The 55,371-nt window shown below is 61.6% G+C and carries 54 protein-coding genes and 4 pseudogenes (2 of these 58 cut by a window edge); 31 read left to right on the forward strand and 27 right to left on the reverse strand.

Annotated features, from left to right (window positions below; genetic code table 11):
- Positions 1-38 carry the start of a choline ABC transporter substrate-binding protein gene (locus HJB91_RS17985; RefSeq protein ID WP_210630419.1) on the reverse strand. It extends 919 nt beyond the left edge of the window, so 38 of the gene's 957 nt are visible here — the first part of the coding sequence; it begins with the start codon at positions 36-38; its stop codon lies off the left edge, out of view.
- Between the two features lie 237 nt (positions 39-275).
- Here HJB91_RS17985 and HJB91_RS17990 point away from each other — a divergent pair, with 237 nt between their 5' ends.
- The 3 genes from HJB91_RS17990 to HJB91_RS18000 all read left to right on the forward strand — a co-directional run bounded on the left by HJB91_RS17990 (position 276) and on the right by HJB91_RS18000 (position 3,389).
- Positions 276-875 carry a thymidine kinase gene (locus tag HJB91_RS17990; RefSeq protein WP_221155628.1) on the forward strand — a complete coding sequence of 200 codons (600 nt, stop codon included), beginning with the start codon at positions 276-278 and terminating at the stop codon, positions 873-875.
- A gap of 73 nt (positions 876-948) precedes the next feature.
- Positions 949-2,022: a hypothetical protein gene (locus HJB91_RS17995; RefSeq protein WP_221155629.1), complete on the forward strand. Its 1,074-nt coding sequence runs from the start codon at positions 949-951 to the stop codon at positions 2,020-2,022.
- A 236-nt stretch (positions 2,023-2,258) separates the two neighbouring features.
- Entirely contained in the window at positions 2,259-3,389 is a 1,131-nt protein-coding gene (locus HJB91_RS18000; RefSeq protein WP_221155630.1) for a DUF2333 family protein, read from the forward strand.
- Between the two features lie 125 nt (positions 3,390-3,514).
- On the opposite strand, the gene HJB91_RS18005 is transcribed toward HJB91_RS18000, so the two are convergent.
- Positions 3,515-4,240 (reverse strand): LuxR family transcriptional regulator, encoded by a 726-nt coding sequence (locus HJB91_RS18005; protein WP_210631582.1) that lies wholly within the window; start codon positions 4,238-4,240, stop codon positions 3,515-3,517.
- 332 nt (positions 4,241-4,572) lie between these two features.
- Here HJB91_RS18005 and HJB91_RS18010 point away from each other — a divergent pair.
- A pseudogene (locus tag HJB91_RS18010) lies at positions 4,573-6,230 on the forward strand (hypothetical protein).
- A gap of 67 nt (positions 6,231-6,297) precedes the next feature.
- Here the strand turns inward: HJB91_RS18010 and HJB91_RS18015 are convergent.
- Positions 6,298-6,828, reverse strand: a complete 531-nt coding sequence (locus tag HJB91_RS18015) for a TIGR00645 family protein (protein ID WP_210630423.1) — start codon at positions 6,826-6,828, stop codon at positions 6,298-6,300.
- Between the two features lie 158 nt (positions 6,829-6,986).
- Here HJB91_RS18015 and HJB91_RS18020 point away from each other — a divergent pair, with 158 nt between their 5' ends.
- Positions 6,987-8,666 carry a formate--tetrahydrofolate ligase gene (locus HJB91_RS18020; RefSeq protein WP_210630424.1) on the forward strand — a complete coding sequence of 560 codons (1,680 nt, stop codon included), beginning with the start codon at positions 6,987-6,989 and terminating at the stop codon, positions 8,664-8,666.
- A gap of 129 nt (positions 8,667-8,795) precedes the next feature.
- Here the strand turns inward: HJB91_RS18020 and HJB91_RS18025 are convergent, their stop codons facing one another.
- Positions 8,796-9,746: an extensin family protein gene (locus HJB91_RS18025; RefSeq protein WP_221146953.1), complete on the reverse strand. Its 951-nt coding sequence runs from the start codon at positions 9,744-9,746 to the stop codon at positions 8,796-8,798.
- A gap of 148 nt (positions 9,747-9,894) precedes the next feature.
- Between HJB91_RS18025 and HJB91_RS18030 the strand changes: the two are divergent.
- The 6 genes and pseudogenes from HJB91_RS18030 to queF all read left to right on the forward strand — a co-directional run.
- A pseudogene (locus HJB91_RS18030) lies at positions 9,895-10,485 on the forward strand (TonB-dependent receptor domain-containing protein); the annotation flags it as partial.
- Between the two features lie 266 nt (positions 10,486-10,751).
- Positions 10,752-12,941 carry an anthranilate synthase gene (locus HJB91_RS18035; protein WP_210630426.1) on the forward strand — a complete coding sequence of 730 codons (2,190 nt, stop codon included), beginning with the start codon at positions 10,752-10,754 and terminating at the stop codon, positions 12,939-12,941.
- A 101-nt stretch (positions 12,942-13,042) separates the two neighbouring features.
- Positions 13,043-13,282, forward strand: a complete 240-nt coding sequence (locus HJB91_RS18040; RefSeq protein WP_210630427.1) for a hypothetical protein — start codon at positions 13,043-13,045, stop codon at positions 13,280-13,282.
- Positions 13,283-13,295: 13 nt separating this feature from the next.
- Positions 13,296-13,976: a DUF2161 domain-containing phosphodiesterase gene (locus HJB91_RS18045; protein ID WP_221155632.1), complete on the forward strand. Its 681-nt coding sequence runs from the start codon at positions 13,296-13,298 to the stop codon at positions 13,974-13,976.
- A 200-nt stretch (positions 13,977-14,176) separates the two neighbouring features.
- Entirely contained in the window at positions 14,177-15,091 is a 915-nt protein-coding gene (emfA, locus tag HJB91_RS18050) for a cation diffusion facilitator family transporter (protein WP_210630430.1), read from the forward strand.
- Complete coding sequence (gene queF, locus HJB91_RS18055; RefSeq protein WP_210630432.1) at positions 15,091-15,555, forward strand: preQ(1) synthase; 465 nt, start codon at positions 15,091-15,093, stop codon at positions 15,553-15,555. Before emfA ends, queF begins: the two co-directional genes overlap by 1 nt.
- Before the next feature lie 136 nt (positions 15,556-15,691).
- On the opposite strand, the gene HJB91_RS18060 is transcribed toward queF, so the two are convergent.
- Positions 15,692-16,450 carry a DUF2076 domain-containing protein gene (locus HJB91_RS18060; RefSeq protein WP_221155633.1) on the reverse strand — a complete coding sequence of 253 codons (759 nt, stop codon included), beginning with the start codon at positions 16,448-16,450 and terminating at the stop codon, positions 15,692-15,694.
- 232 nt (positions 16,451-16,682) lie between these two features.
- Here HJB91_RS18060 and HJB91_RS18065 point away from each other — a divergent pair, with 232 nt between their 5' ends.
- From HJB91_RS18065 to leuA, 4 genes are all read left to right on the forward strand, one after another.
- Entirely contained in the window at positions 16,683-17,267 is a 585-nt protein-coding gene (locus HJB91_RS18065; RefSeq protein WP_221146954.1) for an ATP-dependent Clp protease proteolytic subunit, read from the forward strand.
- 148 nt (positions 17,268-17,415) lie between these two features.
- Entirely contained in the window at positions 17,416-18,645 is a 1,230-nt protein-coding gene (locus tag HJB91_RS18070; RefSeq protein ID WP_210630435.1) for a benzoate/H(+) symporter BenE family transporter, read from the forward strand.
- Positions 18,646-18,704: 59 nt separating this feature from the next.
- Entirely contained in the window at positions 18,705-18,830 is a 126-nt protein-coding gene (locus tag HJB91_RS30825; RefSeq protein WP_259665256.1) for a hypothetical protein, read from the forward strand.
- 156 nt (positions 18,831-18,986) lie between these two features.
- Positions 18,987-20,705, forward strand: a complete 1,719-nt coding sequence (gene leuA / locus HJB91_RS18075; RefSeq protein ID WP_210630436.1) for a 2-isopropylmalate synthase — start codon at positions 18,987-18,989, stop codon at positions 20,703-20,705.
- 284 nt (positions 20,706-20,989) lie between these two features.
- On the opposite strand, the gene HJB91_RS18080 is transcribed toward leuA, so the two are convergent.
- The 4 genes from HJB91_RS18080 to HJB91_RS18095 all read right to left on the reverse strand — a co-directional run bounded on the left by HJB91_RS18080 (position 20,990) and on the right by HJB91_RS18095 (position 24,152).
- Entirely contained in the window at positions 20,990-21,829 is an 840-nt protein-coding gene (locus HJB91_RS18080) for an anti-sigma factor (protein ID WP_210630437.1), read from the reverse strand.
- A 1-nt stretch (position 21,830) separates the two neighbouring features.
- Positions 21,831-22,340 (reverse strand): RNA polymerase sigma factor, encoded by a 510-nt coding sequence (locus tag HJB91_RS18085; protein WP_210630438.1) that lies wholly within the window; start codon positions 22,338-22,340, stop codon positions 21,831-21,833.
- A 184-nt stretch (positions 22,341-22,524) separates the two neighbouring features.
- Positions 22,525-23,085, reverse strand: a complete 561-nt coding sequence (locus HJB91_RS18090; protein ID WP_210630439.1) for a hypothetical protein — start codon at positions 23,083-23,085, stop codon at positions 22,525-22,527.
- Positions 23,086-23,243: 158 nt separating this feature from the next.
- On the reverse strand, positions 23,244-24,152 hold the full coding sequence (locus HJB91_RS18095; RefSeq protein WP_210631583.1) for a metallophosphoesterase: 909 nt from the start codon (positions 24,150-24,152) through the stop codon (positions 23,244-23,246).
- A 73-nt stretch (positions 24,153-24,225) separates the two neighbouring features.
- Here HJB91_RS18095 and HJB91_RS18100 point away from each other — a divergent pair, with 73 nt between their 5' ends.
- Positions 24,226-24,702, forward strand: a complete 477-nt coding sequence (locus HJB91_RS18100) for an NUDIX domain-containing protein (protein WP_210630440.1) — start codon at positions 24,226-24,228, stop codon at positions 24,700-24,702.
- A 34-nt stretch (positions 24,703-24,736) separates the two neighbouring features.
- Here HJB91_RS18100 and HJB91_RS18105 read toward each other — a convergent pair.
- A pseudogene (locus tag HJB91_RS18105) lies at positions 24,737-25,746 on the reverse strand (glutathione S-transferase family protein).
- 218 nt (positions 25,747-25,964) lie between these two features.
- Here HJB91_RS18105 and HJB91_RS18110 point away from each other — a divergent pair.
- Complete coding sequence (locus HJB91_RS18110) at positions 25,965-26,528, forward strand: GNAT family N-acetyltransferase (RefSeq protein WP_221155635.1); 564 nt, start codon at positions 25,965-25,967, stop codon at positions 26,526-26,528.
- Here HJB91_RS18110 and HJB91_RS18115 read toward each other — a convergent pair whose 3' ends face one another.
- Genes HJB91_RS18115 through HJB91_RS18135 form a run of 5 tightly spaced genes read right to left on the reverse strand, consistent with a single transcriptional unit; the run spans position 26,529 to position 33,778 of the window.
- Positions 26,529-26,945 (reverse strand): GNAT family N-acetyltransferase, encoded by a 417-nt coding sequence (locus tag HJB91_RS18115; protein ID WP_210630443.1) that lies wholly within the window; start codon positions 26,943-26,945, stop codon positions 26,529-26,531. It abuts the gene before it with no gap.
- 4 nt (positions 26,946-26,949) lie between these two features.
- Positions 26,950-29,022 carry a hypothetical protein gene (locus HJB91_RS18120; RefSeq protein WP_221155636.1) on the reverse strand — a complete coding sequence of 691 codons (2,073 nt, stop codon included), beginning with the start codon at positions 29,020-29,022 and terminating at the stop codon, positions 26,950-26,952.
- 1 nt (position 29,023) lies between these two features.
- Positions 29,024-31,837 (reverse strand): DUF4159 domain-containing protein, encoded by a 2,814-nt coding sequence (locus HJB91_RS18125; protein ID WP_221155637.1) that lies wholly within the window; start codon positions 31,835-31,837, stop codon positions 29,024-29,026.
- Positions 31,834-32,754 carry a DUF58 domain-containing protein gene (locus tag HJB91_RS18130; RefSeq protein WP_210630446.1) on the reverse strand — a complete coding sequence of 307 codons (921 nt, stop codon included), beginning with the start codon at positions 32,752-32,754 and terminating at the stop codon, positions 31,834-31,836. The genes HJB91_RS18125 and HJB91_RS18130 overlap by 4 nt, the downstream gene beginning before the upstream one ends.
- A 13-nt stretch (positions 32,755-32,767) precedes the next feature.
- Positions 32,768-33,778 carry a MoxR family ATPase gene (locus tag HJB91_RS18135; protein ID WP_210630447.1) on the reverse strand — a complete coding sequence of 337 codons (1,011 nt, stop codon included), beginning with the start codon at positions 33,776-33,778 and terminating at the stop codon, positions 32,768-32,770.
- A gap of 158 nt (positions 33,779-33,936) precedes the next feature.
- Here HJB91_RS18135 and HJB91_RS18140 point away from each other — a divergent pair, with 158 nt between their 5' ends.
- The 3 genes from HJB91_RS18140 to HJB91_RS18150 are packed head-to-tail and all read left to right on the forward strand — an operon-like array spanning position 33,937 to position 36,457.
- A complete protein-coding gene (locus tag HJB91_RS18140) occupies positions 33,937-34,560 on the forward strand; it encodes a DUF1285 domain-containing protein (RefSeq protein ID WP_221146958.1) in 624 nt (207 codons plus the stop codon).
- Positions 34,557-35,207: a CoA pyrophosphatase gene (locus tag HJB91_RS18145; protein WP_210630449.1), complete on the forward strand. Its 651-nt coding sequence runs from the start codon at positions 34,557-34,559 to the stop codon at positions 35,205-35,207. Before HJB91_RS18140 ends, HJB91_RS18145 begins: the two co-directional genes overlap by 4 nt.
- Entirely contained in the window at positions 35,204-36,457 is a 1,254-nt protein-coding gene (locus tag HJB91_RS18150) for a CCA tRNA nucleotidyltransferase (RefSeq protein WP_221155638.1), read from the forward strand. The genes HJB91_RS18145 and HJB91_RS18150 overlap by 4 nt, the downstream gene beginning before the upstream one ends.
- Positions 36,458-36,527: 70 nt before the next feature.
- Here HJB91_RS18150 and HJB91_RS18155 read toward each other — a convergent pair whose 3' ends face one another.
- From HJB91_RS18155 to hemF, 3 genes are all read right to left on the reverse strand, one after another.
- Entirely contained in the window at positions 36,528-36,713 is a 186-nt protein-coding gene (locus HJB91_RS18155; RefSeq protein ID WP_221146999.1) for a DUF1059 domain-containing protein, read from the reverse strand.
- Between the two features lie 112 nt (positions 36,714-36,825).
- Positions 36,826-37,089, reverse strand: coding sequence for a hypothetical protein (locus tag HJB91_RS18160; RefSeq protein WP_221146960.1), 264 nt, complete (start codon positions 37,087-37,089; stop codon positions 36,826-36,828).
- A gap of 102 nt (positions 37,090-37,191) precedes the next feature.
- On the reverse strand, positions 37,192-38,103 hold the full coding sequence (hemF, locus tag HJB91_RS18165) for an oxygen-dependent coproporphyrinogen oxidase (protein WP_210630452.1): 912 nt from the start codon (positions 38,101-38,103) through the stop codon (positions 37,192-37,194).
- Between the two features lie 168 nt (positions 38,104-38,271).
- Between hemF and HJB91_RS18170 the strand changes: the two genes are divergently transcribed.
- On the forward strand, positions 38,272-38,532 hold the full coding sequence (locus HJB91_RS18170) for a hypothetical protein (RefSeq protein WP_064804101.1): 261 nt from the start codon (positions 38,272-38,274) through the stop codon (positions 38,530-38,532).
- A gap of 3 nt (positions 38,533-38,535) precedes the next feature.
- Here the strand turns inward: HJB91_RS18170 and HJB91_RS18175 are convergent, their stop codons facing one another.
- Positions 38,536-40,182 carry a Na/Pi cotransporter family protein gene (locus HJB91_RS18175; RefSeq protein ID WP_210630453.1) on the reverse strand — a complete coding sequence of 549 codons (1,647 nt, stop codon included), beginning with the start codon at positions 40,180-40,182 and terminating at the stop codon, positions 38,536-38,538.
- Between the two features lie 195 nt (positions 40,183-40,377).
- Positions 40,378-40,839 (reverse strand): tRNA (cytidine(34)-2'-O)-methyltransferase, encoded by a 462-nt coding sequence (locus tag HJB91_RS18180; RefSeq protein WP_221155639.1) that lies wholly within the window; start codon positions 40,837-40,839, stop codon positions 40,378-40,380.
- A 384-nt stretch (positions 40,840-41,223) separates the two neighbouring features.
- Between HJB91_RS18180 and HJB91_RS18185 the strand changes: the two genes are divergently transcribed.
- Complete coding sequence (locus tag HJB91_RS18185; protein WP_221146961.1) at positions 41,224-43,080, forward strand: ABC transporter ATP-binding protein; 1,857 nt, start codon at positions 41,224-41,226, stop codon at positions 43,078-43,080.
- A 106-nt stretch (positions 43,081-43,186) separates the two neighbouring features.
- Here the strand turns inward: HJB91_RS18185 and HJB91_RS18190 are convergent, their stop codons facing one another.
- The gene (locus HJB91_RS18190) at positions 43,187-43,417 is read right to left on the reverse strand and encodes a CopG family transcriptional regulator (RefSeq protein ID WP_210630456.1); all 231 of its coding nucleotides are present in this window, start codon (positions 43,415-43,417) and stop codon (positions 43,187-43,189) included.
- A gap of 160 nt (positions 43,418-43,577) precedes the next feature.
- On the opposite strand from HJB91_RS18190, the gene HJB91_RS18195 reads away from it, so the two are divergent.
- A complete protein-coding gene (locus tag HJB91_RS18195; protein ID WP_210630457.1) occupies positions 43,578-45,491 on the forward strand; it encodes an ABC transporter ATP-binding protein in 1,914 nt (637 codons plus the stop codon).
- On the opposite strand, the gene HJB91_RS18200 is transcribed toward HJB91_RS18195, so the two are convergent.
- Positions 45,447-46,379, reverse strand: coding sequence for an endonuclease/exonuclease/phosphatase family protein (locus HJB91_RS18200; protein ID WP_221155646.1), 933 nt, complete (start codon positions 46,377-46,379; stop codon positions 45,447-45,449). The two genes, HJB91_RS18195 and HJB91_RS18200, sit on opposite strands and share 45 nt — an antisense overlap.
- A 286-nt stretch (positions 46,380-46,665) precedes the next feature.
- Here HJB91_RS18200 and petA point away from each other — a divergent pair, with 286 nt between their 5' ends.
- The 4 genes from petA to HJB91_RS18220 all read left to right on the forward strand — a co-directional run bounded on the left by petA (position 46,666) and on the right by HJB91_RS18220 (position 50,106).
- The gene (gene petA / locus HJB91_RS18205) at positions 46,666-47,244 is read left to right on the forward strand and encodes a ubiquinol-cytochrome c reductase iron-sulfur subunit (RefSeq protein WP_011426278.1); all 579 of its coding nucleotides are present in this window, start codon (positions 46,666-46,668) and stop codon (positions 47,242-47,244) included.
- A gap of 14 nt (positions 47,245-47,258) precedes the next feature.
- Complete coding sequence (locus HJB91_RS18210; RefSeq protein WP_085778917.1) at positions 47,259-48,539, forward strand: cytochrome b N-terminal domain-containing protein; 1,281 nt, start codon at positions 47,259-47,261, stop codon at positions 48,537-48,539.
- 25 nt (positions 48,540-48,564) lie between these two features.
- Positions 48,565-49,449, forward strand: coding sequence for a cytochrome c1 (locus tag HJB91_RS18215; protein WP_210630459.1), 885 nt, complete (start codon positions 48,565-48,567; stop codon positions 49,447-49,449).
- A gap of 114 nt (positions 49,450-49,563) precedes the next feature.
- The gene (locus tag HJB91_RS18220; RefSeq protein WP_210630460.1) at positions 49,564-50,106 is read left to right on the forward strand and encodes an adenine phosphoribosyltransferase; all 543 of its coding nucleotides are present in this window, start codon (positions 49,564-49,566) and stop codon (positions 50,104-50,106) included.
- A gap of 17 nt (positions 50,107-50,123) precedes the next feature.
- On the opposite strand, the gene HJB91_RS18225 is transcribed toward HJB91_RS18220, so the two are convergent.
- Both HJB91_RS18225 and HJB91_RS18230 read right to left on the reverse strand, forming a co-directional pair.
- A complete protein-coding gene (locus HJB91_RS18225) occupies positions 50,124-50,591 on the reverse strand; it encodes a MaoC family dehydratase (protein ID WP_221146962.1) in 468 nt (155 codons plus the stop codon).
- Positions 50,588-51,076, reverse strand: coding sequence for a MaoC family dehydratase (locus HJB91_RS18230; protein WP_221155648.1), 489 nt, complete (start codon positions 51,074-51,076; stop codon positions 50,588-50,590). The genes HJB91_RS18225 and HJB91_RS18230 overlap by 4 nt, the downstream gene beginning before the upstream one ends.
- A gap of 78 nt (positions 51,077-51,154) precedes the next feature.
- Between HJB91_RS18230 and HJB91_RS18235 the strand changes: the two genes are divergently transcribed.
- Positions 51,155-52,231, forward strand: a complete 1,077-nt coding sequence (locus HJB91_RS18235; protein WP_221155650.1) for a hypothetical protein — start codon at positions 51,155-51,157, stop codon at positions 52,229-52,231.
- Between the two features lie 16 nt (positions 52,232-52,247).
- Here HJB91_RS18235 and ychF read toward each other — a convergent pair whose 3' ends face one another.
- On the reverse strand, positions 52,248-53,351 hold the full coding sequence (gene ychF / locus HJB91_RS18240) for a redox-regulated ATPase YchF (protein WP_221155657.1): 1,104 nt from the start codon (positions 53,349-53,351) through the stop codon (positions 52,248-52,250).
- A 154-nt stretch (positions 53,352-53,505) separates the two neighbouring features.
- Between ychF and HJB91_RS18245 the strand changes: the two genes are divergently transcribed.
- The 3 genes from HJB91_RS18245 to clpS all read left to right on the forward strand — a co-directional run bounded on the left by HJB91_RS18245 (position 53,506) and on the right by clpS (position 54,575).
- The gene (locus HJB91_RS18245; RefSeq protein ID WP_221146964.1) at positions 53,506-53,784 is read left to right on the forward strand and encodes an AbrB/MazE/SpoVT family DNA-binding domain-containing protein; all 279 of its coding nucleotides are present in this window, start codon (positions 53,506-53,508) and stop codon (positions 53,782-53,784) included.
- Positions 53,774-54,172, forward strand: coding sequence for a type II toxin-antitoxin system VapC family toxin (locus tag HJB91_RS18250; RefSeq protein WP_221146965.1), 399 nt, complete (start codon positions 53,774-53,776; stop codon positions 54,170-54,172). The genes HJB91_RS18245 and HJB91_RS18250 overlap by 11 nt, the downstream gene beginning before the upstream one ends.
- A 91-nt stretch (positions 54,173-54,263) precedes the next feature.
- Positions 54,264-54,575: an ATP-dependent Clp protease adapter ClpS gene (gene clpS / locus HJB91_RS18255; RefSeq protein ID WP_221146966.1), complete on the forward strand. Its 312-nt coding sequence runs from the start codon at positions 54,264-54,266 to the stop codon at positions 54,573-54,575.
- Positions 54,576-54,581: 6 nt separating this feature from the next.
- Here the strand turns inward: clpS and HJB91_RS18260 are convergent.
- Together HJB91_RS18260 and pth are read right to left on the reverse strand one after the other, a co-directional pair.
- Positions 54,582-54,846 (reverse strand): annotated as a pseudogene (locus HJB91_RS18260) (hypothetical protein).
- 5 nt (positions 54,847-54,851) lie between these two features.
- Positions 54,852-55,371, reverse strand: partial view of an aminoacyl-tRNA hydrolase gene (gene pth / locus HJB91_RS18265; protein ID WP_210630467.1) — the 3' portion only. 212 nt of this gene lie beyond the right edge of the window; 520 of the gene's 732 nt are visible here — the last part of the coding sequence; its start codon lies off the right edge, out of view — the gene reads right to left on this strand; the stop codon is at positions 54,852-54,854.

Raw genomic sequence — 55,371 nt, forward strand, 5'->3', positions numbered from 1 at the left:
GTTGCAGTGACGAGTTTGAATGCGCTTGTTGTTTTCATTTTAGACTCCCAGTCTTTAGGTCCCCAAGCCAATCACCAATAGCCCAGTTTGACAAGCGACCTCAGTGTGTTTGCGTCGTATCGACGGGTGCGATTGCGACGTTCGCAGATTTTTCGCAGTCGCGGGTTTTTTGCGCCTTTCGGCGGGTTTCGGGCGTCAATTCCTGTGATTATTGCCGTTGCGGGGCTTTTCTTTGCCGATCCGAGCTTTCAATAAACCGATCAGGGAGAAATCCGATGGCAAAGCTCTATTTCAACTACTCGACGATGAACGCCGGCAAGTCGACGATGCTGCTGCAAGCCTCCTATAATTATCAGGAGCGCGGCATGCGCACGTTGCAGCTGATCGCCGCCTTCGACGAGCGCGCCGGCCGCGGCGTCATCGGTTCGCGGATCGGGCTGGAGGCGAGCGCCATACCCTTCGAGCCGGACGAGGATCTGTTCCGGCTGGTCATGACGCAGAGTGAAGGGGCGCCGATCTCCTGCGTCTTCGTCGACGAGGCGCATTTCATGACGCCTCTCCATGTCTGGCAGCTTGCCCGCATCGTCGACCGACTCGGCATCCCCGTCATGGTCTACGGGCTGAGGACGGATTTTCAGGGCAAGCTGTTTCCGGCCTCCCAGGAGCTTTTGGCGATCGCCGACGAAATGCGCGAGGTGCGCACGATCTGCCACTGCGGGCGTAAGGCGACGATGGTGGTGCGGCTGGACGCGCAGGGGAAGGTGTTGCACGAAGGCGCGCAGATCGATGTCGGCGGCAATGAGAAATATGTCTCACTCTGCCGCAGGCACTGGGACGACGAAATGAATGGGGCCTGGATCGCCGAGCCGGTGTGAGGCGGTGACAGAGCCGGTTTTCTTCGGCGTCTGGAGCGGCTAGCTTGGGCAGAAGATTCTCCGGAGGGATGAGGTGCGCAAAGCTCCGCCGTTCGACAGTCAGTACGAAGCCGCAGGCGGCCTTGCCGAAAAGATTGCGGCCGAGGGAGCCTATTGCGAAGCCTGCATCCGCGGCTTTGACAGCGACGAAACACGATCGGCCGACGAGGTTTTTCTCGAACAGAATGCGCGCTTCCAGGCCCATATCGCCGATGGCGCGGCGCTCGATGCGTTGCTTGCCGAGCTGGTCTTTACATTGGACCGGATGACGGGGGAGGTTTCGGCCGATCTCGACAGTTCCCGCGGATTGACGCTGCGCGAGAAAATGGCCGGCTGGACATCGCGCCAGCGGATGTGGCGCATGTATACCGAACGCGTGCGCGAGGCGCCTGCCATCGAGCGGCTGCTCGATCTCCTCGCGAAATCCGACGCGCTCGCCAGGCTGATTGTAAGCCAGCGCACCTCGATCATCGAACGCCACAAGATAGCCGAACACGGTCTCGTAGGCATTGTCGAGCAACGGCGCCGGCTGGTCGATTCGATCGACATCGCCCGACTGAAGATGAAGGAGCTCAACGCCAAAGCACTGACGACGCAGGGCCGTATCGGCGTCTATGGCAACAGGGCGCACTGGGAACAGATGGAGGCAGAGCGGCGGGCGTTGAAGGCGGAGGCCGAACGAATTTCCGCGGAGGAGCACGAGATGCGGGAGGACAGCCAGCGGCGCGAGCGCTTCATCGGCCTGTTCCAGGCTTTGGTGGATTCGCTGAATGGCCGGATCGGTACCTGCAACGTCTTGCTGCGCAAGCTGATGATCGATGTCGAGGAGCGGCTGATCATCTATCAGGCGCAGGTCGATACCGACCGGCCGGGCATGAAGGCCAGGATCAAGCCGGAGCTTTTCCCCGATATTGCAGCGCCGATCAGGCTGTTCGAGAAGGGGATGCTGGTCGCCCAGGATCTGGAGCGGCGCAAGAGCCGCGTCGACCTGGAAGCCGCAGGAAAGTTTCCTGCTTGGGCCGAGCCGTCGCAGGCAGTGTCGGGAGCGCCGCTCATCGATGCCGCCCGCAGGTCCTTCCGCTTCAGGTTGCCATTTCTGCGCTCCTGATCCGTGACGCCGCGCTGTTCGCGCTGCTTTCATTCGTAAAAATCGGGCGGCTCGTGTTGTGCTCGGGCGGGCGAGCGCATATGTGGATGCAGCGGGGCGGCGATGTCCTCCTGCTTAATTCCTTAACTCGGAACCGATTTAAGGAATTATGCAGCAACTCAAAGTGCTACAGCGTCCTTAGCGCGTGTAAAAGCGCGCGGCGCTGTAGTGTTCGCCTCGCCTGACAGGAGACGACGATGCTTGACCGGATTGCCGGTTTTTTCAGGCTGATCGGCCAGACGATCGGCCGCTGGCCCCGCCTGTTTTCCGCCTGGGCCTTCTGGCCCTTCCTCGCCGCGCATGGCTGGTATCAGCGCCGGAGCTGGATGATCCAGTTGCCGATCGTCGCGTTCGTCGCCCTCTTCGTCATGCTCTACGGCTATTTCTTCTGGCAGACGCAGGTGTGGACGAATTTCAACACCGCTTTCGTCGATCAATATCGGCTTTCCGAACGCAAGGTACCCGCCGGGCAGGAACTGCCGGTCGCCGAAGGGGCGGGTGCTGGGACCGCCAAGACCTGCCAGCGCTCGGCTATCGTCGATGTCGCCGCTGACCTGACCGATTTGAACGTCGACCAGAATGCATGGATTTCCTCCATGCTGCTCTACAAGATGGGCTTCTTCGGCATCGACTGGGACCACACGCCCTTCCTCGACAACAAGGCCTCGTTCCAGCGCGGTATCAACCAAGCCGTTCGTCGGACTTCGGCGGAGCTTGTCGACACGCTCGGGCGCGTGCGTGGCACGTCTGGCATCAACAATGACCTGCAGAGCGCACGCGGCAATCTGCAGTTCGACGAATACAGCTGGTATTTCGGGCTCAATCCCTTCGGCCCGAAGACGCCGACGCCTTCCTTCTACCGTACGGCGATAAGAGACCTGCGCAAGTTCAACACAGATCTCGCCGCCTGCAACGCTGTTTTCGACGGCCGCGCCGACAACCTCATGCAGTTCATCGACCGCATCGCCAACGATCTTGGTAGCACCTCCGACATGCTTGCCGAGCGCTCGGAACACCACAATCGCGGCTGGTTCGACACGCGCGCCGACGACCGATTCTGGTTCGCCTACGGCCAACTCTATGCCTATTACGCCATCCTGACCGCCGCGCAGGCGGATTTCTCGCAGGTCGTGCGGGAGCGCAATCTGGGCGCGATCTGGGGCGGCACCACGCGGCAGTTCCAGGCGGCACTGCGCATCCAGCCCGCGATCATCTCGAATGGTCGCGAAGACGGCTGGATCATGCCGAGCCACCTCGCCACCATGGGCTTCTATATCCTGAGGGTGCGCTCGAACCTCGTCGAGATCCGGTCGGTGCTCGATCGTTAGGGCGTCGGTCGTCAGCGGCATGCGGTATGATCTTCAAAGCCAACGACGCGCAGCTAGGCTGCTCGAAGCGAAGAGACACGATTCCCCCTATTCACAGGATGACGTGCCGATCCTCTTCTGATTTTTCAGCTGATCAGCTTTAATCGAATTGCTTTGGCTACCAACTGGGTCCGGTTGACGCAATCGAGTTTTTTGATCGCATTGGTCATATAGGCGTTCACGGTATGGTCCGAGAGCGTCAGGATCTGGCCTATTTCGATCGAGGTCTTGCCCTGTGCCGTCCAGCGCACCACTTCAAGTTCACGCGCCGACAGCGCATTGTGCGCGCTTTCCTCGTTGCGTCTGACCGCATTGAACGCGTCAAGGGCATGCAGAGTGATGATCGCCAGCTCGTTGACCTCGCTCTGGCTGAGCGCCGCACGCTCGCCGCAGAACCAGAAGACCAGGCGCCGGCCATCGACTGCAATGGTCGGCATGGCAACGCCCGCAGGTATCGCATGGCGCAGCATCAAGGCGCGCAGTTCGGCCGGAAAGGCCTGTCCATTGACGGCATCGCTGAGGTGCCAGGCCTGCGGCACGGCCGACTCCCTCAACCGTACGCCGAAAGGGCAACCACGCATCATGTTGGCGCGATCGAAATCTCTGATATAGGCCGCGGGAAGCGAGCTTTCGATCAGCAGCGGCTTTAGGAGAAGGTCTTCCGGTGAGGGAGCGTGCATCAGCGTCGCATAGGACAGTCCGAAGGCCGCGGAGACTCTGCCGAGCCCTTGCGCAAACAGGCTGCGTGTTCCTGCAACAGCAAGTTCCGCCGAAAGCAACGACTGTCTTTCAGAGGTGGTCATGTAAGACATTTGTACGCCTCCGGCAGCCTCAATGTTAACGCTATCAAATACACAAACACCGCCGGAAGCTAGTCCCAATTGCCTTTTGTCAAGCCGATCAGCCCGAAACGCACAGAAATAGTCACAACTGCGCGCGCATCGGTTGAGTTGCGGCTTGCGCAAGTAGCGTTGTGGTATCTTTGACTTCTGCTGCGGCGGGATAGCTGGGGATTCTTCCTGCTCCACGCAGGAAGAGAATCGCGCCGGAAGAGCCTGGGCGGCGGGAGGCGTCGAAATCCGGCTTGCTGCGGCACGATGCAATTGATAAGCGTATCATCATGTATAACTGAGGCGATTTAATCGTGCGCTTTGCACCTGGTTGGCATTTTAAGCATCTGTTTTCTCTGGCAGTACTTGTTGTTCTTTTGTTGAACTTGTCGCTCGGTGCCGCGCCTTCGCAGGCGGCTGGGCAGAAGAAGCAGGCAGGGCAACCCCGATGCGTTTCATCATCGTGCGCAGCCTCCTCTGCATGGAAGACTGTCCTGAATGGATATCGGCGGAGGGCCGCATAACCTCCGATACTCCCACCCAGCTTAGGAAAGTTCTGAAGAAAATCGGGGACAGGAAACTGCCTGTCGTCTTCCAGTCGGAAGGCGGTGAGGTGGATGCTGCCTATGCGATGGGCCGGATGATCCGCAAGGCAGGCCTGGAAACAGCTATCGGGGGGACGCGACTGAAGGATTGCCCGGAGGATGATGCGCGCTGCGCTGCGGCTATCGCCAAGGATGGCAGCTCGGTCGGCGTCACCTATTCGGATGGTGCATACTGCTTTTCTGCATGTCCCCTGGCCTTCGCCGGCGGCATCTCGCGCGTCTCGTCGCAATGGGCCTTCATCGGCGTCCACCAGATCACGACCGTCTACAACAGGGTGCGTATCTCCTATCGCATCGAATATAAGATCGTGAACGGCAAGAAGACGGAAATTTCGCGCAAGGAGGTTGGACGCAAGGCGGCGGGACAGAGCAGCTCCACCAAGCTCGGCAAGAAGGCCACTGCTGCCCTGAAGATCTATTTGAAGGAGATGGGCGTCAGCGGTGATCTGATCGCTTTGATGATGAGTACGGCTCCTGATCGCATCACGATCGTACCGCCCGCAGATGCACTTCGCATGGGTCTGAACACCGACATGCTGGCTTACAATGAGTGGCCGGGAATGCCGCTCTGCGGGCCGGGTGCAGCCACTGATGCCGCCTGCCACGGCCATTCGGCGGTCGAAGCAGCTGGGGCGCCCGGGCAGTCTGCAGTCGCAGACACAAGCGAGAAACTGCCAACAACCCAGCCGATGGATTTTCTCCTGATGCATCATGGCAATTGTCAGGAGGAGTGCACGCAGTGGATTTCTGCGAAAGGAGACATAACGCGGGATACCCCGGTTCGGCTAAAGGCGATCTTGAAGACGCTCGGCGAAAGAAAGTTGCCGGTCGTGCTTCAGTCCAATGGCGGGGACATGGATGCGGCTTTCGCAATGGGACGCATCATCCGTGCTGCAGGTCTGGAGACCTCGGTTGGCAGAACACGGTTGCCGAACTGCCCGACCCTAAATCCGCGTTGCAAGGCGAGCATGGCCAAAAGCGGGTCGACCGAGGGGGAGGTCTCTGCCGGCGGTGCATACTGCCTTTCGACCTGTGCTCTCGTCTTGATGAGCGGAACGCCGCGGATTGTCGGATATTCCGATATCGGCCTTGTGAGACCCACGACGGCTGAATCTACGAAATTCTTCGCCTATTTCGAAGAAATGGGTGTCAATGCCGAGTCTTTCGAGGCGATGATGATCGCGACCTCGATTGAGCGAAAAGAAATCCCTCGTGCGCAGGCGCTCGAGCTTGGCATCGTCAATGGCATCATCCCTTATGGTGATGAGCCCGGCGATCGCCTGTGTGGACCCGATGCCAAGGAAAGTCTTCGATGCCCCAGAAAAGCTGAGGCAGAGATCGTTCCTGTTGCTGGGGCCTCGAATTGACGCGGAAGGGAACGCCATGACAGCCGGTTTGCCCACGCACTGACGTGACAACCAGTTCGTCGTCCCTCTATCCCTTGTCCTTCAAATCGTTCTTCGATGTCACGCTCATGAGCTTCTCGAGGAAGCCGAGCATGACGGCCGAGGCGACGAAGGCGAGGTGCATCAGAGTCAGCCACATGATCTTGCCGTCGTCGTATTTGTCGGCATTGAGAAAGACCTGCAGCAAGTGGATGGAGGAGATGGCGACGATCGAGGAGGCGACCTTGATCTTGAGGCTACCTGAATCGAGCTTGCCAAGGAAGGAAACCTCGTTGTCCGCATCGCTGGCCTCGTCGAAACGGCTGACGAAATTCTCGTAGCCTGAAATCATCACCATGACGATCAGACTGGCGACGAGGGCGGCATCGATTAGGCCGAGCATGGCAAGGATCATTTCCGCCTCGTCGAGCACGAAAACATCGGCGGCGATTTTCAGGAACTTGTAGCCGAAGGAAACGGCATAGACGGCGAGCGCCGCCACCAGGCCGATATAGAAGGCGACCAGGATCCAGCGGCTCGACAGGATGATGCGCTCGATGATGAGTTCCAGTGCTTTCATGTCTTTACCTTAAGAAGCCGCGATCGTTGAGCGCCACATAATGATCCAGCAGGGCGGTCGCAAGGCGAGCGCTATTCACAGCATGCCGATATTTCGATATCCCAGTGGCGAGGACAAGCGCTTTCGCGCCCGCGAAAGGCCGGGACGGAGGAGCATCCATGCCATCAATCAAATCCGATATCGAAATCGCGCGCGCCGCGGCCAAGAGGCCGATCTTCGATATTGGGGCAAAGCTCGGCATGGCGGCCGAGCAGCTCGTCCCCTATGGTCACGACAAGGCAAAGGTCAGCGCCGAGTTCATCGCGGCGCAGGCGGGCAAGAAGGACGGCAAGCTGATCCTCGTCACAGCGATCAATCCGACGCCGGCCGGCGAGGGCAAGACGACGACAACAGTCGGCCTCGGCGACGGGCTGAACCGGATCGGTAAAAGGGCGATCGTCTGCATACGCGAGGCGTCGCTCGGTCCCTGCTTCGGCGTCAAGGGCGGGGCGGCCGGCGGCGGCTATGCGCAGGTCGTGCCGATGGAAGATATCAACCTGCATTTCACCGGCGATTTCCACGCGATCACCTCGGCGCACAATCTGCTGGCGGCGATGATCGACAACCACATCTACTGGGGCAATGGAGAGAATATCGACATTCGCCGCATCGCCTGGCGGCGGGTCATGGACATGAACGACCGGGCGCTAAGGAGCATGGTCTCCTCGCTCGGCGGCGTCGCCAACGGTTTTCCACGCCAGGGCGGCTTCGACATCACCGTCGCTTCCGAGGTGATGGCGATCCTCTGCCTGGCCACCGATCTGAAGGATCTGGAGCGGCGGCTCGGCGACATCATCATCGGCTACCGCTTCGACAAGACGCCGGTGCATGCGCGCGATCTGAAAGCCGACGGCGCCATGGCCGTGCTGCTCAAGGATGCGATGCAGCCGAACCTCGTGCAGACGCTGGAGAACAATCCGGCCTTCGTACATGGCGGTCCCTTCGCAAATATAGCCCATGGCTGCAATTCGGTGACGGCGACGAAGACGGCGCTGAAGCTCGCAGATTACGTGGTGACGGAAGCGGGATTCGGAGCGGATCTCGGGGCTGAGAAATTCTTCAATATCAAATGCCGCAAGGCCGGGCTGAGGCCGGACGCGGCCGTCATCGTCGCGACCGTCAGGGCGCTGAAGATGAATGGTGGCGTCAAGAAGGAGGATCTCGGCACTGAGGATGTCGTGGCGTTGAAAAAGGGCTGCGCCAATCTTGGCCGCCACGTTGCCAATGTGCGCCGCTTCGGCGTGCCCGTGGTCGTCGCGATCAATCATTTCGTTTCGGATACCGATGCCGAGATCGCGGCGGTGAAGGAATTCGTGTCGCGGCTCGGCGCTGAAGCGATCCTCTGCCAGCACTGGGCGAAGGGTTCGGCCGGTATCGAGGAACTGGCGCATAAGGTGGTGGAACTGGCCGAATCCGGCCAAGCGAAATTTCAGCCGCTCTACGGCGACGACATTTCGCTGTTCGAAAAGATCGAGATCGTCGCCTCGAAGATCTACCATGCCGGCGAGGTGACCGCCGACAAGGCGGTGCGCGATCAGCTGCAGACATGGGAGGAGCAGGGCTACGGCAAGCTGCCGGTCTGCATGGCGAAGACGCAATATTCCTTCTCCACCGATCCGAACCTGCGCGGCGCGCCAGAAGGCCATATAGTCTCCGTGCGGGAGGTACGGCTTTCAGCCGGCGCCGGCTTTGTCGTCGCCATCACCGGCGAAATCATGACGATGCCCGGCCTGCCGAAATCGCCCTCAGCGGAACGGATTTTTTTGAATGAGCAGGGTTATATCGAGGGGTTGTTCTGATCAGGCGTGGTGAAGGGACGGGATGCGGCCTCTCAATCCTCTCTTCTCCCCGAGGGGAGACGGGAATATGCCGCACCGTCTACGTTCCCCGCCAGTTCTTGTTTGATGATGGGGTCCTGACCTTCGACGTTAATGACAATAACGATAGCCGCCCTTCCTTTCGATGATGTCGAGATGGAAATGGGTTTCGTGGGCCGCGTCGCTTTCGGGGTCGAGTACGGTCGTGAAATAGAGGCAGCCGGCGGCGCTGACGGCGCGTTGGAAGGCACCGGTCAGCGTTGGGTCCTCGCGACGGGAGCGGACGGCGACATCCTCGCCCTTTTCGAAATGGAAGCTGGCAATATCGATGGCGTTGCCGCGGGCATGCTCGGAGATCTTGCCTGTCTCGGCGCCATTGCGCAGGCGGCACATATAGGCGGTAGCCTGGTTGACGACAGTGATGCGACCCTGCTCCGGCAGGGCGGCGGAAGCGGCAGGGACGACGCTCTCCTTCATCCAGCGGGCAAGTGCGAGTGCCGCCGGGCAGCGGATCGTTGCCTCCGGTTTGACGGCGATACCGGGCAGAGCCTCCGAGACGATGATCGGTTTGTCGATGCCGCAGCCGTTGCCGTCATCGATGCGCGGCGTTTCCTTGAAGACGGCACCCAGAGCCTTGAGTGCAGACGTGCATTCGGCATGCTCGGCGTCACTCTCGGATTCGATCGTCAGATGCTGCTCTTCAAGCGTCTGCTCGCCGGGCGGCTTTTCTTCCGGTGGAGTCTGCGGGCTCTCTAGCTGGCCCGGCGGAAGCGGCGGGCCCTGCATCGGTTCTGAATGCTCAGGCTTTGCCGGTTCGGCTGGCGAGGCAGGCGGCTGGTCCGGTGCGGATGTCTCCGGCTCCTTTACGTCAGGTTTCGGCTGAGGGGCCGGCACCTGTTCAGGCGCGGAGGGTTCCGCTTTTTCTGAGGACGGGCGGGTGGGGGCGGCCGTCTGCCCGGCATCGGGCCGAGGCTCTGGCAATGGGCCGTGCGGGGGCAGGCGGGCACCAGCCAGAAAGGCGGTAGCGGCGAGGAGGATCGCCAAAGTCGAAAATTTTCTCAATCCATGCGATTCCTAATATTGGTGGCTAGAGGCAACGCATGAGAGCGTTTTTCGTTGCAATTGTGCAACATTTTTGACGATCGCAAAAACCTGACAATAATATCCAACATAAGGCGGGGCGATTTGTGTTGACTGTTATCGTCATGTTTTCACCGGGCGGATCGCCACTTTCCACACTCGTTATCAGAATTTCATCGAGACGGTGACGAGCGTTGACGCGACCGGCTTCAGAGCTTCAATTACACCAACGTGGCTGCGGCGACGATCTCGGGTGTTGAAGCAAGTGCCGTCAAGACGTTCAATAACGGCATCAATCTGCATGCTCGCTTGCCTATGCCTACGGCAGGAATGAAGAAACCACCCAGCGCCTGCGCTCGGTGGCGCCGTTCAAGGCGATTGTGGGCGGCGGCTGGAGCAATGACACCTTCGGCTTCGATCTGTCCTCGAAGCTATCTGCCGGCATGCTCACAGACCATCTCAATACACCCGTCACCAACACCAACGACACAACCTTCGATGCGCACGGTTACGCAATCATCGACCTGAACGGCTGGTGGACGCCGGAACAGTTGCCCGGCCTGCTCGTTCAAGCTGGTGTCTACAATATTTTCGACCAGAAATATTTCAATGCGCTGGCTGTACGTGACGTCAACCTGGTCTCTCGACCGCATCGCAGCCTCGCGATTGGTATTCCGAGCCGGGCCGTACCTTCAAGGTGTCGCTCACGAAGACATTCTGATTGCCGGCGACACACTTTCACGGCTGGGGAGGGGCGGCTTTCGGGCCGCCCTTTTTCATTGCGCAATCGCCTCTTGCGCGGCGGCTGATCTCAGGCTAACAATTTTCCATGATTACGTCCTTGAACATGGCTGTTTGGTGGTGGGCTCGCTGAGGCGGCCTCGACCAATCGTGTCCAAAGACGACGAGTGAGCCGCCCGAAACTTCGAGGCGGCTTTTTTGTTTTATCGCCGCCTGTCGTCCGGGCCCCGATAACGGAGTGGAACAATGGTAACGATCCTGCGGGATGATGGTGCGGAACTCTACGAGACCAAGGGCGGCATATCAGTCACCCGGCAGCGGCGGGCAATCCCCTATGCCGATGCGGTCTCTTCCTATATCGACAAGCTCGACGAGCGCCGCGGCGCGGTGTTTTCGTCGAACTACGAATATCCGGGCCGTTATACCCGTTGGGACACCGCCGTCGTCGATCCGCCGCTCGGCATCTCTTCCTTCGGGCGCAACGTCTGGATCGAAGCCTATAATGAACGCGGCGAGGTGCTCCTCGGTTTCGTGACCGAACGGCTGCAGACCGTCCCTGACCTCGTGCTCGGCGCTTCCTCAGCCCGGCGGCTCGACCTCTCCGTCAAGACGCCGGACCGGGTGTTCACCGAGGAAGAGCGCTCGAAGATTCCGACGGTGTTCACAGTGCTGCGGGCCGTGAGCGATCTTTTCTACTCGCAGGCGGATGCGAGCCTCGGGCTCTACGGCGCCTTCGGCTATGACATCGCCTTCCAGTTCGACGCGATCGATCTGAAACTGACGCGCCCTTCCGACCAGCGCGACATGGTGCTCTACCTGCCGGATGAAATTCTCGTCGTCGACAACTATGCCGCCAAGGCCTGGATCGACCGGTATGATTTCGCGAAGGACGGCGTGACGACCGAAGGCAAGGCGGAAGATATCGCGCCCGAGCCCTTCAAGCAGACGGATGCCATTCCGCCGAAGAGCGACCACCGGCCGGGCGAATATGCCGAGCTCGTCGTCAAGGCGAAGGAAAGCTTCCGCAAGGGTGATCTCTTCGAGGTCGTGCCTGGGCAGAAGTTCATGGAGCGCTGCGAAAGCAAGCCTTCCGACATTTCCAAGCGGCTGAAGGCGATCAATCCGTCGCCCTATTCCTTCTTCATCAATCTCGGCAATCAGGAATATCTGGTCGGCGCCTCGCCCGAAATGTTCGTGCGGGTCTCCGGACGGCGCATCGAGACCTGCCCGATCTCGGGCACGATCAAGCGCGGCGACGACCCGATCGCCGATAGCGAACAGATCCTGAAGCTCTTGAATTCGAAGAAGGACGAGTCCGAGCTGACCATGTGCTCGGACGTCGACCGCAACGACAAGAGCCGCGTCTGCGAGCCCGGTTCCGTCAAGGTGATCGGCCGCCGGCAGATCGAGATGTATTCGCGCCTCATCCACACGGTCGATCATATAGAAGGCCGGCTGCGCGACGACATGGATGCCTTCGACGGTTTTCTCAGTCACGCCTGGGCGGTGACCGTCACCGGCGCCCCGAAGCTCTGGGCGATGCGCTTTATCGAGAGCCATGAAAAAAGCCCACGCGCATGGTATGGGGGGGCGATCGGCATGGTCGGTTTCAATGGAGATATGAACACCGGCCTGACGCTGCGCACCGTGCGCATCAAGGACGGCATCGCCGAGGTGCGTGCCGGTGCGACATTGCTCAACGATTCCATTCCAGAGGAAGAAGAAGCCGAAACCGAATTGAAGGCCTCCGCCATGCTTTCCGCCATCCGAGACGCCAAGACCGGCAATTCCGGCAAGATTCAGCGCGACGTCGCCAGCGTCGGCAAGGGCGTCAGCATCCTGCTGGTCGACCATGAGGACAGTTTCGTCCATACGCTCGCCAATTATTTCCGCCAGACGGGGGCAACGGTTTCGACCGTGCGGACGCCGGTGCCGGAAGAGATCTTCGACCGGCTGAGCCCGGATCTGGTCGTGTTGTCGCCCGGGCCCGGAACGCCGAAGGATTTCGATTGCAAGGCGACGATCAAGAAGGCGCGGGCCCGCAACCTGCCGATCTTCGGCGTCTGCCTCGGCCTGCAGGCGCTCGCCGAAGCCTATGGTGGGGAATTGCGCCATCTGGCGCTGCCGATGCACGGCAAGCCGTCGCGCATCCGCGTGCTGGAACCGGGCATCGTCTTCTCCGGCCTTTCGAAGGAAGTGACGGTCGGCCGCTACCACTCGATTTTCGCCGATCCCTCGACCCTGCCGCGTGAGTTCATCATCACGGCGGAAAGCGACGATGGCACGATCATGGGTATTGAACATGCCAAGGAGCCGATTGCCGCGGTGCAGTTCCACCCCGAATCGATCATGACGCTCGGCGGCGATGCCGGCATGCGGATGATCGAGAATGTCGTGGCGCACCTGGCGCGCAAGGTGAAGACGAAGGCGGCTTAAACCAAGTATCATCTCGCCCCTTCCGTACGCGGACGGGGCGAGGGTTGACTCTGCCAGGAAAATCAGAACATTTCCGGAACGATCAACCGGGAATTATCGCCGTGGCCAGTGCCGAGAAATTCATCGTCCTTCCCTACCGCAAGAACCGCGGCAATCTCGTGCCAGGCGAAATGCGGCAGGCGTCGAACGCCGTCAGTGCGGAAAAGATCGCCTCGGCGATGGCCGAGCGTTTCGTCGGGGTCGCGGCCTATGCCGTCATCGTCGATGAGGAGACCGGCGACATGAGCTCGCCGCGACTGCTCGCGCGGTATGGTGAGATTGCCGATCTCAACGCCGCCTGAGCGCGATTTTCCCATGGAGACGTCGCTCTACCTGCCGGTCAAAGCCTTCCTGGAGGCGGCGGGTTACGCCGTCAAGGGCGAGGTCGGCGGATGCGATCTCGTTGGCTTGAGCTATGGCGAGCCGCCGGTCGTGGTCGTCTGCGAACTGAAGCTCACCTTCAACCTCGAACTTCTTCTCCAGGCGGTCGATCGCGCGGCGATGAGTGATGAGGTCTGGATCGCGGCGCGGGTTTCGGCCAAGGGGCGTGGGCGAGAGACGGACAAGCGCTACCGCGACCTTTGCAGGCGGCTCGGCATCGGCATGCTCGGCGTCTCGGATGGCGGCGAGGTCAGCGTCATCGTCAGTTCCATCTCGCCGATGCCGCGCACCAATCCCAAGCGGCGTTCGCGCCTCGTCAAAGAGCATCAGCGCCGTCGCGGCGATCCTGCCGTTGGCGGCGGCTCGCGGGCGCCGATCATGACGGCCTATCGCCAGCAGGCGCTGCTCTGCGCGGCCGCGCTCGATCGGGGAATTGTGCGCCCGCGGGATATGAAGGCGCTTACGCCAAAGGCCGGTCCGATCCTGCGCGACAATGTCTATGGATGGTTCCAGCGCCAGGAAAAAGGCGTCTACGCCCTGACGTCGGCAGGCCAGGCCGCTCTTCTGCGGTGGCCGCAATCTCTCCAGTCCGATCCCGCTCTCTCGGCGATGTAGAAGATCGCGTATCGTGTGCCTGCACTGCTTTCACATCGGCACGCGGCCACAGCTGTGAAGGACGCGTCATTCTCTTTGACAAATCCTCGATCATCGCCCATATCACCCTCAACTGGGCCGCCTGCGCGACATTCGCGTGGGCGGTTTTGCATTTCAATGGCTTGGATCCTGCAATTCATTCGCAACCGCAGGAGGACGATATGAACGACAACGGCGATCTGACGGTTCGGAAGCTGGCGATGTGGGGGATTCCGCTGTCGCTCGGCGTCATGGGGCTGAAGATGGTGGCTTGGTGGGTGACCGGATCGGTGGCGCTGCTGTCGGATGGGCTCGAATCCACGGTCAACGTTGTTGCCGCCTTCGTCGCTTTCTTCGTGATCCGTTATGCGCAGAAGCCGGCCGATCAAGACCATCCCTTCGGCCATCATAAGGCGGAATATCTCTCCGCGGTCACCGAGGGCGTGCTGATCGTCGTTGCCGCGCTGCTGATCGTCAACGAGGCGGTCGGCTATCTCGCTGCGCCGCGCATGCTCGATGCACCGATGCTCGGCCTTGCGATCAATCTGGCGGCTGGCGTCATCAATGCGGTCTGGGCGAGCCTGTTGATCCGGACCGGACGCAAACATCGCTCGGCGGCGCTGGCGGCGGATGGACAGCATATCATGTCGGATGTGGTGACATCCGTCGGCGTGCTCGTCGGCCTGCTGCTGGCCCTGGCGACGGGTAATGCGATCTTCGACCCGGTTCTTGCGATTCTCGTTGCCATCAACATTCTCTATCAAGGCTGGAGGGTGATCTCGCAATCGATCGGCGGTCTGATGGACCAGGCGGTCGAGCCGCAGGAAGAAGAAGCGATCAAGCAGGCGATCGCCACCCATGCGGCGGGTTCGATCGGCGTGCATGACCTGAAGACGAGGCGGGCAGGCGCCGTCACTTTCATCGATTTTCACATGGTGGTGCCTGGCACTATGTCCGTGCGGCAGGCGCATGATATATGCGACCGCCTTGAGGATGCCATCAGAGCGGTGCATGAGGGCGCCAAAATAGCCATTCATGTGGAGCCGGAGGGCGAAAAGGCCCATGGCATCCGCGTCAAAGTCGTCAAGGAGGCATGATGCCGAATACCGATGTTTCCAGCCTGTCGATGCTGGGTCAGCAAACCGAAACCGCGAAATCGCCGGAGGAGGCGGTGCTGGAAAAAGTGCCGTCCAATCATGCCGGCACCGACTATGTCGTGCGCTTCACCGCGCCGGAATTCACCTCTCTCTGCCCGATGACGGGGCAGCCGGATTTCGCCCATATCGTCATCGACTACATCCCCGGCGAATGGCTGGTGGAATCGAAGTCCCTGAAACTCTTCTTGTTTTCCTTCCGCAATCACGGCGCCTTCCACGAGGATTGCTCGATCTACATCGCCAAGCGCATCGTCGAACTGGTCGACCCCAAGTGGCTGAGGATCGGCGCTTACTGGTATCCGCGTGGCGGCATACCGATCGACGTCTTCTGGCAGACGGGCAAGCCGCCGGAAGGTGTGTGGCTGCCGGAGCAGGGCGTCGCAACCTATCGTGGCCGTGGGTGAGGCGCGCTCGGGCGTAGCCCGAGCAATCGATTTGAGTGAATCGATTGCAGCGACGAACGCCCTGAGCCCAAGCGAAGGGCCGGGATACGGGGCGGCAATGTAAAACCAACTGCCGCCCATTTCCGCCCGTTAAACCTCAGACATCCGTAACGTCGCCGGACGAGTCATCACTGTAATCGTCCGCATCGTCGTAATCGGCCTGTTGCACATCGTCGTCATTGTCATTGCCGGCATTATCCGCGGCCTGACGGGTGTCGTCATTGCCATAATAATTGTTGATGATGGTCTCTTCGGTCGGTGCGGTAGCATTGCCGAACGGGTTGGCGCCGAAGGGCGAGCCCCAACCGAGCGAAGACATGTGATTGCCGAAGATGCCGCTCAACGAGTTGGCAAGCAGCATGCCGCCGGCAACGCCGGCTGCCGTGCCGAGAGCGCCGCGTAGAAAACTGCCGCCGGCAGACGGCGCGTAGGCCTGCTGGCTCCAGGGGCCGGCGGGCTGCTGCGGCGTCTGGCGATCGTAGCCGCGCGGCTCGTCATAGGCGCGGGACGGTTGGCTCCAGGGGCCGGGGTTGGAGGGGACAGGCGCGGGCTGCTGCGTCTGGGTGTCGCCGAAGATCGAACTCAGGAAGCCGCCGCCCTGTTCTGCCTGGTGGTGCTCGCTGGCTCCGGCTTCAAACTGCCGCACGCGCTCCTCGAGTTCCTTGATGTGGTTGGCGGCCGCTTCCAGCCCTTTTTCCTGCACGATGACGGCCTGGGCGAGATAATAAGTGGCGGACGGCTGCTCGCGCGTCGCCTGATCGATCAGGGCTTCGGCTTCGCGATCGCGCGGCTGGGCTTGCGCGGTGCGCACGCGGTCGAAGAGGGCGGTCAGCAATTGGCGTTCTTCCGGTGACATGTCCGGTCTCCTGTTGATTTCATTTGGCGGTTGCCATGTGAGAGGTGAGGTAGGAACCGATTCCGGCTTTTCAAAGCCTTCCAACCGTTACATTTCAGTAAGGCTTGCGGAACGATGCGCGGCTTCTTAAGGATATCTCCACCGCTTCGGTGCCTTGTGTTTTTCCCGCATTGTTTTAGGCATTGAGTCGCACTATGTGCGAGGAACCCGAATTCATCTCCGAGAGGTTCGAATGAACGACGAAGAACAGGACGACAAGACGAAGGAACTGCCGCTCGGCAAGGAAACGGAGGCGAATCTTTTCAAGTCGCGTTCGATCTTCATCTATGGACCGATCAACCAGGAACTGGCGCAGAAGGTCTGCTCGCAGCTCGTCGCGCTTGCCGCGGCCAGCGACGAAGACATTCGCATCTATGTCAATTCGCCCGGCGGTCACGTCGAATCCGGCGATTCCATCCATGACATGATCAAGTTCATCAGGCCGAAGGTCTGGATGATCGGTACGGGCTGGGTCGCTTCGGCCGGCGCGCTGATTTACGTCGCGGCTCCCAAAGAGCGGCGCCTGTGCCTGCCGAATACGCGCTTCCTGCTGCACCAGCCGTCGGGCGGCACGCGCGGCATGGCGTCCGACATCGAGATCCAGGCACGCGAGATCATCAAGATGAACGAGCGTCTGAACAAGATCATGGCGGAGGCTACCGGCCAGCCGATCGACAAGATCGCCAAGGATACGGATCGCGACTACTGGCTCTCTGCCGAAGAGGCGAAGGATTACGGCCTCGTTTCGCGGATCGTGACGTCGCAAGCCGACATCTGAGTTTTCTGGACTGAAGCGTTCAAGACGCCCTTGCCTGCCGACCGCAGGCAGGGGTGTCTTGCTTTCAGATGGCTTGAGGTCATCGACCAGCAGAGCTGGACGGAAAGCCCTCAATCTGGACTTGCGCAGGCGGCAGCCATCATGCTCCATGCGCCATTCCCGCAGCTCAGAGTCCGCCATGCTCAAAGATTTTTCCGTCCAGGCCCTGTTCATGGGGCTGCTTACCGCTTTCGTCGGCTCCGCCAGCTCCTTCGCCGTCGTGCTGCACGGGCTGCAGGCGGTGGGTGCGACGGATGCGCAGGCCGCTTCGGGGCTGATGGCGTTGTCGATCTCCATGGGCGTCTGCGCGATCGTGCTCAGCGCCGTCACCCGATTGCCGATCAGCATCGCCTGGTCGACGCCGGGGGCGGCACTGCTGGCAAGCACCGGAGCGATCGAGGGCGGTTTCAATGCAGCGGTCGGCGCATTCCTGATCTGCGCCGTACTGATCATCATTGCCGGGTTGTTCAAACCGCTCGGCCGGGCGGTGGCCGCCATTCCTGCGCCGCTCGCCAATGCGATGCTCGCCGGTGTGCTGATCGGTCTCTGCTTCGCGCCGGTGAAGGCGATCGGCTTCAATCCGCTGCTCGGTCTGCCGATCGTCATTTCCTGGATCGTCGTCGGTGCCTTCAAGCGGCTCTGGGCGGTGCCGGCCGCGCTCGCAGCCTTCGTGCTGGTGCTCGCCTTCGGCATCGATATTCCCGATGGCGCTTTCGCCTCGCTCGAACGATCGCTGATGCCGACGGCGGAAATCGTCCGGCCGGTATTCAGCTTTGCGGCCTTCATCTCGATCGCGCTGCCACTCTTCATCGTCACCATGGCCTCGCAGAACATTCCGGGCATCGCGGTGCTGAAGGTCAATCATTACGATCCGAAGCCAGGCCCGCTTTTTGCCGTAACCGGCTTCTTTTCGCTGCTGTCGGCGCCTTTCGGCGGCCATGCCGTCAACCTGGCGGCGATCACCGCGGCCATGTGCGCCGGGCATGACGCCCATGCCGATCCGAAGCGGCGCTATTGGGCATCGCTGATCGCCGGCGTCGGTTATATCATCCTCGGGCTGCTTGCCGGCGCGGTGACGGCCTTTGTCGCCTTGGCGCCGCCCGTTCTGATCGAGGCGGTGGCGGGGCTGGCGCTGGTCGGGGCCTTCTCATCCTCGGCGATGTCGGCTTTCCAGGCGCAGGAATCGCGCGAGGCGGCGGCGATCACTTTCCTCGTCACCGCATCCGGCGTTTCCTTCGGCGGCATCTCCGGCGCTTTCTGGGGATTGATCGCCGGCGGGCTGATGCTCGTGCTGTCGCAGCTGGTGAGGGTTTGGAAAGACCGGCCTCAGTCCGGGTAACGAAGGCGGCGGGCCGCGAGGGCTTGCCAGTTTCGCTGCCCAAGGTTATAAGCGCGGCCATGAAGACCTCTGGCGCCAAGATTTCCGAGACGATTGCACGCGGCCGCATCGCCCTGCGTGACGTCTCGAGCGCCGTGACCTCGCTTCTTCTCCTCGGCCTTACGCGCGGTTGCCGGGTCCGTTGAGGAGCGCCCGGCGGCCGAAAGCCCGCCCGGTATCGCTCCTCGCGACTCACTTTCAAAATTGACCCAACGACCGACGAAGGTCCGCATTTGTTTATCGCCAAGTCCGATGCGATCGGCTAAGAGGCGGGGCAAATGCCGGCACGAGGAGACAAGACAATGGACAATACCAACAGCCGATCCTCCGCGAAGGGCATGCCCGATGCCGCGATGAAGTACCGGCCCTATCCGCAGGTGAATATTCCCGACCGCACCTGGCCGACCAAGACCATCACCAAGGCGCCTGTCTGGTGCTCGGTCGACCTGCGCGACGGCAATCAGGCGCTGGTCGACCCGATGGGCCACGACCGCAAGGCCCGGATGTTCCATCTGCTGCTCGAGATGGGCTTCAAGGAAATCGAGATCGGTTTCCCCTCCGCCTCGCAGACCGATTTCGATTTCGCCCGCTGGTGCGTGGAAGAGGGTAACGTGCCCGCCGATGTCTCGTTGCAGGTGCTGGTACAGTGCCGCCCGGAGCTCATCACCCGCACCTTCGAAGCGCTGGAAGGCGCAAACCGGCCGATCGTGCATTTCTATAACTCGACCAGCGAGCTGCAGCGCCGCGTCGTTTTCGCCAAAGATGTGCAGGGCATCAAGCAGATTGCCGTCGACGCCGCCAAGATGATCACCGACATGGCAGCCAAGGCCGGCGGCGGCTATCGTTTCGAATATTCGCCCGAGAGCTTCACCGGCACCGAGCTGGAGGTGGCGCTGGAGATCTGCAACGCCGTCATCGAGGTCGTCAAGCCGACGCCGGACAACAAGCTCATCATCAACCTGCCGTCCACTGTCGAGATGGCGACGCCGAACGTCTATGCCGATCAGATCGAATGGATGTGCCGCAATCTCGACAAACGCGAGAACCTGATCGTATCGCTGCATCCGCATAACGACCGAGGCACCGGCATCGCCGCCGCCGAGCTGGCCTTGCTGGCAGGCGCCGACCGCGTCGAAGGCACGCTGTTCGGCAATGGCGAGCGCACCGGCAATGTCGATGTCGTGACAATGGCGCTCAACATGTTCACGCAGGGCGTCGATCCCGGGATCGACTGCTCGAATATCGAGCGGATCAAGGAAGTGTTCGAATATTCGAACCAGATGGCGATTGCAGAGCGTCACCCCTATGTGGGCGAGCTGGTCTATACGGCCTTCTCCGGCTCGCATCAGGATGCGATTAACAAGGGCATGAAGGCCGCACAGGTCGCCAACCATCCCGTTTGGGAAGTGCCGTATCTGCCGATTGATCCGCGCGATGTCGGCCGTTCCTACGAGGCGATCATCCGCATCAACTCGCAGTCCGGCAAGGGCGGCATCGCCTATATCCTGCAGCAGGATTACGGGCTCAACCTGCCGCGCAACCTGCAGGTCGAGTTCCGTGAAGATATCCAGCGCATCACCGACGTCGAGGGCAAGGAGCTTCCCTCGAAGCGCATCTACGACCGCTTCATCGAGCGTTACGTGACGCAGCCCGAGGCGCGCCTCAAGTTCGTCGACCACCACACCTATCCCGACACCGAGCGCAAAGGCCAGCGGATCGTAGCAGCTGAAATCACCGATAATGGCGAGACCAAGCGCATCGAAGGGCGCGGCAACGGCCCGATCGACGGCTTCATCAACGCACTGTCGCATTATCTCGGCATCGAAATGTCGGTCGAGGACTATTCCGAGCATTCGCTGCAGCACGGCTCGAATGCGGCGGCGATCTCCTATGTCGAGACCTCCTATCCCGGCGGCAAACTCTTCGGCGCCGGCATCAACACCAACATCGTCGCGGCATCGCTGGAAGCGATCGTCTCGGCGGCCAACCGGGTGCTCGAGGTGAAAGCCGGCAAGGCTTGATCTGCGAAAGGTTCAGGCCGCGATCGTTTTGGTAGGACGCGGCCTGACGATTAGGTTGACTTCGTTCCGCCTTCGCTAAGCGCAAGCGAAAGCAGTGAAAGGCGTGCCGTGTGGCCCCCTCATCCGCCCTACGGCCCCTTCTCCCCGCCGGGGAGAGGGGGAAACCGAGACCGTCGCCGCGAGTCTCTTCTCCCCAGTGGGGAGAAGGTGCCGGCAGGCGGACGAGGGGGCCGCTGGCGCTGAACGTCGATTTCCCCTATCGCGTCAAATCGTCGATCTGCCGATCAGATCGCCGTGGCGATCTTCATGGCGAGCTGGCCGAGGGTGGCTTCGGCGGAGGGGCCGGCGAGAACATAGGAGGTGCCGGCATTGTGCCAGGTCACCAGGCCAATCTCGTCCTTGATCGTTTCCTTGAAGTCGTCGGTTTCAGGCGGCTGCGCGTCCTTGCGGAAGCAGATGGAGATGATGTCGCCGTCGCTGTTGGAATAGACGAGCTGACCGACGGGGCGATTGTCGCCGAGAATGACGCGGGCACCCTGGAAGGTCCAGGATTCGGTGCTGAGATCCGGCACACGGAAAGGCACGCCGATGGCGGTCGTCAGCCAGCTGGAGATTTCTTCGGCCTGTGATGCCGGCACTTCGACGAGGTGACGGGGCTGGCGGATCAGCAGGCGTTGATAGGCGGTGACGTCGCCGAGCCAGTCGTTGGTATTGGCAGGCGCCGTGGCGGTCGTGGTGGCGATCTCGTCGGCATCGGGGGTGGTGCCGGCAAAGTAGCCGATGCCGCAACCGACGACGAAGAGGATAAGAGCGGCTGCCAGCGCCTGCGGGCCGCTCGGGGCCAGTTTCACCTGGGGGCGCATGGCGCGCTGGGCGATCGGCGTCTTTGGCGGCTGGGTGCTCTTGATCGAGCGGACGAGGGCGAGCGGCACCGGCTCCTTCAGGACATCGTCGAGGCGGCGGCGGCCGAAATCGGCGCCATGGCGCAGCTTTTCATGCAGACGACGCGCATTCTCGTCGCTTGCCAGGCGCTGTTCCAGTTCGTGCCGCTGCTCGGGAGAGACCTCGCCGTCGAGAAGGGCGGTGAGCTGGGCTTCGAGCGGCAATTTCCTAAGATCGAGCAATTCAGTACCTGTGGATGGGGTGGGTGCCGGCAAGTCCGGCGAAATGCAGCCTTGCGGTGGCAAGCTGGGAGACGACGCTTGCCGTCGAAATTCCCATGATGTCGGCCGCCTGCTGATAGCTATGTCCTTCGACATCGACGAGCAGGAAGACCGAAGAAACGCCGTCCGGCATTTCGGCGATCATGTGATGGATGGCGTCGGGATCGACCGAGGCCGAGCGTTCACGGGCAGCCTCTCGGATGTCGGTGACGTTGCCGCGTGCCGAGGCCTTCGGCTTCCGCTTGCGGCTGTCCTCCGTCCACTGCTGACGGGCAAGCGTGTATATCCAGCTTTCCAGTCGGCCTTCGCCATTCCACTGGTGCCCCTTGGCAATGGCACGCAGACAAACGGCTTGGATAAGTTCGTCGGCCACGCCGGCTTCGCCCGCGAGCGTGATCGCGAAGCGGCGAAGGTGGGGCAGAAGGCCGACGAGATCACGCCGGAGGTCGATGGTCGTTGCGGGCTGACGCATTGTCTATCCAAGAAGCATTCACAATGGTTTCGCGGACGAAAGCTTCGCCATCGGACGCGAAACCGGCTTTGTCGGCACCGGGGATGCAGATGCTTTATGAAGCAAATCCACTGCACTTCGCAAGCATTCGGTCATCTTATCCCCTTCCCAAGGGGTTTTCCTAATCTGGACCGCAAAGCTTGCGTCAATATGTCCTGTAACCGTTTAAGCTTTGCAGCAGCGCGCGGTAGGCCCAGGTGTCTTCGCCGCCGCGGTCGCGAATTTCGACGAGCTGGACGCGCGCCCCTTCGATGTCTCCTTGTTCCACCAGCGCCATGCCCATGTAGGAGCGGGCGAGAATATAATTCTCATCCGCCTTCAATGCCTTGCGGTAATAGGACATGCCGAGCTCCATGCGGCCGGCCTTGCGGTTGGCATAGCCAAGATAGTTCAAAATCCGCGGGTCGTTCTGACTACGGGCAAGGTTGAGCACGGCGATGGCATTCTCATACTGGCCGGCATAGGCGAATTCGCGGGCGAACTTATAGAGATCGTCATCGTTGAAGCTGTTCTTCTTCGGGGTGACGCATTCCTTCTTGGCCTTGTCCCAGACCTTGCCGCCGGTGCAGGTTTTGGTCGTCTGGGTCTTCGGCGGCGGATTGGTGTCGTCGTTGCTGTCGCCGACGGCGAAAGCGGCCGTCGCGATGGCGAAGGCAAAGCCGGCGGCAAGTGTTGTTCTGCACGGGCGATGGAAGGGGGAAGTCATTGGCGGCTCCGTTCTGAGGCAATGCAGTCGGTCGGATTGTACGCTTACCGGCAAAAATACCAAGAGGGTAGGCCGCCTCCGTGGCAAATGTTGCGACAGTGGCAAAGGGCCTTCCGAGATTGATTCACCTACTGCATAAAAAGAGTCCGAAGCCAGCGCTAAGGGGCGAAAATATCGACGCTTTCCGGCATCATCGCATCGCCTGTCCGGTTCAGGCTGAAGCGCTTGCCGGTGAGTTCCCAGGCGCCCGGAGAGCCATCGATGGAAAAGAGGTTGTAGGCCGCCGGCGGCTTAATGCTGCCCGGTCCCTGCGAGGCCGATGCTATGCCGACGACTGGCACCGGCTGCACCTGGCCGCGCAGCCAGTGCAGCGTATTCAGATGCGTGTGGCCATGCAGCACGAGCTCGGCGCCGCCGGTCGAAATCACGGCCGCGAAGCGGCGGATGCCGATCATGCGTTTGTAGAAGGCGGTGGCGCCGCGGATCGGCGGATGATGGATCATGACGACGCGGAAGAGACCGGCTTCGCCGGCCGCACGCAGCATGTTCACCGTATCGCGGGCCTGGCGGGCGCTGAAAAAGCCGGAGGCTGCGAAGGGGGGCGTGGCGACGGCCGTGGAGCAGCCGACGATCGCAACCTTGCCGCGGACGCGCAGATAGGGAAAGATGCGGCGGTCTTCCTGCCATTGCGGCGGGGCGAGGTCGCCGCGGACATAATCGTACCAGGCGCGCATCGACTTTTCGTAAGCGCCCGGCACATAGGCGTCGTGATTGCCCGGAACGACCGAGGTGTCGGCGGGATCACCAAGCACGCGCAGCCAGGCGGCGGCGGCGCGGATCTCGATGCCGCTCGCCAGGTTGACGAGGTCGCCGGTGACGGCCAAATGGTCGGCCTGATGGGCGCGGATGTCATCGAGCAGCAGATCCAGCGTGCTGGCGAAAAGGTGCTTGCGTCGATTTCGATGCCAGTTCACAAAGCCGGTTATGCGTTTGGAAAACAGCTCTTGAATGGAAAGACGGGGCAGTGGTCCGAGGTGGACGTCGGAAATATGCGCGAGCTTGAACATGCTACGAGACATAGACCAGCTTATTGACAAATCAAACACATCCGGCGCGACGAAGAGCCGAAACGGGACGAAGGTGGATAAAGAGAAGCGGCCCCCTCACATCAGGCTGGCCCTGCGCCTGCTGCATGTCTATTTCTCCTTCGCCCGCGGCATGACGATGGGCGTCAGGGCCGCCTGCTTCGATGCGGACGGCCGGATCTTCCTCGTGCGCCACAGCTATATCGGCGGCTGGCATATGCCCGGCGGCGGGCTGGAGCGCAACGAGACGGCGGAAGAAGCGCTGGCCAAGGAACTGCGCGAGGAGGGCAACCTCAGAATCATCGGGAAACCTCGGCTGGTCCAAGTCTATTTCAACACCACGACCACCCGGCGCGACCACGTCGTATTCTATCGCGTGACCGTCGAGCAGACGGCGCCGCGGCCGCCGGATTGGGAGATTTCCGACAGCGGGTTCTTTTCGCTCGACAGCCTGCCCGAGGGCACGACCGAGGCGACGCATCGCCGCCTCGCCGAGCTTCGGGGCGAGCAGGAACCCGACCACCGCTGGTGAGAAGCTTTAGGCCGCATTGCAGCAATTTAAAGTTCTACAGCGTCCTTTGCGCGTCTAAAAGACGCGCGGCGCTGTAGCGCGGCCATGGGGGCTGTCGAGATCAAGCGCCGGGCCGACCGGGACGATGCCGGTCGGATTGATCGTCTTGTGACTGCGGTAATAGTGCTGCTTGATGTGCTGCAGGTTTACCGTCTCGGCAACGCCTGCCGTCTGATAGAGATCCCTGAGATAGCCCGGCAGATTGCGATAATCGGCGATGCGGCGAATGTTGCACTTGAAGTGGCCGACATAGACCGGGTCGAAACGCACCAGTGTGGTGAAGAGGCGCCAATCGGCCTCCGTCAATCTGTCGCCCAAAAGGTAGCGGCCCTTGCCCAGGCGTTCGTCGAGAATGTCGAGTGTTTCGAATAGTTTGCCGACATTTTCCTCGTAAGCTTCTTGAGTTGTGGCAAAGCCTGCCTTGTAGACGCCGTTGTTGACGGTGTCGTAGACGGTGGCGTTCAGCATGTCGATCTCGGCACGCAGATCCTCCGGATAGAAATCGGCCTTCGAACCCGTCAGCCCGTCGAAGGCGCTGTTGAACATGCGGATGATCTCGGCCGATTCGTTGTTGACGATCGTGCCGGTCTGCTTGTCCCAGAGGACGGGAACGGTGACACGGCCGGAATAGTGCGGATCCGCCTTGACGTAGATCTGCCAAAGCGTCCCAGCGCCAAACAGATGGTCGCTGGCAGCGCCGTCACCGATCTTGAACTCCCAGCCATTCTCGAGCATCAGCGGATCCACGACAGAAACCGAAATCAGCTCCTCCAGCTTCTTCAGCTTGCGGAAGATCAAGGTGCGATGGGCCCAGGGGCAGGCGAGGGAGACATAGAGATGATACCGCCCGGCCTCAGCCTTGAAGCCGCCGCTTCCGGAAGGCCCGGCCTCGCCGTCCGCCGTCACCCAGTTGCGAAATTGCGAGGGCTGCCGTTTGAAGTGCCCCTTGCTCTCCTTCGTGTCGTACCAGATGTCGTGCCAGACGCCGTCCACAAGCATTCCCATGATCTTCATTCCCTTGATTGCCGTGTTGGAATCGAAGTTAGCTGAGATAGTGGGGCTTTGCAGGTGGTAAAGATTGAACAGTGCGTCACGCCTCCCACGCCAGCAGGTTCGGGTGTGCATTTTGCGTTGGACGGCGGAAATTTTTCCTGCTATCGGCCTTTTCACGATTTGAGGAACGCCTGCCTGATGTTCATTTCCAGAAACCCGCGACGACGCTGATGCTCCCGAACGCCGAAGGCGTGTTCGAGACCCATCAATCCGTCCAACCGGTTTCTGCCATCATGTATAAGCACGATCTCGTCTACCTCACCGAAGACGCGTCCCACGCCGCCGCCATCGAACATATCAATGAAGAAGCCTTCGGTCCGGGCCGCTTCGCGCGGGCGGCCGCGCGTATCCGCGAGCAGGGGCCGCACGACCTGTCGCTCTCCTTCATCTGCGCTGACGACGGCGAGACGATCGCCTCCGTGCGCATGACGCCGGTGCTGGCCGGCACGGTGAAGGGACATCTTCTTGGCCCGCTTGCCGTTCGACCCTCGCACAAAAACATAGGTATCGGCCGAGAACTGGTGCGGATCGCGGTGGAAGCTGCGCGGCGCAAGGGTTCGGAAGCCGTCATCCTCGTCGGCGATCCGCCCTATTACGGTCCGCTCGGCTTCGAGAAGGTGGCCTATAACGCGCTTGCCTTTCCAGGTCCCGTCGATCCCGGCCGGGTGCTGGTCGTTCCGATCGCCGAGGGTGTGCACGAGCGGCTGAAAGGCATAATCGCCTGGCGCGGATGATCAGAGATTTTTCCGGAGGAAGCTGCGGGTGCGGCCTTCCGGGAAATCCTCAAGCTCGCCGAAGATTTCATAACCCTGGCGCAGATAGGCGCGGAGAGCCTGCGGGTTGAAGGTATCGATCCAGGCGCCACGACATCCTCGCGCCTTGGCCTCGTCTTCCGCTTTTGCGAGGATCCTGCCGGCTATGCCCGTTCCGCGCAGCGTATCGGGGATGTAAAGCATTTGGGTGAAGAGCCAGCCCCAGGCAGTAAATCCCGACAGGCCGCCGGTCACCTTGCCGTCGGTATCGCGGACGAGGACGGCGAGCGGCTGGCGGTCCGAAGGGCCGACATCGCTGTTATTGAAGGCCGAGAGCGCATCGGTGATGGCCGCGAGCTCCACAGCCGAAGGCGATGCCGTAAGCTCGAATTCCGGCATGCGACTATCGCCCTTCGCGCCACCACATGGCGCCGAAAGCGAGCAGCAGGATGCCGACGCCGGCGAAGCCGGCAAAGAGCGGCAACGTGTTGATTCCCTTCAGGACCGTTTCGTTGGTCATGCGGATCATCATACGCTCGTTGTCGGAGACGCGGATCTGGCCGCGCACCGGCAGGATCGGCGGAACGCTGATCGCGCCCTTTTCGCTGGCGACACGGGTCACGAGACCTTTGCTCCTGTCAACGACAGGCTTCAGCACATCGGTCGTCGAGATCATTGCCTTGAATTCCGGCGCATCGACGGCGCCGATGTGCACAAGCGTCGATAACTTGCCGTTACGGATTTCAAAGAGGCCGACCTCGTACATGCGTTTCTCGGCCTTGTAGAGCCCGGGTTCCGTCTGGGTGAGTGGCAAGGTTTCGGTCTTACCGGAGGGATAACGCACGGTGGCGTTACCGGGATTGTCGCCGATTGTCTGGCGGGTGACTTCAAGGGTTCGGCCGGAGGCGCGCGCCGTCAAGGCTTCTTCTTCGAGCGCCGGTTCCTTCATCAGCCAATGAGCGATGCGGCGATACAGCGAGACATTTGGACCGCCGCCTTCGAAGCCGCGCGCCCAGAGCCAGCCCTGATCTGAAAGCAGCATGGCGACGCGGCCTTGGCCGGCGCGGTTCAGCACCAGCAGCGGATGGTTGTCGGCGCCAACCATGATCGTTTCGCCCTGCGGCCGTTCGACGTCGACGCTGCGGAACCAGCGGCCCCAATGCGGCGGGTCCTCGCCGGAGCCGTCCAAGCCGCGCGTGACCGGATGCTTGCGCCCTTCCTCGGAGAGGCGAGGATAGAAGGCCTTTTCGATCATCCGGCCAGTCGGCTCTGCCGGCAGCACGGAGGCGAGCGGCGTCATCGCGATCGACTCTGGGCTCGCATGTTCCGGACCGGCGGCGATCAGCAGCGCGCCGCCGTTCTCCACGTATTGCGCGATGTTGTCATAATAAAGCATCGGCAGCACGTTGGCGCGGTCCTGATAGCGGTCGAAGATGATCAGGTCGAAATCCTTGATCTTGTCGATGAACAGTTCACGCGTCGGGAAGGCGATCAGCGACAGCTCGTTGATCGGCGTGCCGTCCTGCTTTTCCGGCGGACGCAGAATGGTGAAGTGAACGAGATCGACCGAGGCGTCGGATTTCAGGAGGTTGCGCCAAGCGCGCTCGCCGGCATGCGGCTCGCCGGAGACGAGCAGGACGCGCAGATTCTGGCGAATGCCGTCGATGACGTGGACGGCGCGGTTGTTGGCGGTGGTGACTTCGCCGGGAAGCCCGGCGACGGAAAATTCGAGCACGTTGCTGCCGCCAGCCGGCACCTTGAAGGAGAAAGGCGTATCCTGGCCGGGCGTTGCCTGCAAGGTAGCGATCTCGTCGCCGTTCAGCTTCACCGTGACGTCGGCCGTGCCGCCGGGGCTCGGACCATCGTCGAAGACGCGCAGGACGACCTGCTGCTCCTCGTTGACGATGCCGAAGCGCGGTCCCTTGATGACTTCGATGCGACGGTCGAATTCTTTAGGCTTGCCGGTGACGAGACCATGGATCGGCGCATCGAAGCCGAGCGCCTGATTGGCGGCCGGGACATCATGGACTTCGCCGTCTGTCAGCATGATGGCGCCGCCGATGCGGGCGGATGGGACGTCGGCGATGTTGGCTGCCAGCGCGTCGAACAGGCGGGTGGACGGAACGTCGGAGTTGACGTCGCCTTCGACATCGACGAAGCGGGGTTCTATCTGGGGGAAGCGGGCAAGCTGCCCTTTCAACGCCGCAAGCGCGTCATCGGTCATCTTCATGCGCTCGGGCGTCTGCTGGCTCTGGCTCCGGTCGACGATGACGGGGACGATCGTCGACAGCTGATCTCGATCCTCCTGCAGCAGTACGGGATTGGCAAGGGCGGTCAGCAGGGCGAGGGCGGCCAGTGTCCTGATCCAGGCGCCGCGAATGCCGCGCCAGATCGCAAAGGCGGCGATAAGAGCGCTGACGACGGCCAGTGCGGCCAGAATCGGCCAGGGCAGGAAGGGTGAGAAATCGAAGGTCATCTCATTGCCCTAACCGTTCGAGGAGGTCGGGAACATGAACCTGGTCCGTCTTGTAGTTGCCGGTCAGCATGTACATCATGATGTTGACGCCGGCCCGGTAGGCATATTCACGCTGCCCTTCATCCGAGGGCACGGTCGGCAGTATCGGCGTGCCGTTTTCGTCGACTGCCCAGGCGCCGGCGAAATCATTGCCGGTGATCAGGATCGGCGAAACCCCGTCGGCCGTCGCCGCCGATTTTTCGGTCGTTTCGCGGCCACCTTGGCGGGCTTCGATCCAAAGCGGGCTGCCGGCATAGCGGCCGGGAAAGCTCGACAGGAGATAGAAGGATTTCGTCAGCACGTGATCCGATGGAACCGGTTCGAGCGGCGGTATATCGAGATTGGCGAGGATTTCCTGCAGCCGCTGGCCGTTAGCGCTGACATTGCCGCCATTGTCCAGAGCGCTGAGCTGGTCGCGCGTGTCAAAAAGCACGGTGCCGCCGTTGCGCATATAGGCGTCGATGCGGCTGATCGCGGCCGATGACGGCATGGGCGCCGTTGCCGAAACCGGCCAATAGATGATCGGGTAGAAGGTGAGTTCGTCCCTGGTGAGGTCAAGGCCGACGGGCGGCGCCGGCTCCAACGTCGTGCGGAAGGTCAGGAACTGGGTCAAGCCCTCAAGGCCGCGCTCGGATATATTGTCGACTTCCTGCTCGCCGGTGACGACATAGGCGAGATGCGTGTTGTCAAGCCTCTCCAGAATGAGGTCGTCATCGGGCCGGGAGTCGTTGGCGTGAAGTGTGCCGGGCTGCAGCAGGAAGCCTGCGCCGAGTACGACGGCGATCACGCCCACGGCGCGAGCGGCCGGGCGCAATCGCGAGAAAGCGCCGTTCATGAAGAGGACGATCAGGCTGTCGGCGAGCAGCAGCAGAAAGGCGACCAGGAAAAGAGCCGGCTTTGCCGACCAGCTTTCGCCACCGATCAAGCCTTCGCGCACGGCGTTGGTTCCAGCGGTATCGAGCGGCGTCAGTTCGGCGTTCTCGGGCAGCACGTTCAATGAGGTGAAACCATCTTCCGAACCGTAGAGGCCGGGCGGATTGTCGAAATTCGCCGTCGGTTCGGCTCCGGCCCTGGGGATCAGAGGTCGCGCCGAGCTAGTCTCGGAAACGAGCACACCCTTGGCCGTCAGCATGCGGTAGGGCGGAAGGGTCTCGGAGACACGCGCGCTGCTGCGTGCCTCGGACGTCACACCGCCTGAGCGCGATATCTGCAGGAGGTGACGCAGCATATCGACGAAAGTGCCCGAGATCGGCAGATCGGACCAGGTCGCTTCCGCGGTGACGTGGAAGAGGACGATCTGGCCGGATGCCAGCTGCTTCATCGTCACCAGCGGCGTGCCGTCGGCGAGGCTGGCCCAGGTGCGTTCGGCAAGGTCGGGTGTCGGCTCGGCGAGCACCTGCCGTTTGACGACGACATCGGCGGGACGCGGTATGCCCGCGAAGGGGCCGATGCTCGGAAATTCGGCCAGCGATTGCGGTTCGCTCCAGGACAAGGTCCCGCCCAGCGCTCGTTCTCCCTGGCGTAGGATGACGGGAATGAGCGGATCGTCGGCAGGTGCCGCCGCCATGCGCGGGCCGGCGAAACGCAGGAGCATGCCACCATTCGATATCCAGCGTGTCAGAGGTTCGTAGGTTTCCTCCGGCAGGCGGCCGATATCGGCCATGATGATGATCGAAGGGTTGTTGGCGAGAAGCTTCGGTATGGCGACGGCCAGATCGGAATCGGTGGGCTGGATGAGATCCGCATAGGGTTGCAGCGCCCGCTGGATGTAGTAGAGCGGCGAGAGCAGCGGCTGGAATTCATCGGCTCCGGTGCCGGACAGGAGGACGACGCGGCGGCGCTTGAACGCGTCGTCGAGAAGGTGGACCGCGCCTGCCGTCGCGCCGTTGTCGACGCTGATGCGGGCGAAATCGTTGCGCATCTCGAAGGGAGCGGTGATCGAACTCGTGGCAACGCTCTGGCCGGGACGGAAATCCACCCTGCCGTTGGCGATCGAGCGGCCTTGGGCATCGACGGCGTTCAGCGCCACTGATGCGGGGCGCGAACTGTCGAGCCGTGTGACCTTTACGGTCATGGCGTCGGCCGCATTGCTGGCCGCGGTGACGGCAACCGTCTTCGTGGCATCGCCCTCGATCAGGCGCAGATCGGCGGGCTGGAGCTCGGCGAGCCTGCGCACCGTCGGATCATCGGCCTTGGCGGCGGCGCCGTCGGTCAGGAAGGCGAGAGTGCCGGGCTTGACGCCATTGAGCGCCGCGCGCAGCGCTTGGAAAGCGCGCTCGCGATCGGGAACCAGCGGCCGCGGCTCGGCAGCCCGCAGCTTGTCACGGGCGCTGGCTGCGGTGCCGGGCACGGCATCGTTGGTCGGATCGGCGGTGAAGGCGATCGCTACCGGCGTGCCGGCGGATTCGGCATCGTCCACCAGCGCGTCGGCGGTCTGGACTCGGCGCTCCCAATCGGGTGCTGCCGCCCAGCTGTTGTCAACGAAGAGGACGAGCGGGCCGCCCGATGCCAGAGAATTGGTGCGCGGATTGAAGACCGGATCGGCAATCGCAAGGATGATGATGGCAGCGAGCAGCATGCGCAGCAGCGTCAGCCACCAGGGGCTTTGCGCCGGCGTTTCCTCGCGCTTCAGCACCGACGCAAGGATCTTCAGCGGCGGAAAGACCTCCGTTTTCGGACGTGGCGGCGTCAGCCGCAACAGCCACCAGATGACCGGCAAGGCGATGAGGGCGCCGAGAATGGCGGGATAGGCGAAAGCGAAGGGGAGGGCGTTCATAGCAGCCCTCCATGCGTTGCCTTGGCCGGCATGCCGGAGAGGTACATGTGGACCGCGACCAGCGCCTCCGAGGCAAGATGATCGGTGCGGTGGGTCGTAAAGGTCCAGCCGAGATGGCGCAGCGACTGGCCGAGGCTCTCCCTGCGGGCGAGGTAGGCGTTGCGATAGGTCTCGCGGATGTGTTCGGCGCGGCCGGAGATGAGCTTGGCCCCCGTCTCCGGATCAATGAATTCGGTGCGGCCGCTATAGGGAAAGATCTCTTCGGCGGGGTCCGATATCTCGACCACGTGGCCGTGCAGGCCGCGGCGGGCAAGCGGACCGAGCCGCTCCATGATAACAGGAGCGTCGTCGAGGAAATCGCCGATGAGCACGAGGTCGCTCCAGCCGCGGATCATTCCCGTTTCCGGCAGTCCGCCGGTCAGCGGCGCGTGCATGAGCGCGGCTGCGAGGCGTTCGGCGGCATTGCGGGTGGAGGCAGGTTCCATGATGCCGGGGCAGCCGATGCGTTCGCCGGAGCGGGCAAGGATTTCGGCAAGCGCCAGCATGACGACCAGCGCCCGGCTTTCCTTGGAGACGCTGCCGTAGCTCGACTTGTACATCATCGAGGGCGACATGTCGCACCAGAGCCAGATGGTGTGCGCTGCTTCCCATTCGCGCTCGCGCACATAAGTATGGTCGTCGCGGGCAGAGCGGCGCCAATCGATGCGCGACAGGCTCTCGCCCTCTGCATAGGGCCGGAACTGCCAGAAATTCTCGCCGATGCCGCGTTTGCGACGGCCGTGCCAGCCGGCGATCACCGTATTGGCGATGCGCTTGGCTTCCACCAGGCAGTCCGGCATCAGGGAGGCCCGCTGCCTGGCGCGGGAGAGGGCATCGCTGCCTGACGTCGGGTTGACGGTCTGTCCGATAGATGCCACGCGTCCGGCTTCCTTATCCCTTTGCCTGCCTGACCAGGCCGGCAATGACGTCGCGCACCGACATGCCTTCGGCGCGGGCGGCGAAGGTCAGCGCCATGCGGTGCTGAAGAATGGGTTCGGCAAGCGCGAAGATATCATCGAGGGACGGGGCGAGGCGGCCCTCGTAGAGCGCGCGGGCGCGCGCGCAGAGCATCATCGCCTGGCCGGCGCGCGGGCCCGGACCCCAGGCGACGTTCTTGTCGGTCGAGGCATTCCCCTGACCGGGGCGGGCGGAGCGCACCAGCGAAAGGATGGCGTCGACGACCGTCTCGCTCACCGGCATCTGGCGCACCAGGGCCTGGATTTCGATCAGCCGTTGCGCATCGATGACGGCTTCTGGCCGGGTTTCGCCGAGGCCTGTGGTCTCGAGCAGGATCTGTCGCTCGGCGGCGAGCTCGGGATAGTTGACGTCGACCTGCAGCAGGAAGCGGTCGAGCTGGGCCTCGGGCAGAGGATAGGTGCCTTCCTGCTCCAGGGGGTTCTGGGTGGCGAGCACATGGAAGGGAGCCGGCAGGTCATAGCGCTGGCCGGCGATGGTGATGTGATATTCCTGCATCGCCTGCAGAAGCGCCGACTGAGTGCGCGGCGAGGCGCGGTTGATTTCGTCGGCCATCAGGAGCTGGGCGAAGACCGGGCCTTTGACGAAACGGAAGGAACGGCGGCCGCTGTCGTCCTGATCCATCACCTCCGACCCCAGAATATCGGAAGGCATCAGGTCTGGCGTGAACTGGACGCGGTTGGCAGCAAGGCCGAGCACCTCGCCGAGTGTCGTCACCAGGCGGGTCTTGGCAAGGCCGGGGACGCCGACGAGCAGGGCATGGCCGCCTGATAGCACGGCGAGGATGGTGTTCTCGACGACGCTCTCCTGACCGAAGATCACTTTGGAGACTTCCCCGCGGATGGCAGCGATATCGGAGAGCGCCCTTTCGGCGGCGGCGACGATCGCCTTTTCATCGAGGCTGGCTTCGGTCTTCATCATACCCACGGGCATCTCCAACGGCTGAAATCATTCGGCAGCGAATCGGCGGACTTATACATCTGCCTCATACTCGATAGAGTTATGGAGATGCGACGGGCTGACAAGTTCGTTACGAATGACTATCTCGTGACTTCACTTCGTTAAGGACAAACCGGGACGGAAGAATGGCAGCCGAAGAAATCAGCGGACAGGCGGATGCGGCGGGGCTTGCCGCGCTGATTTCGCGCGCGTCGCAGGAAACCGCCGGCAAAAAACGAGGATTGCCCCCGGTCGAACGGTGGAATCCGCCCTTCTGCGGGGATATCGACATGGAGATCAGGGCCGACGGCACCTGGTTCTACATGGGCACGCCGATCGGCCGGCCGGCGCTGGTGCGGCTTTTTTCGACGGTGTTGCGCAAGGACGAGGACGAAAAGACCTACCTCGTAACTCCTGTGGAAAAGGTCGGGATCAGGGTCGTGGACGCGCCGTTCGTCGCCGTGGAGATGAGCGTGACGGAGCGGGAGGGCAAACAGGTACTGACATTCCGCACCAATGTCGGTGATGTCGTGGAGGCGGGAGGAGGGCATCGGCTGCGCTTTGCCATTGCGGGCGGCAATGCCGAACTGAAACCCTATCTGCATGTGCGCGGGCGGCTGGAGGCGCTGGTGTCGCGTGCGGTGATGTATGAACTGGCGGCACTCGGCGAGACGCTCGACGTGGAGGGGCGGGCGATGTTTGCGGTCCGCTCCGCCGGCGAGGTCTTTCCCGTCATGCCGGCCGACGAACTGGATGCGCTTTCCCGATGAACGATGCGATCACCCAACGTTATCCGCTGTTCTCAGCAGCTGAATTCCGCCGCCGTGCGCTCGATCAGAATGGCGGGCCGGTGGACCATGCCTGGCGTGATCACGGCGACCATATCCTCAACCCCGATATCGTGGAGGAGATTGCGACCTTCAAGCTGCGCGATGCCGCCGTGCTCGTGCCCGTCGTCGACGACGGCGAGGAAGCGCGGGTGATCTTCACCAAGCGCACGGCGACGCTGCGCAAACATTCCGGTCAGATCGCCTTTCCCGGCGGCTCGATCGATCCGGCCGATATCTCGCCCGAAATGGCGGCGATCCGCGAGACGGAGGAGGAAATCGGCCTGCCCGGTTCCTTCGTCGAGACAGTCGGCAGGCTGCCGAATTATCTCGCTTCGACCGGCTTCCGCATCACGCCCGTGCTCGGCGTCGTCAAGCGGGGTTTCGCGCTGACGCCGAACCCGGCCGAGGTGGACGAGGTGTTCGAGGTGCCGCTCTCCTTCCTGATGAATCCGGCCAATCATAACCGCGACAGGCGCGTGATCGACGGCATCGACCGGCATTTCTACCGCATGCCCTATGAAACCAGAATGATCTGGGGCATCACCGCCGGCATCGTCCGCACGCTCTACGAAAGGCTTTACGCATGACCGGCATTGCCGACCAGGCATGGTTCCGCGATCCGGCGCTCGCCCGGGTCCTGGCACTTCTCAATACCGATGACGGGGAAGGACGGGTGGTTGGCGGCGCGGTGCGCAACAGCCTGATGGGCCTGCCGGTCAGCGATATCGACATCGCCACGACGCTGGCGCCCGAAATTGTCATGGAGCGGGCAGCAGTGGCCGGCATCAAGGCGGTGCCGACAGGGCTGCAGCACGGCACGGTGACGCTCGTCATCGACGGCAAGCCCTTCGAGGTGACGACCCTGCGTACCGATGTCGAGACCGACGGACGCCGCGCCAAGGTCGCTTTCAGCACCGATTGGAAGGCCGATGCCGAACGGCGCGACCTGACGATCAACGCGCTCTATGCCGATGCCAAGGGCGAGGTGGTGGATCTCGTCGGCGGGCTTGCGGACATCGAGACGCGCAAAATCCGCTTCATCGGCGATGCGGCAAGGCGTATCGCCGAGGACTATCTGCGCATCCTGCGCTTCTTCCGCTTCTTCGCCTATTACGGTTCCGGGCGGCCGGATCCCGAGGGTCTGAAAGCCTGTGCTGCGGCGCGTTCGAAACTGAAGACGCTCTCGGCCGAGCGCGTCTGGTCGGAGCTTAGAAAGCTGCTTGGTGCCGGCGATCCCGGCCGGGCGCTGCTCTGGATGCGGCAGGTGGCGGTGCTGACGGAAATCCTGCCGGAATCGGAGCGGTGGGGGATCGATGCAATCCCTTCTCTCGTTGCCACCGAAAAGGCGCTCGGCTGGACGCCCGATCCGCTGTTGCGCCTTGCGGCGATCGTGCCGCCCGATGCGGCGCGGCTCACGGCGCTTGCGGCCCGGCTGAAGCTCTCGAATGCGGAAGCCGCCACCCTGACGGCCTGGGCAAAAGCGGAACCGGTCAATGACGAGATATCGCCGGCCGCCTTCGAGCGACTGCTTTACCGCAACGGCGCGGACGGTATCACGATGCGGCTGAAGTTGGCGCTCGGCGTTGCGCGCGGCAAGGCCGAAGGCGATCTTGGCGAAATGGCGCGCTCCGCGCGGCTCGGCAAGCTCCTGGATCAGGCCGTGAACTGGAAGAAGCCGCAATTTCCTCTAAATGGCGGCGATGTGATTGCGGCGGGCATCGCATCCGGTCCCCGCGTCGGGGAACTGCTTGCGGTGCTGGAAAACCAGTGGGTAGAGGAGAATTTCGCCGCTGACCGGCCAGCACTGCTCGCCCGGCTGCAGGAACGCATCCAATAGGGATTATACGCCGCATCGGGTGGATGCGGCGCTGTCATAGTCGTCGCTGCCAGGACGCGGGCACCCGCTCTCAGGCGGCGGTGGCCTCGTCGCGGATGCGTGCCTTGATGTTGTCAACCATGTTTTCGCGTATGATCGTTTCGCCGTGAGCAATCTTCAGGTGCTCAACGGCGCGGCGAACCACTTCTGCGTCATTATCCGCCCGGGTGTGCCAGGCGCAGCCGGGAACGAGCGTGCCACATTCGAAAAGTCGCATGGTTTTCTCCTCTGTCTGGAACGCAACGGCCATCGCGTTCTCACGCGATTGATGAAATGTACGTGCGAAGAGAAGGTTCCGGCCGGCAGGAGGTGGCGACCGGAGAAGGTGTTCAGTCGGGCATCGCCCAGGCTTTGAAAGTATCCGAGAGATGGCCGGGCGTGTTGCTGTTGGCTGCGTCGTTCTGCAGATCCTCCGGCGACTTTCCGCCGGCCAGTTGCAGCTTGACCTGCTCGATGAAGCAGCACAGCGGCAGATCGGAGCCACTCTTGGCCCGCAGTTTCTCGGCAATGCGGATAAGGAACTCGGGTGTGTCGATTGCACGGAATGTTTCCTGGACATCCGTGGACGCAGGCGAGCCGCTTTCTGTCGTCATGACAATCCTCCTCCGATTGTTACGCACGTACATATAAAGTTAGGACTCACTGAATTTTTATGAAGGTCCCTCAGTTCGAATAATCGATGAGATTTTACAGTCTCACGGCCAGCGCACGACAGGCGGCAGCGAGGAGAGAATGGATTCGACGTTGCCGCCGGTCTTCAGGCCGAAGATCGTGCCGCGATCATACAGCAGATTGAATTCGACGTAGCGGCCCCGGCGGATCAATTGTTCGTCACGATCGGCCTCCGTCCACAACTTGTTGAAGTTGGAGCGAACGATCTTCGGATAGACCATGGCGAAAGCCCTGCCGACATCGCGCGTGAAGGCGAAATCGGCGTCCCAGCCGCCGGCTTCTTCGCTCGAATGCAGCCAATCGAAGAAGATGCCGCCGATGCCGCGGGGCTCGTTGCGATGCTTGAGGAAAAAATAGTCGTCGCACCAGCCCTTGTAGGCATCGTAATCGGCGACGGCATGGTTTCGGCAGGCGATTTCCATGGCTTTGTGGAAGAGCTGGCTGTCCTCATCCTCCTGGGTGCGGCGGCGCGACAGCACCGGCGTCAGATCGGCGCCGCCGCCGAACCAGCGGCTTGTTGTGACCACCATGCGGGTGTTCATATGCACCGTGGGAACATTGGGGTTGACGGGATGAGCGATCAGCGAAATGCCCGAGGCCCAGAAACGCGGATCGTCCTTGGCACCCGGTATCTGGGTGCGAAAGTCCGGTGAGAATTCGCCGTGAACGGTAGAGGTGTGGACGCCGACCTTCTCGAACACGCGGCCTTCCATCATCGACATGCGGCCACCGCCGCCGGCGCCTTCTTCACGCGACCAGTCCTTGGCGACGAAGCGGCCGGGCTCCTGATCGGACAAGGGGCCTTGCAGTTCGTCTTCGAGGGCTTCGAAGGAGGCGCAGATCGTATCGCGCAGTCCTTCGAACCAGTTGCGGGCGGCCGCCTTCTTCTCTTCGATATCCGCAGGCAAGCCGATCGGCAGTTCCGGTCTTTCCATGTCACGCCTCCGCGGCCGGCATCCGTTCAGGATGCGACTCGCTCATTCCCTGTTGCCCGCCACATCTAGCAGGTGGCGCCGCCTCTCGCCAAGGCTGCGGCCGGGGCATCGAGATTCGACTCGCAAAGCAAGGGTTTCGATACTATCTTTTCGGCAGAGGTAGGGTTGATGGCAAAAATTCCAGGACCTCCGTCCTTCGACGGCCTGAAACGCAGAATGGCGAGACACCGGGCGGAAAATCCTGCCCGCAAGAAAGACCATTTCGTGCGTGAGACATATTGCCTCGGCCTCCTCGATGCCCGCGCCAAGGCGCGCGAATGGTTCGACGAATATCCGAAAGCGGCCTATTGGACCGAGGTCGAAAGCTGGCGTCAGCTCGACGGCGACCAGATCGAATTCACCATGCGCCGTCTGCCTTCGGCCGACTGACCGTCACTCCGCGACAGCACGCACGCGGCTTTCGATCAGAAGGCCGCTTTCATCCAGGATCGGATGCGCCACCGAGACGATGTGGGCGTTGATCCTCTTCAGGTCACGCAGCATATCGAGATGCAGCGAGCTTGTCTGCAGACTGTCGGCGCGTCCGTCACGCAGGCGCTCCAGGTGGTGTTCGGCCGACTGTTTCTCCATGCGCCGGACCTCTACCTTTGTCTCCATCATCTGACGCGCAAGATTGAAATCGCGAGTGACGAAGATCGTCTGGGCGACACGAAGATTGTCGATCGTCAGGTCGAACAGCTTACGCAATTCCTGATGACCGTCGTCGGAAAACCTGAGCCCGAGCGAGATCTTCTTCGATATCTGCTCCAGCAAGCCTTTCTCGATGATATCGCCCATATGTTCGAGATTGATGGCATAATCGATGATAACGATCGAACGGCGGGCGTTCTCGTCGCTGAGCCCCTCGCGGCCGAGCTTCGAGAGATAGACCTTCACCGCCTGCTGCAGCTTGTCGACACGCTCTTCGAGGATCGCGATTTCGGAAAGCTTGGAAGAGTCATTGCCTTCGAAGGCCTCGGAGACTCGGATCAGCATGCGCTCGATGATGTCGCCGATGCCGAGCACTTCGCGGGTGGCGCTGGTCAAAGCAATGACGGGCGTCGAAAGCTCATGGGCGTCCAGATATTTCGGAGCCGTGTCCGGCTCGGCCTGATCCGGAACCAGTCGGGTCATCAGCGTGGCGAGCGGCCTCGAAAAGGGCCAGGCGAGGGCGGCGAGCAGAACATTGAAAAGCAGATGCGCATCGACTGGGAGCTTTGACGGTCCGAAGGGCAGCACCTGAATGAATTCCGCGCCGTAGCCCGCGAGCGGCAGGGCGATGATGCAGCCGAGCGCACGGACGGCGAGATTGCCGAACGTGACGCGTCGCGCCGAAACCGGCCCGGACATCGTCGCGACGACGGGCGGTATCGCGCCGCCGAGATTGGCGCCGAGCACGAGCACGATGACGAGTTCGGCAGAGATCAGGCCGGCCGAGGCGAGCGACAGGATGAGCACCACCACAGCCAGACTGGACGATGAGACGAAGGCGAGCGCTGCCGAGAAAAGGAGCGCCACGGGCAGAGCGCCATCCAGCAGACTGATGAAAGCGGCGAGAGCGGGGGAGGCGCGCATCGGCTCCGTCGCAAGGCTCAGGAGATGCAGCGACAACAGCATCAGGCCGATCCCGATCAGCGCTGCGCCGCCGCCTTGGCGGGTGCTGGAGCGGCCGCGGTAAAGCACGATGCCGGAGAGGATCAGGAGCGGTGAGAGCCATTCGATGCCTGTCGCGACGATCCATGCAGTGATCGCCGTGCCGACATTGGCGCCGAGCAGGACGAGCTGGGCCATGCGCGGATTGATCAGATCACGTTCGACGAAGGAGGCGGTCATCAGCGCTGTTGCCGTCGAGCTCTGCAGCGCGACGGTCGCGACAAGTCCCGACAGGAATGAGCGAAGGCCGCCGCGCGTGCCGGTCGCCAGCCCCGTTCTCAGCCGGGCGCCGAAGGCCCTGGACACGCCGTCCTTCACCTGCGCGAGGCCGAACAGCAGCAGCGCCACGGCTCCGAACAGGTTGATCATGATGATCGTAGAATCCATTTTCTTGTTTTATTCTGCTTTCGTCAGTCTAAGGGCGTCGGCCTGATGGCCAATCTTCCCAAGTTATTGAAATTGTGAAAATCGTGCGGGGGTTTTGATTGTCCGGCTAATGAATATACGCCGGTTTGATCGATTGACAATGTCGATTTCCGACACTTGTTGATATATTCGGCAATCCGTTCAGACAGCCGCCGATCAAGCCCAGACGGTTTGGCGCATCGCCTCGCCGACGATCATGGCCGCCGAGACTGCGACATTGATCGACCGCTGGCCTTCGACCATCGGAACGAGGATGCGGGCGTCGGCTCTCTCGTGCACGTGATCCGGCACGCCGGCGCTTTCGCGCCCAAACAGCAGGACATCATTCGGGCGGAAGGCGAAGTCGGTGTAGCGGTCGGCGGCCTTGGTCGAGGCGAGAATCAGGCGCCGGCCTGATGTGGCGCGCCAGGCCTCGAAGCGGTCCCAGCTGACGTGGCGGGTCAGCGCCGCGGCGGCGATATAATCCATGCCCGATCGTTTCAGGTTGCGGTCGGAGACGTCGAAGCCGGCGGGCTCGATCAGATCCACGGCAAAGCCGAGGCAGGCTGCAAGGCGCAGGATCGTGCCGGTATTGCCGGGAATGTCCGGCTGATAGAGTGCCAGTCTGAGGTTCGCCATGTATGCGCCGCTTGTTCGTTTAGACGCGGGGAGGCCTAATACAACTGTGATTTCGGCGCAACAGGACGCGGTTTGGCCCTAAAACGCGCTATTTGCGCCAGTTCAGGTCTGGAAGTTTCGCACTTTTCGCGTTATGCATGCACATCTTCGAACGCCAGCAGGGAGGGCCTCATGAATATTTTGCTCATTTCGCGCTTTCCTGCCGTGATGCCGATCAAGGCGACATGGCACCGCTAGAGCGGGCTTCTTTCTAAAACTTCCCTTTTGATCCATTGTGCGGCTGTTTCAGCCTCGCCCCTTGAACGTCCGGTTCCCATATGTGCTTGCATGCGCCGGGATGGCGCGAAGCCGGGAGCCGGAACGGTGATGTTTCGGAGCAATTTCATGTTTGGCTGGTTCGAGCAGCGACTCAATCCCTTTCCGAGCGAGGAGCCCGTCGCCCCCCCGAAAGGTCTCTTTGCCTTCTGCTGGCATTACAGCAAGCCGGCAGCGCCGTGGCTCGGCCTGATGGCAGTGCTGACGTCGCTGATCGCCATCGGCGAAGTGGCGCTCTTCCAGTTCCTTGGCGACATCGTCGACTGGCTGACCAATGCCGATCGCGCCACCTTCCTGCAGACGGAAGGCCACAAGCTGTTCTGGATGGCGGCTCTGGTGCTGGTCGGCTTGCCGCTGGCGGCAGGGCTCGATTCCCTCATCATGCACCAGATGCTGCTCGGCAATTATCCGATGATGGCGCGCTGGCAGATGCACCGCTTCCTGCTGCGCCACAGCATGACCTTCTTCGCCAACGAGTTTGCCGGGCGTGTCGCGACCAAGGTGATGCAGACCTCGCTTGCGGTGCGCGAAACGGTGATGAAGATCCTCGACGTCTTCGTCTATGTCGTCAGCTATTTCCTGACGATGATCATCGTGATTGCCGCGGCCGACTGGCGGCTGATGATCCCGATTCTCATCTGGCTCGCAGTCTATGTCAGCATCGTCTCTTACTTCGTGCCCCGGCTTCGCAAGATCGCGGCCCAGCAGGCGGATGCGCGCTCGATGATGACGGGCCGCGTGGTCGACAGCTATACGAACATCGCAACCGTCAAGCTGTTCTCGCATGCGGGACGCGAGGAGATCTATGCCAAACAGGGCATGGACGAGTTCCTGCAGACCGTGCACAAGCAGATGCGAAAGGTGACGCTGTTCCATATCAGCGTCTACCTGAACAACTGCGTCGCGCTCTTTGTCGTCTCGGGCCTGTCGATCTGGTTTTGGCTGAACGGGGCGATCTCGGTCGGAGCGATCGCCATCGCCATCGGTCTTGCCATGCGCGTCAACGGCATGTCGCAGTGGATCATGTGGGAAGTCTCGGCGCTGTTCGAGAATATCGGCACGGTCTATGACGGCATGGAGATGATGAGCAAGCAGCACGACATCATCGACCAGCCGAATGCGCCCGCAATGACGGCCAAGAAGGGGGCGATCCATTACGATCGCATTCGCTTCCACTATGGCAAGGGCAAGGGTGTCATCGACAATCTGTCGCTTGACATCAAGGCAGGCGAGAAGGTGGGTCTGGTCGGTCGTTCCGGCGCCGGCAAGACGACGCTGATGAACCTGCTGCTGCGCTTCTATGACCTGGAGGCCGGCCGCATCACGATCGACGGGCAGGATATATCAGGCGTCTCGCAGGAGAGCCTGCGTTCGCTGATCGGCGTGGTGACGCAGGACACCTCGCTGCTGCACCGTTCGATCCGCGACAACATCGCCTATGGCCGGCCGGAGGCCACCGACGCCGAAGTGATCGAAGCGGCCAAACGCGCCAATGCCTGGGAGTTCATCGAAGGGCTCGTTGACATGCAGGGCCGCCAGGGGCTCGACGCGCAGGTCGGCGAGCGCGGCGTCAAGCTCTCAGGTGGTCAGCGGCAGCGGATCGCGATCGCCCGCGTCTTCCTAAAGGATGCGCCGATCCTCGTGCTCGACGAGGCAACCTCGGCACTCGATTCCGAAGTCGAGGCGGCGATCCAAGAAAACCTCTTCGCCCTGATGGAGGGCAAGACGGTGATCGCGATCGCCCACCGGCTTTCGACGCTGACGGAGATGGACCGGCTGATCGTGCTCGACAAGGGGCGGATCGTCGAGGCCGGTTCGCACGCCGAACTGATCGGAAGCGGCGGCATCTACGCCGACCTCTGGAACCGCCAGTCCGGCGGCTTCCTCTCCGATCATGCCGAAGAGGCGGAAGAGGCCGCGGAATAAGAATCGACCCTCCCGGCGTGAGCGGGGAGGGCATTTTCATGATTTCGATGATTTGTGCTCGCGAGACGATTGTCGAAGACCGGATGCGCTCGTGCCGGCGTTCTTTTCAAAGACTGTCGGCCCAGTCGATCACGCGGTCATGTCCGACGACGACGATGCTGTTGGCGGCCGCGATCGTGCGCAGCGCCACGATGCGGCGGCGCTCCTCGCTGTCGAGCCAGGCGGCGATAGCCTCGATGACGATCTCGTCGCGCGGCAACGCCAGGTCGAGAGCCAGGGCATCCAACCTTTCTGCAAGCGGAAGCGGAATATGCGCATCGAGCATTTTCGTTTCCATGACGTCTCTCCGGTTAAGCGCGATCCTATCGTCAGATTGTGACGGGTTCGGGGGCAATCAATGGCGATGCCGCCGATGTTATCGTCTATTACCAAAATATAAGGTTGCGTCCGCTTTTCATTCCCTTTGCCACTCCCCTCAATCCGCCTATATCGCTTGCATGTTTCTGCGACCCCTCTTCCGCCTGTTTGAAACCTGGATCGATCCGTTCCGCCGGCGCGACGACTTGCAGCCGCCGCGCGCTACGCTCGGTTTCATCTGGTTCTACATCGGCCAGGCGAAGATGCCGTTCATCGCCATGCTCATTCTCGGCGGCACGTCGGCGGCAATCGAGGCCGCACTCTTCTGGTTCGTCGGACGCCTCGTCGATATTCTCGCTAGTATTGCGCCCGGCGCCGGCTGGAGCGGTCTTATCGCGGCCCATGGCGGCGAGCTGTTCGGCATGCTCGCTCTCATCGGGCTCGTGCGCTTCGTCGTTGCCTTCCTGATTGCCCTCGTCGATCAGCAGGTGATCACGCCGGGCTTCTACAATCTAGCACGTTGGCAATCTTATCTCCATGTCTCAAGGCAATCATTGTCGTTCTTTCAGAGCGATTTCTCCGGGCGTATCGTCACCAAGGTCTGGTCGGCCGGCCAGGCAACCGGGGATCTCGTCACCTCGTTGATGGAAAGCGTCTGGTTTGTCGGAATTTATGCGGTAACGACGCTGGTGCTCGTCGCCAGGCTGGACTTTACGCTCGCCGCCGTCGTGCTGTTCTGGCTTGGCGCCTTCAGCCTGCTTGCCCGCCACTTCGTCCCACGGATCCGCCATCACTCGCGCGAAACGGCGGAGGCCGGATCGATGCTGAACGGCCGGATGGTCGACGCCTATAGCAATATGCAGACGCTGAAGCTGTTCGCGCGCGATGAAGAGAGCGACCGCTACATGCGCCAAGGTTTCGATATCTATCAGGACACGGTGATGCGCTTCACGCGGTTCATTACCGGTGTGAGGGCCTCCATGGCGCTGCTCTCCGGCCTGATGATCGTGACGATGGCGGGCTTGAGCGTCGATCTCTGGCTGCGCGGCCTCGTCAGCTCGGGCGCGGTGGCGTTCTCGCTGGCGCTGGTGCTCCGGCTGAATTTCCTGCTCGGCAGGCTGATGACGCAGTTCAACGGCATCATGCGCAATCTCGGCACCATTCAGAACGCCGCCGAACTGATTTCGCAGCCGCTCGGGCTCGTCGATCGGCCGGATGCGAAGAGCCTGGTGATCCGCCAGCCCGGCGTCCGCTTTGACAATGTCTCCTTCCGCTACGGCAAGGGTCAGCAGCCCGTCGTCGAGAATTTCTCCCTGACCATCCGCCCGGGCGAGAAGGTCGGGATCGTCGGGCGTTCGGGCGCCGGCAAATCAACGCTGATGAATCTGCTGCTGCGCCTCTATGACATCCAGGACGGCCACATCTTGGTCGACGGTCAGGATATATCGGCCGTGACCCAGGAATCGCTGCGGATGCAGATCGGCGTCGTCAGCCAGGATACGTCGCTGCTGCACCGTTCCGTGCGCGACAATATCCTGTTCGGACGACCGGATGCCGGCGAGGAGCGGCTGGTCGACGCGGCCCGACGCGCCGAAGCTGTGGACTTCATTGCGCGCCTGCAGGATCAGCAGGGCCGTAGAGGTTTCGATGCGCATGTCGGCGAACGCGGCGTCAAACTATCGGGCGGGCAGCGGCAGCGCATCGCCATCGCGCGAGTCATGCTGAAGGACGCGCCGATCCTGGTTCTCGACGAAGCGACGTCGGCGCTCGATTCGGAAGTGGAGGAAGCGATCCAGTCCAATCTCCATCGGATCATGGAGGGAAAGACAGTGCTCGCAATCGCCCACCGGCTTTCGACGATCGCCGCGCTCGACCGGCTGATCGTCGTCGACCTTGGCCGGATTATCGAGGAGGGCAGCCACGACGAGCTGCTTCGCCGCGGCGGGCTCTATGCGGAACTCTGGGCACGCCAGTCCGGCGGATTTCTCGCGTCCGACGAGGATGCAGGCTCAAGGATCGAGGACGAATTCCGCCATGAGGCCAAAATGGTTTGATCCGAAACTGTTCTCGATGCGGCGGACCGATTTCAGCCGCAGGGGCGCTTTGCTGAAGACGTGATCGATCGAAATGCCGAGCGGGCCGGCGGCGATCGGCCATGTCGCAGGCTCCAGCGATGCGGTGCCCAAGCCTTGGCTGCGCATGAGATACTGCACATCCGGCGCCAGAATCGACGTATTGAAATCACCAGCAAGCACGAGCGGTCCCGGCAGCGAAGAGATAATCTCGGCGAGATCTTCGACTTCCAGGCCGTGGAATTCGTCATAATAAGGTTTGGTCAGGTGCGCGGCGAGCAAGTTGACCTTCTGGCCGTCGAAATCGATCGTCGAGATCGTCAGCCGGTTGCGCCACAGCAGGCCGAGGCTGCGGATGCGAGGTTCGATCAGCGGGCGCTTCGACAGGACGAGCGTATCGCATTGCTCCATGCCGACGCCGCAGCCGACGTAATAGGGGTATGTCTTCAGCAGTCGCGGCAATTCGGACAATACCGGTTCGGCCTCGAGGATGTTGACGACGTCGGCGCCGGATCCGATCGCCATGTCGGCGATATCAGCGCCGTTTGCGAAATTGTCATTCTCTATATTGAAGGACATCAGCTTGAAGAGAGCAGGGCGGCTCTCGTCTACCTCAGGCTCGACGAATTCACGCGCCATCACGATGCCGTGGACGGCGAGAACCATCGATGCGCCAAGTGTCAGCAGCGCGTACCAATGGCGCTTGAAGAGGAGGGCTATGCCGGAGGCCACTGCTGCGGCCGCTGCCAGATGGATCTGGAAGCTATAAAAAAGAGAAAGCAGATAGAAATCTTTGGCATAGCGCAGTGAGATGATAGCGAGAACGAGGGTTGTGAGAACGCTCATTACGCAAAAGATCGTGTCTCTCATCCGCTCGGGTCCGGCTGGCTGGCATCGTTGCGGTTGCGCCTAACACGGTGGCTTTTGTGTTGCAATGCAACATAAGGGCAAGCGGGTGTTTGCCGTAAAAAATTCATCTGAAATTTCCCGCGACATTGTGCCCTCATCCCCTTGCCAAGGCTGGACATAATTTGCGATCAAGCTTAGAACGCGCCGGATTGCCGGGGAATCTATGGCCGAAATGTGTCCAGATCGATTCGTCAGCAGAGGGGGCGGGGCGGAATTCCGCGATAATTGCGCAGAGGATGGTTAAGCCGTGAGCGAACACGTAACGACAAGCGAGGCTTCAGCAGAGCCCACTCGCCGTGATTTCCTTTATCTCACCACTGGTATGGCGGGCGCTGTCGGCGCCGTTGCTGTCGCATGGCCGTTCATCGACCAGATGCGTCCGGATGCATCGACGCTGGCGCTTGCCTCCATCGAAGTCGATGTCGCGAGCCTTGAGCCCGGCATGTCGCTGACGGTCAAGTGGCGCGGCAAGCCGATCTTTATCCGCAACCGCACACCGGAGGAAGTGAAAGCGGCAGCTGATGTTCCGCTGGCGGATCTCAAGGATCCGATCGCGCGCAACGCAAACCTTCCACCTGAAGCGCAGGCAACCGGTGTTGACCGTTCGGGTGGCAAGGACAAGGAAAACTGGATCGTCATGATCGGCACCTGCACCCATCTCGGTTGCGTTCCGCTCGGTCAGGCCGGTGAGTACAATGGTTGGTTCTGTCCCTGCCATGGCTCGGTCTACGACACGGCCGGCCGCATTCGCAAAGGCCCTGCGCCGCAGAACCTGGCGATTCCGACCTTTTCATTTGTGTCCGATACCAAAATCAAGATCGGTTGAGGGGAGACTGATTTATGAGTGGCCATTCCAGCTACGAACCATCAACCGGCTTCGAAAAATGGGTCGATGCGCGCCTGCCTCTGCCGCGCATGGTCTATGACAGCTTCGTGGCATATCCGGTTCCCAGAAACCTGAACTACGCCTATACCTTCGGCGCGATGCTTTCCGTGATGCTGATCGTGCAGATCCTGACGGGTGTCGTGCTCGCCATGCACTACGCCGCCGACACGACGATCGCTTTCAACTCCGTTGAAAAGATCATGCGCGACGTAAACCACGGGTGGCTGCTGCGCTACCTGCATGCCAACGGCGCATCCTTCTTCTTCGTCGCCGTCTATCTGCACATTGCCCGGGGCCTCTACTATGGCTCTTACAAGGCACCGCGCGAAATCCTCTGGATCCTGGGCGTGGTCATCTACCTGCTGATGATGGCGACGGGCTTCATGGGCTACGTCCTGCCCTGGGGGCAGATGTCCTTCTGGGGCGCGACCGTCATTACTGGCTTCTTTTCGGCCTTCCCGCTGGTCGGCGAATGGGTGCAGCAGTTCCTGCTGGGCGGCTTTGCCGTCGATCAGCCGACGCTGAACCGTTTCTTCTCGCTGCATTACCTGCTGCCTTTCATGATTGCAGGCGTCGTCGTCCTGCATATCTGGGCGCTGCATGTGACCGGCCAGACGAACCCGACCGGCGTCGAGGTCAAGACGAAGACGGACACGGTGCGTTTCACGCCCTATGCGACGATGAAGGACGCCCTCGGCGTCTCCGTCTTTCTGCTCGTTTACGCCTATTTCGTCTTCTACCTGCCGAACTTCCTCGGTCACGCCGATAACTACATCCCGGCCGATCCGTTGAAGACGCCCGCCCACATCGTTCCCGAATGGTACTTCCTGCCGTTCTACGCGATGCTGCGTTCGATCACCTTCAACATCGGCCCGATCGACTCCAAACTCGGTGGCGTGCTCGTGATGTTCGGCGCAATCATCGTGCTCTTCTTCCTGCCGTGGCTTGACACCTCGAAGGTCCGTTCGGCGGTCTATCGTCCCTGGTACAAGCTGTTCTTCTGGCTGTTCGTGCTCAACGCGATCATCCTCGGCTGGCTCGGTTCGCAGCCTGCGGAAGGCAGCTACGTCATCGTGTCGCAGATCTGCACGCTTCTCTACTTCGCCTTCTTCCTGGTCGCGATGCCAGTTCTGGGTCTGGTGGAAACGCCGCGCCGCATCCCGAACTCGATCACTGAAGCGGTGCTTGAAAAGCGCAACAAGACCACTGGCGCCGCCGCGGCGGCCAATGCGTAAGCGAGCGACGGAAGGGAATAGAACTATGAAAACGCTTGTTGCAAGCATTCTGCCGCTTGCCGTCGCCGCTCTCCTTGGCAGTGCCGCTTTCGCAGAGGAAGCGACGCCCGCGAATGGTGCAGCTCCCGCGCATCACGAGGAAGGCGCGACGCCGCACTATCCGCTAAAGGAGCCAAAGGAGCAGGAATGGAGCTTTGCAGGCCCCTTCGGCCACTACGACAAGGCTCAGCTCCAGCGCGGTCTCAAGGTTTACACGGAAGTCTGTTCTGCCTGCCATTCGATGAGCCTCGTGCCTTTCCGCACGCTCGACGAACTCGGTTATTCCGAGGCACAGGTGAAGGCATTCGCTGCCAATTACGAAGTTCAGGACGGGCCGGACTCGGCCGGCGAAATGTTCACCCGCAAGGCAGTCCCTTCGGATCATTTCCCATCGCCCTTCGCCAATGCTGAAGCGGCGGCTGCGTCCAACAACGGTGCGGCTCCGCCTGATTTTTCGCTGATCGCCAAGGCCCGTGAGGTCGAGCGCGGCTTCCCGCAATTCGTCTTTGACATCTTTACGCAGTATCAGGAAAGCGGCCCGGACTACATCTACTCGCTGCTGACCGGCTATGAAGAGCCGCCATCCGGCTTCCAGGTGGCTCAGGGCGCGCATTATAACCCGTATTTCCATGCTGCCGCCGTTCTCGCTATGCCGAAGCCGCTTTCCGACGGCCAGGTAACGTATGACGACGGCGCGCCGGCGACTGTCGATCAGTACGCCAAGGACGTTTCCGCTTTTCTGATGTGGGCCGCTGAACCGCATCTCGAGGAGCGCAAGCGCACCGGCTTCATGGTCATGGTGTTCCTGGCGATCTTTACGGTGCTGATCTACCTGACAAAGCGCTCGGTTTACGCCAACAAGGAACATTGAGCGTTCCGTGTCCGAATTCGAAAGGCGGCTTGCGAGCCGCCTTTTTTGTTGGTTCCACCCCCGGCAATTGATAGGGTGCAGCCGGTTTTATGCGCTCGCAGATACGGACTTTCCATGAACAATATGCTTTCGGAGCTTGCCGCCAGCATCCGCTCCATTCCTGACTATCCCAAGCCCGGCATCATTTTCCGCGACATCACCACGCTGCTCGGCAATCCCCGCGCTTTCCGCCGCGCGGTCGACGAACTCGTGCAGCCTTATGCGGGCCTGAAGATCGACAAGATCGCCGGCATGGAGGCTCGCGGCTTCATCCTCGGCGGTGCGGTGGCGCACCAGCTTTCCTCGGGCTTCGTGCCGATCCGCAAGAAGGGCAAGCTGCCGCATGACACCGTGCGGATCGCCTACAGCCTGGAATATGGCGTCGACGAGATGGAGATGCATCGTGATGCGGTCGAGCCTGGGGAGAAGGTGATCCTGGTCGACGATCTCATCGCCACCGGCGGCACGGCCGTGGGGGCGACGCAGCTTCTGCGCCAAATGGGCGCGGAAGTGGTCGGTGCCTGCTTCGTCATCGACCTGCCCGATCTTGGCGGTCGCAGGAAGCTGGAAGAACTCGGCGTCGTGGTGCACACGCTGGTCGAATTCACTGGACACTGACCCCTGTTGCGACGGGGTCAGTCGTACTCCAGCACACCGCTTTCGAAGCGCATCACCGGATCGCCGTTCTGATTGACGCCTTCGCAGAGAATGGTGTTGAGGTGCCACCCCGGCCGCGACGCAAGCGGCCGGCTGGAGAGAAGGGCGACGGAATAGCTCACGACGTCGCCTGCAAAGACGGGCCGCAGCCATTGTAGCTTCTGAAAACCGGGCGAAGGGCCGAGGTTCGGTGCCGTCAGGCCTCTTTCCCTAAGCGCGATGCTTTGCTTTTTCCAGAAGGCGAGGAAGGTCCGCATCCAGGCGGCCGTGGTATGCCAGCCCGAGGCGCAGAGGCCGCCGAAAAGGGTGTCTTTCGCCGCTTCCTTGTCGATATGAAAACGCTGCGGATCGTAGCGTCCGGCAAAGCGGATGATGTCTTCCTCGGTGAAGGCATAGCTGCCGATTTCGGCCTTCGCGCCGAAAGGATAAAGTTCGGACATTCTCATGCCGGCAGCTCCGGGTTCATATCGGCGTCCCGCGGGGGGCGCATGCGGATCATGACCGAATTCTCCGAAAGGCAGACGAGTTCGCCGCGCTGGTTTTCCAGCACGTGGCGGAATTTGACGATGCCCATGCCGGGGCGCGAGCGCATCGGCCGCGTTTCGAGTACGCTCGAATGGCCCTGCAGCGTATCGCCCGCGAGCACCGGCTTTCGCCATTCCATCAGATCGATGCCCGGCGCCCCCTCGCAGAGGGCGTTCAATATATAGCTGTCGGCCATCATGCGCATGAGCATTGCTGAGGTATGCCAGCCGGAAGCGGCAAGTCCGCCGAGGATGCTGGCGCGGCCGGCAGCCTCGTCGAGATGCATCGGCTGCGGGTCGAATTCTCTGGCGAACTCGATGATTTCTGCGGCGAGCACCAGCTTGGGACCGAGGGGGAAACGGTGTCCGGGCTCGAAATCTTCGAAAGACAGCTTTTCTGCCGGCATTTTCTCCTCCGCCATATGCAGCGCATAATGCTTACAATAGCATCCGCGCGGGCTCAATGATTCCGGGGAGAAACCGGCATGACTGAACTGAGGTCGATACTCGACGAAGCGGCGCGCGAGGGGCTAATTTCGCCGGAAGCGGGTGGGCGTCTTCTGCCGTTTCTCATCGAGCGCGGCGTTGCCGTTGCCGAAGCGCCGGTGACAACAACAGCCGAACCGCAGCAAACATGGTCGGATACCGAGACGCCGCGCTTCGTGCGCGGCTTTCACGACGTGCTGATCACCATCGGCGTAATTGTCGCGGTCGCCGGCCTCTGGGGGCTGGCGCCACTTTACGCCGTGCCGGTTGCCATCATCGTGCTTTCGGAAATCCTGGTGCGGCGCCAGCGGCTCGCTTTGCCGGCTGTCAGCCTGACGATCGCACTGTTCTGCTGGACATTTTTGATGATGTCCCGCGTCTTCACGCCGTGGACCTCCGAAATCGGGGCGGATCTGACGCAGTTCGTCGCCGGCTTTCCGATCCTGCTCGGCGTCTATTATGTCCGCTATCGCGTGCCGTTGTCGTTGGCGCTCACCATCATATCGACGCTTGCTTTGGTGCTCACGCTGCTTTTGCGACTGGTGCAAGGTCTCAGCGGCAATCCCGCGTTTTTTGTCGATCATCTTGGTGTGCTGGCCGCGGTCGCTTTCGTGTGCGCGCTCGGCCTGTTCGCGACGGCGCTTTATTTCGATCTCGGCGACCGGCTGCGGCGGACGACGCGTTCGGATATCGCCTTTTGGCTGCATCTTGGCGCGGCGCCGGCGCTGCTCTACAGTGCCGTCTCCCTACTGTCGTTCGGGGAAAGCGGCAGGATCTTCGACCTGGCGAACATGTCGGCCCGGACTCCCGTGGTCGTCGCGACCGTGGCGGCGCTGATGCTGATCGGCCTCGTCATCGATCGTCGCGCCTTCGTCACGTCGGGGCTGCTGTCCCTCGGCTTTGCGATCTTCAGCGTCGTTCGGAAGGGAAATGCGACTGTCGACACCTACATCTTCACGACGCTGATCGTCGTCGGCGCGATCGTGCTCATTATCGGAACAGGCTGGATGCCGCTTCGGCGGCTGGTGCTCAGGGCACTGCCGCCGGCAATCGCAAACAGGCTGCCGCCCGGTTAACGCGGCAACGATTTCATCAGGTGTTGAAACGGAAGTGGATGACGTCGCCGTCCTGGACGACGTATTCCTTGCCTTCGTCGCGCGCCTTGCCGGCATCCTTGGCGCCAACTTCGCCATTGTACTTGATGTAATCGTCGTAGGCGATGGTGTTGGCGCGGATGAAGCCGCGTTCGAAATCCGAGTGGATGACGCCGGCGGCTTGCGGCGCCTTGGTGCCGCGCTCGATCGTCCAGGCGCGCGTTTCCTTCGGGCCGACGGTGAAATAGGTGATGAGGTCGAGCAGCTTGTAGCCGGCGCGAATCAGCCGGTCGAGGCCCGCCTCGTCAAGGCCGAGGGCAGAGAGGAATTCCTTGGCTTCCTCTTCGGCAAGCTGCGCCACCTCAGCTTCGATCGCCGCCGAGATGATGACGGTTTCGGCACCCTGCTCCTTCGCCATGGCGGCGACGGCGGCGGTGAATTCGTTGCCCGTCAAGGCATCGCCTTCGGCGACGTTGCAGACGTAGAGCACCGGATGCGAGGTGAGAAGGTTGAGCCCCTTGAGGATGGCGATCTCCTCGGCATCGAGCTTCGACAGCAGCGTGCGCACCGGCTTGCCTTCGTTCAAGAGCTTCAGCGAGGCTTCCATGATCGGCAGCATCGCCATCGACTCCTTGTCCTTGCCGGTGGCGCGCTTGCGCGTCTGCTCAGTGCGGCGCTCCAGGCTCTCGAGATCGGCGAGCATCAGTTCGGTCTCGATCGTCTCGGCATCGGCGACAGGATTGATGCGGCCCTCGACATGGGTGATGTCGCTGTCCTCGAAACAACGCAACACGTGCACGATGGCGTCGACTTCGCGGATATTGGCGAGGAACTGGTTGCCGAGGCCTTCGCCCTTCGAGGCGCCGCGGACGAGGCCGGCGATATCGACGAAGGAGATGCGGGTCGGGATCAGTTCCTTGGACTTCGCGATGTCGGCAAGTTTGCGCATGCGCGGATCGGGCACCGCGACTTCGCCGGTGTTCGGCTCGATGGTGCAGAAGGGGTAGTTCGCCGCCTGCGCGGCCGCCGTCTTGGTGAGCGCGTTGAAGAGGGTCGATTTGCCGACGTTCGGCAGACCGACGATGCCGCATTTGAAGCCCATGGCTTGATCCATATCTAGTGGTAAACTTTGCCCTGCCTATGCGGGAATGGCCGGCTCGGGTCAAGGGTTTGCGGCACGAATCGAAAAAGCAAGGCCGGCCGGCTTGAAGGTAAGGCGGTTTAGCCTTACCTTTGGCGGAAAGGATAGAGCTGACATGACAACCCTGACAGTGACGGCAAAAGGACAGGTCACCTTGAGAAAAGAAGTGCTTCGGCACCTCGGGATTAGGCCCGGCGACAAGATCGATGTCGATCTCCTGCCTGGTGGCAAGCTTGAGGTCGTTGCGGTCAAAACGCAGCCGGCCAGCGGCTCCATCGAGAGTTTCTTCGGAAGTATCGAGAACAAGGGCAATGTCCATGCGACGCTCAAGGAGATCGATGAGGCCATAAAGGCGGGCGGGGCTGGCGAGGTCGGCGTCGCTGATGATCGTTGATACGAATGTGCTCGTGCGGGCGGCCGTGGATGACGATCCGAAGCAAACGGAACGTGCAAGGATGTTGATGCGCGAGGCTGAGCAGCTGTTCGTCTCCAACTTGACGTTCTGCGAGTTCGTTTGGGTCGTCGGTCGGATTTATCGCAAAAGCGCCGCCGAGATCGCCGCGACAATCCGGCTGTTGATAGCCGACAGGAAGGTCGTCTACGATAGAGCAGCTGTCGAGGCTGGATTGTCCTTCCTCGATGCCGGCGGGGATTTCGCCGATGGCGTCATCGTCTTGGAAGGCCGCAGGCTTGGCGGCGAAGTATTCGCGACCTTCAACAGGAAGGCTGCCGCCATCGTCGAAAGCGCCGGGCGAGCCTGCCTGCTGCTCTCGTCGGAGTGATATCCGTCATTGAACTGCCGTGCTGACGGTGCAATATAGTCCGGCGGATGTTTCTTCCGCCTTTTCATGTCATCAACGGGTGGATTTTCCGATGAGTGACAATGACGTTGCCCTGAAACCGAAGACCAAGGTGAAGCCGAAGCTGGAGAGGCCGAAGCTCTACAAGGTCATTCTCGTCAACGACGATTATACGCCGCGCGAATTCGTCATCGTGATCCTGAAGGTCGTTTTCCGCATGAGCGAGGAGACCGGCTATCGGGTGATGATGACGGCGCACAAGCTCGGCTCCTGCGTGGTCGTCGTCTGCGCTAAGGATATTGCCGAGACCAAGGCCAAGGAGGGCATCGACCTTGCCAAGGAGATGGGCTTTCCGTTGATGTTCACCACCGAGCCTGAGGAATAGCTGGGCTCAGGGCCGGCGGATCTGATAGCCCGTCTTGTCCTGCAGGAAGAGGCAAGTCTCGTAGAAGCGCAGCGTCGCCGGGTTTTTATAGCCGGTGAGCCGCATCACCTTGTAACAGCCGGCGTTCCGCGTCAGATTTGGGACGATGATCACCGCGAGGTCGCAGCAGCAAAATTGCCAGCAAAGCCGATGAACAGGTCATGCCGGGCTGAGCGAGGTTGGCGGACAAGATTGCCGGCGCCGGAGGGATGTTAAGATCCTGGTCCGGCATCCGTCTTATTCCCCCTTGTTGCCGAACATCTTCTTCAGCATCTCGGCCATCGGGCCGCTGGTCGGCAGCTTCGGCTGATTGCTGTTGCGGGCCTGGCGGATATGCGATTGGCCGGCCGGCTTCTTGTCGCTATCCCTGCTTTCCTTTCGCGGATTCTCTTCCTCGGCCTTGCCGCCGAGCGCCAGCGCGATCTTGTTCATCAGCTGCGAATCCTCGTTTCGCACCAGCATGTCGGCATTGTCGGCGAGCGTATCGAGAAGCGGCTCCAGCCAGACCTTGTCGGCCTTGGCGAAATCGCCGAGCACGTGGTTCTGCACCATTTCCTTGACGCCGGGATGGCCGATGCCAAGGCGCAGCCGCCGGTATTCCTTGCCGCAATGGGCGTCCAGCGACTTGATGCCGTTATGGCCGCCATGGCCGCCGCCGGTCTTCAGCCGCGCCTTGCCAGGGGGCAGGTCGAGTTCGTCATAGATCGCGACGAGGTCGGCGGGCTGGAGCTTGTAGAAGCGCATCGCCTCGCCGACG

Origin of the sequence: Rhizobium sp. NLR10b (assembly GCF_019685435.1) — a bacterium.
In the GTDB taxonomy this organism is placed as follows: domain Bacteria; phylum Pseudomonadota; class Alphaproteobacteria; order Rhizobiales; family Rhizobiaceae; genus Rhizobium.

Excerpts from the sequence above, each read along its gene's own strand:
- HJB91_RS17990 (WP_221155628.1), top strand. The coding sequence starts at position 276 with ATGGCAAAGCTCTATTTCAACTACTCGACGATGAACGCCGGCAAGTCG.
- HJB91_RS18000 (WP_221155630.1), top strand. The coding sequence starts at position 2,259 with ATGCTTGACCGGATTGCCGGTTTTTTCAGGCTGATCGGCCAGACGATC.
- HJB91_RS18005 (WP_210631582.1), bottom strand. The coding sequence starts at position 4,240 with ATGTCTTACATGACCACCTCTGAAAGACAGTCGTTGCTTTCGGCGGAA.
- HJB91_RS18015 (WP_210630423.1), bottom strand. The coding sequence starts at position 6,828 with ATGAAAGCACTGGAACTCATCATCGAGCGCATCATCCTGTCGAGCCGC.
- HJB91_RS18020 (WP_210630424.1), top strand. The coding sequence starts at position 6,987 with ATGCCATCAATCAAATCCGATATCGAAATCGCGCGCGCCGCGGCCAAG.
- HJB91_RS18035 (WP_210630426.1), top strand. The coding sequence starts at position 10,752 with ATGGTAACGATCCTGCGGGATGATGGTGCGGAACTCTACGAGACCAAG.
- HJB91_RS18045 (WP_221155632.1), top strand. The coding sequence starts at position 13,296 with ATGGAGACGTCGCTCTACCTGCCGGTCAAAGCCTTCCTGGAGGCGGCG.
- emfA (WP_210630430.1), top strand. The coding sequence starts at position 14,177 with ATGAACGACAACGGCGATCTGACGGTTCGGAAGCTGGCGATGTGGGGG.
- queF (WP_210630432.1), top strand. The coding sequence starts at position 15,091 with ATGCCGAATACCGATGTTTCCAGCCTGTCGATGCTGGGTCAGCAAACC.
- HJB91_RS18060 (WP_221155633.1), bottom strand. The coding sequence starts at position 16,450 with ATGTCACCGGAAGAACGCCAATTGCTGACCGCCCTCTTCGACCGCGTG.
- HJB91_RS18065 (WP_221146954.1), top strand. The coding sequence starts at position 16,683 with ATGAACGACGAAGAACAGGACGACAAGACGAAGGAACTGCCGCTCGGC.
- HJB91_RS18070 (WP_210630435.1), top strand. The coding sequence starts at position 17,416 with ATGCGCCATTCCCGCAGCTCAGAGTCCGCCATGCTCAAAGATTTTTCC.
- HJB91_RS30825 (WP_259665256.1), top strand. The coding sequence starts at position 18,705 with ATGAAGACCTCTGGCGCCAAGATTTCCGAGACGATTGCACGCGGCCGC.
- leuA (WP_210630436.1), top strand. The coding sequence starts at position 18,987 with ATGGACAATACCAACAGCCGATCCTCCGCGAAGGGCATGCCCGATGCC.
- HJB91_RS18085 (WP_210630438.1), bottom strand. The coding sequence starts at position 22,340 with ATGCGTCAGCCCGCAACGACCATCGACCTCCGGCGTGATCTCGTCGGC.
- HJB91_RS18090 (WP_210630439.1), bottom strand. The coding sequence starts at position 23,085 with ATGACTTCCCCCTTCCATCGCCCGTGCAGAACAACACTTGCCGCCGGC.
- HJB91_RS18095 (WP_210631583.1), bottom strand. The coding sequence starts at position 24,152 with ATGTTCAAGCTCGCGCATATTTCCGACGTCCACCTCGGACCACTGCCC.
- HJB91_RS18110 (WP_221155635.1), top strand. The coding sequence starts at position 25,965 with ATGCTCCCGAACGCCGAAGGCGTGTTCGAGACCCATCAATCCGTCCAA.
- HJB91_RS18115 (WP_210630443.1), bottom strand. The coding sequence starts at position 26,945 with ATGCCGGAATTCGAGCTTACGGCATCGCCTTCGGCTGTGGAGCTCGCG.
- HJB91_RS18120 (WP_221155636.1), bottom strand. The coding sequence starts at position 29,022 with ATGACCTTCGATTTCTCACCCTTCCTGCCCTGGCCGATTCTGGCCGCA.
- HJB91_RS18125 (WP_221155637.1), bottom strand. The coding sequence starts at position 31,837 with ATGAACGCCCTCCCCTTCGCTTTCGCCTATCCCGCCATTCTCGGCGCC.
- HJB91_RS18140 (WP_221146958.1), top strand. The coding sequence starts at position 33,937 with ATGGCAGCCGAAGAAATCAGCGGACAGGCGGATGCGGCGGGGCTTGCC.
- HJB91_RS18145 (WP_210630449.1), top strand. The coding sequence starts at position 34,557 with ATGAACGATGCGATCACCCAACGTTATCCGCTGTTCTCAGCAGCTGAA.
- HJB91_RS18150 (WP_221155638.1), top strand. The coding sequence starts at position 35,204 with ATGACCGGCATTGCCGACCAGGCATGGTTCCGCGATCCGGCGCTCGCC.
- HJB91_RS18155 (WP_221146999.1), bottom strand. The coding sequence starts at position 36,713 with ATGCGACTTTTCGAATGTGGCACGCTCGTTCCCGGCTGCGCCTGGCAC.
- HJB91_RS18160 (WP_221146960.1), bottom strand. The coding sequence starts at position 37,089 with ATGACGACAGAAAGCGGCTCGCCTGCGTCCACGGATGTCCAGGAAACA.
- hemF (WP_210630452.1), bottom strand. The coding sequence starts at position 38,103 with ATGGAAAGACCGGAACTGCCGATCGGCTTGCCTGCGGATATCGAAGAG.
- HJB91_RS18170 (WP_064804101.1), top strand. The coding sequence starts at position 38,272 with ATGGCAAAAATTCCAGGACCTCCGTCCTTCGACGGCCTGAAACGCAGA.
- HJB91_RS18175 (WP_210630453.1), bottom strand. The coding sequence starts at position 40,182 with ATGGATTCTACGATCATCATGATCAACCTGTTCGGAGCCGTGGCGCTG.
- HJB91_RS18180 (WP_221155639.1), bottom strand. The coding sequence starts at position 40,839 with ATGGCGAACCTCAGACTGGCACTCTATCAGCCGGACATTCCCGGCAAT.
- HJB91_RS18185 (WP_221146961.1), top strand. The coding sequence starts at position 41,224 with ATGTTTGGCTGGTTCGAGCAGCGACTCAATCCCTTTCCGAGCGAGGAG.
- HJB91_RS18190 (WP_210630456.1), bottom strand. The coding sequence starts at position 43,417 with ATGGAAACGAAAATGCTCGATGCGCATATTCCGCTTCCGCTTGCAGAA.
- HJB91_RS18195 (WP_210630457.1), top strand. The coding sequence starts at position 43,578 with ATGTTTCTGCGACCCCTCTTCCGCCTGTTTGAAACCTGGATCGATCCG.
- HJB91_RS18200 (WP_221155646.1), bottom strand. The coding sequence starts at position 46,379 with ATGAGAGACACGATCTTTTGCGTAATGAGCGTTCTCACAACCCTCGTT.
- HJB91_RS18210 (WP_085778917.1), top strand. The coding sequence starts at position 47,259 with ATGAGTGGCCATTCCAGCTACGAACCATCAACCGGCTTCGAAAAATGG.
- HJB91_RS18215 (WP_210630459.1), top strand. The coding sequence starts at position 48,565 with ATGAAAACGCTTGTTGCAAGCATTCTGCCGCTTGCCGTCGCCGCTCTC.
- HJB91_RS18220 (WP_210630460.1), top strand. The coding sequence starts at position 49,564 with ATGAACAATATGCTTTCGGAGCTTGCCGCCAGCATCCGCTCCATTCCT.
- HJB91_RS18225 (WP_221146962.1), bottom strand. The coding sequence starts at position 50,591 with ATGAGAATGTCCGAACTTTATCCTTTCGGCGCGAAGGCCGAAATCGGC.
- HJB91_RS18230 (WP_221155648.1), bottom strand. The coding sequence starts at position 51,076 with ATGCCGGCAGAAAAGCTGTCTTTCGAAGATTTCGAGCCCGGACACCGT.
- HJB91_RS18235 (WP_221155650.1), top strand. The coding sequence starts at position 51,155 with ATGACTGAACTGAGGTCGATACTCGACGAAGCGGCGCGCGAGGGGCTA.
- ychF (WP_221155657.1), bottom strand. The coding sequence starts at position 53,351 with ATGGGCTTCAAATGCGGCATCGTCGGTCTGCCGAACGTCGGCAAATCG.
- HJB91_RS18245 (WP_221146964.1), top strand. The coding sequence starts at position 53,506 with ATGACAACCCTGACAGTGACGGCAAAAGGACAGGTCACCTTGAGAAAA.
- HJB91_RS18250 (WP_221146965.1), top strand. The coding sequence starts at position 53,774 with ATGATCGTTGATACGAATGTGCTCGTGCGGGCGGCCGTGGATGACGAT.
- clpS (WP_221146966.1), top strand. The coding sequence starts at position 54,264 with ATGAGTGACAATGACGTTGCCCTGAAACCGAAGACCAAGGTGAAGCCG.